The organism is Curtobacterium sp. WHRI 8282 (genome assembly GCF_040223925.2).
GTDB classification, from domain to species: domain Bacteria; phylum Actinomycetota; class Actinomycetes; order Actinomycetales; family Microbacteriaceae; genus Curtobacterium; species Curtobacterium flaccumfaciens.
In genome coordinates, this window is sequence record NZ_JBEHCD020000001.1 from 1,124,431 (window position 1) to 1,180,904 (window position 56,474).

Below are 56,474 nucleotides of genomic sequence, written 5' to 3' on the forward strand. Positions count from 1 at the left end.
CTCGCGTCCGCCGGGCGGCGACGGAATCCGGTGGGCGTTCGGGATCGTCGGCGCAGTGGGCGTGCTCGCCGGACTGGCTGCGATCGTCCTGCCCCACGCGACGCTGTTCGCTGTGTCGTGGGTCTTCGGTATCTACTTGGTCGTGTCTGGAGCGGCGCTGGTCGTCCGGGGGGTCCAGGTGCACCCTCGGGTCTGGTGGCGTCAGGCCGGGCTGGTGGTCCTCGGGGCGCTGGTGGTCGCCGGCGGTGTCGTCGCGATCGTGTTCCCGCCGATCGGGGCGCGGTGGGTGGCGCTGCTGCTCGGGTTCGCCTGGATCCTCGAGGGCATCGCACTCATCTACGCACCGTGGGTGGGCCGCCGTCCGCTGACCGTGGTGCTCGCCGTGCTCAGTGTGCTGAGCGGCATCCTGGTGATGAACCTGCCGGGTCTCGGCGCGCTGGTGACGGTGGCCGCGGTGGGGAGCGTGCTCATCGTGTTCGGTGTCGTCCAGCTCGTCGTCGCGTTCAGCTGGCCGCGTCCGGAGGAGGATCGGGCCGGCGGTCCGATCCCTGGCCCCTGATGCTCGCCGTGCGGTGGGAGCAACAGGGACCGAAGTCCTGGGTGGCGCGCGACCACGGGACCAGCCTGGGGCTCGTGCTGCACGTGCGTGAGCGGTTCCTGGCGTTCGACCAGGACGACCGGCCGCTCGGGAGCGCAGCGTCCTTGGCGGCGGCGCAACAGCTCGTCACCGGCGCCGTCCGCTCGAGTGCCCCGGCGCGGCGGGACACCGTCGCGGTGGTGCTGTCGGTGCTCGCGGCACTGACGGTCGGGGGAGCGGCCGTCGTGCTCGCCGCTCGCGCGCTGATCTGAACGGCGATCATCGGCGGCGAGGCGGACCGGCGCACGCACGGCGGGTGCACCGGTACCGTTGCGTCCGTGAACGACGACCCCGATGCCGCCATCGCCCAGCACGTCCACGACGCCTGGGACGGTTCCCTGCGCCTGGTGCACATCACGATCTCGGACGAGGACGGTGACGCCTACCCCGGGCAGGACGTCGACCGGTGGGTGATCGACGTCCGCGTCCCGATCACCGACGACGACGAGACCGAGGCGGTGTCCGTCGCCGAGGTCACCGCGTTCACGAGCCGTGCACCGGAGTCGCTCGAGGCACTGGTGCTCGGCTACCAGGTCTCCGACGTCGCCGGGTCCTTCGCGTCCGCCGTCGCCGCGCAGGACGCGACGGAGGAGACGTTCTTCTCGCTGCAGACCCACGCCGCCGAGATGCTCGGCAAGCCCGACCTGCTCGCCGTCGACCGGCTCACGGTCCGTCCCGCGTACCGGGAGCTGCCCGGACTGGTGCCGGCGATCGTCGACGCCGTCCGCCACGGACCGGCCGGGCGCACCGCTTCGTGGGTGCTCACGGACCCGACGGTGTGGGACGTGCCGTTCGGCGAGGACGACCGGTCAGCCGGCGCGTTCGTGCAGTGGGCCGACACCGCGGTGCTCACCTCGATGAACGCCGCGCCGGACGACCTGGAACGCCTGTCGCTCGTGCCGCCGGCCGGTGGCATCGTGATGGGGTCCCGGTCGGACGAGGTGCACCTCGGCGACGCGATCGACCACGCGATGACGCAACCGGCGATCGCGGTGCCGTTCGACCTGCCGCCGAAGCTCCCCGCCAGCATCTGGGCCGCCGCGCCCGAGGACGTCCACGGCGTGCACCCGGACGAGACCACGGGGTCGATCACGGTCGAGACGCACGACGAACAGCTCGAAGTCGTCGGTTCGCCCGGCACCGCGCCGCAGCTCGTGGGGATCTCGGCCTCGGCCGACGCCTCGACCCAGGAGTGGCTCCGCACAGTGCACCAGCGCTGGTGGCAGTACGAGCCGGACCTGCACGCCCGCATCCACGACGTCGTCGACGAGTACCTGTCCACCGGGCACATCGAGTCGGCGTCGGACGAGCTCGCCGGGCACCTGCACGCACCCGACCTGCCGCCGTACCGGACGGAGTGGCCGGGTACCGGCACCGTCCTGCTCGAGGAACTCGGTGAGGACACCGAGCCCATCGTCTTCGACGCCGTGCTCGAGGACGGCACCCGGCACGAGCACATCGGCGTGGTCGTCGTGCACGAGTCCGGACACGTCCGCGCGTTCCTGCACGACGAGTGGGAGCCCGGGTTCCCGGCCGCGGAGGCCGCGGTCGCACACCTCATCAGCCTGGGTGCCGGCGAGTTCTTCGCGGACGCCCTGCACGACGAGCTGTCAGCGGGGGTCGAGCACGCGATCCTGACGGGTGACGTCCGCGGTCACTGACGGCCGGCACACGGCGCGGCGCCGCCGGCGCACCCGGATCGGTCAGCCCAGCTGGACCCGCCGGTTCAGACCGGGCGGTAGATCGCGATCGGCGGGGTGTCGTCGTCGCCCGCGTCGTGGGCGTCGCCCGTCGCGAGCCAGGTGCGGCCCTCGTGCTCGATCGTGGTCGGCAGGTCGCCGTGCACCAGGATCCGGATCGCGGGGGCGTCACCGTCGACCAGGTCGACGCCGTGGGCCTCGGTCCCGCCGGGATTGTCGTGCACGTAGCTCATGGTCCGATCGAACTCCGTCGACCTGACGGACGGCCCGCGCCGCGCCGGACACGCCCGGAACCTTCACCGGAACCGGTGATGCCGCCCTTCTTCGGGTAGAGTCGTCTCCGCACGGGCAGCACGGCGTGTGAATGCGGATGTGGCGCAGTGGTAGCGCATCACCTTGCCAAGGTGAGGGTCGCGAGTTCGAATCTCGTCATCCGCTCAGAACAGGAAGACCGGAACCCCCGTCGCTCGGAAGAGCGGTGGGGGTTCCGTCGTTGCGGGGCGTTGCATCACCGAAGGCGTGGGGGCCCAGCGGGCGCAGGCTTCGGGTACCCGCGCCCACCGGGCGCGGAGGCGACCCTGCCCCCACTGGCACGCGCCAGGTGGGTGGCCCGGCGCAGTTCCGAGGATGTATCCGGAGCCGTCCCCCGTTCGGGTGGGAACCGGATCCAGGGTTGCGGGAACCCGCAAGAAACCCGCACGACCCGCCGCATGAGCCTTGTGCTACTCGATGCCGTCCGGTATCGACGCCGACATCGTGCGGGCACCGGGCAACCCCACCCAGCGCCGGGTCCCGGACTCGACGACCGTGACGAGCACCGTGTCGCACCCGCGGCAGCGCGCCACCGACCCCATCGCGGAGCGGTGGACGGTGGTCTGCCCGAGCACCCCGAGCGAACCGCACCCGGCGCAGCGCAGGCCGACCACGGTCGGCTCGGGTCCCAGCGTGTCGGCCAGTGTCCCCGCCAGTGCGTTGCCGTCCACGACGACCATCAGTTGCCCCCGAACCGTTCGGCACGGACGTCGCTCGTGTCGTGTCCGAGCTCGGTGAGCCAGCGCAGCACCTGCTCGACGAACGGCGTCGACCCGCACACGTAGACCAGGGCGCCCGCGTCCGGCGGGAACACCGCGGCAGCGAGCGCGTCCCGCGTCAGCCGGCCGGCCGGCACGGACGAGCCTGGAGGCGCGGTGCGGCTGTACACGTGGGTCACCTCGAGCGGTGCCCGGCTCGCGAGCGCCTGGTCGAGTTCCGCACGGAAGAACACGTCGTCCGGTGTGCGGACGGCCGCGAGGAGCCGGAAGGGCGCCGGATCGTCCGCCTCGGCGTGGGCGGTCACCATCGCGACGAGCGGCACGATGCCGGAGCCGCCGGCGATGAGCTGCACCGGACGGGTGGACTCGCCCGGCCGCCAGACGAACCAGCCGCCCAGGGGTCCGTGGACCTCGAGCGCGTCGCCGACCTCGACGGCGTCGACGAGGAACGGGGAGACCTCGCCGCCGTCCACCCGGTCGACCGCGAGCACGACGTCGGTCGCGGGGCCGGCCGACGCGATGGAGTACGAGCGCTGCGCCTGGTAGCCGTCCTCGGCGGTCAGCCGCAGGTCCAGGTGCTGCCCGGGGTCGTTGCCCGGCCAGGTGGGGACGTCGAGGACGATCCGGCGCGCGTTCGTCGTCTCGCGGCTGACGGACGCGACAGTGGCCGCGTGCCAGGCCGGCCGCCTTCGCGTGGTGGGACGAGCGACGGGGGTGATCCGTGCCTCCAGGCCGGTGTCGGGGAGCGTCACCAGTACCGCTCTTCCTTCCACGGGTCGCCGTGCAGGTTGTAGCCGGCGTTCTCCCAGAAGCCGGGTTCGTCGTCGGCCTGCATGACGATGCCGCGCACCCACTTGGCGCTCTTCCAGAAGTACAGGTGGGGTACCAGCAGGCGGGCGGGCCCGCCGTGCTCGGGCGTCAGGGGCTCACCGTCGGCCTCGAACGCGATCCAGGACTTGCCGTCGAGCAGCTCGTCGAGCGGGACGTTGGTCGTGTACCCGCCGTAGCTGTGCACCATGCAGTATTCGAGTTCGGTCTCGACGTCCGCGAACAGGCGGTCGAGCGGGACACCCCGCCACGGCATGTCGAGCTTGGTCCAGTGCGTGACGCAGTGGATGTCGACGGTGACGTCCTCGACGCCGAGCGCGTGCACCTCGTCCCAGGTCCACTGGTGCAGGCCGGACTCGGTGCGGATCGAGAAGGCCCAGTCGGTCGGCTCGATGTCGGGCGTCGCTCCGGCGGACAGGACGGGCCAGTCGCGGACCAGGGTCTGACCGGGCGGGATGCGGGTGTCGTCGCGGTCGTCGCGTCGACCGCCGAACCCGCGGGTGAACGTGGCCATGGTCCTCCTCGGGGACGTCGGTGCGTTCCCGATCATGCCGTGTGCCGGGCGGTGCCGTGTAACGGGTTGGTAAACGTTCCACCGGTGGACGGAACGGTCGTGCGCGGCGGCGGATCGGCGCGGGCTCGCCGATCGGGTCGGACGCGGTGGTGATCCGCGCGGCGGGAGCGGGCTTGGGGGATCGGCCCGGGACCTCTATCGTTCACCGGAACGATTACAGGAGGGGTCACCCCGAATGCAGCCCATCGTCCCCGAACCCCGAGGCGCCCACGGTCCGAGCCGTCGGGCGCTCATCACCGGCGCCGCCGGTCTGGCCGGCCTCGGCCTGCTCACCCTCGCCGGATGCAGCTCCGGCGCGTCCGCCGGCACCCCCACGATCCCCGAGGCGGCGGCCACCGGCGTCGCCCGTCGGGGCGGACGCCTGCGCATCGCACGGCCCGCCGCCTCCGCCGCCGAGACCCTCGACTCCGCGAGCTCGCTGTCCGCCTACGAGTACCTCGGCGCGCTGTACAACCGGCTCGTCAAGCTCGACCAGCAGGGCACCCCGGTGCCGGACCTGGCCGAGGAGTGGTCCGCGAACGCCGACGGCACCGAGTGGACCTTCGCGCTCCGCCGGGGCGTGGTCTTCCACGACGGGTCCCGGTTCACCGCCGACGACGCCATCGCGAGCATCCGGCACATCCTCGACGAGAAGACCGGCAGCCCGCAGGCCGGGGTGCTCGGCGAGGTCATGGACGCCGACTCGATGCGCGCCGTCGACCCGTACACGCTGCGTTTCTCGCTGACGAAGCCCAACGCCGAGTTCCCGTCGCTGCTCACCGCCTACCAGTGCTACATCGTGCCGGCCGACGCCATCGCCGACATCGGCCGCACCGGGATCGGGACGGGGCCGTTCCGGCTGTCGTCGTTCACCCCCGCCGGTGCGGGCAGCGTCGAGGCGTTCCCGGACCACTTCGCCGGCCGCCCGGCGCTCGACGGCATCGACTTCTACTCGATCCAGGACACCACCGCGCGGGTGAACGCCCTGCTCGCCGGGCAGATCGACCTCATCTCGCAGACGAACCTGGACTTCGCGACCGCCCGGGTGGTGTCGGCGTCCGACCGCGCCACCGTCGCCCGGTCGAAGAACGCCCAGTGGTACACGATCCCGATGCTCGCCACGAGCGACGAGTTCAGCGACCCGCGGGTGCGCCAGGCGATGAAGCTCGCCTACGACCCCCGGAAGATCGTCGACACGGCGCTGCAGGGCACCGGTTCGGCAGGCTGGGACAACCCCGTGCCGCCGCAGCTCGCCGCGTTCGTCGACGACCACCGCGAGTACGACCCGGACAAGGCCCGGGCGCTGCTCAAGCAGGCCGGGCGTGCGGACTTCCGCGCCGCGATCTACACGTCGAGCTACGAGTCGGTGTTCACCCCGATGGCCGTCGCCTACCGCGACGCCGTCGCCGATGCGGGCATCCGTCTGACCGTCCGCAACGCCAGCTCGGACTCGTACTACACGCAGATCTGGATGCAGAAGCCGCTCATGGTGAGCTACTGGTTCACGGGGCGGCCGATCGACCAGCTGCTCAACCAGATCTTCCGCTCGGGGTCGTCGTACAACGAGAGCGCCTGGTCGAACGAGACCTTCGACGGGCTGCTCGACGACGCCCGCGCCGAGATGGACGACGCCAAGCGGCTCACCCTGTACCAGGACGCCCAGCGGCTCGTCGTCGAGGACGGTGCCGACATGACGCCGATGTTCGGCGACCGGCTCGTGGGGTTGTCCCGCGACGTCGTGAACTACTCGGAGTACGGCTTCGAGTTCGACTACCTGCGGATCGGACTGCGCCGATGACGACCACGAACACGCCGTCGGACGTCCTCGTCCCCGTTCTCCGCCGCGTCGGCATCGCCGTGCTGACCGTGGTGCTCGCCTCGCTCTTCGTGTTCCTCGCGGTGCAGGCGCTCCCCGGTGACGTCGCCCAGCAGCTGCTCGGGCAGAACGCCACTCCCGACGCCGTGAAGCAACTGCGGGAGACCCTCGGCCTCGACCAGAACGTCTGGCTCCGCTACCTGCAGTGGCTCGGCGGCGCGGTGCACGGCGACTTCGGCACCTCGCTCGTCAGCGGCGAACCGGTCGCCCCGACGCTGTTCACGGCCTTCCGGAACAGCATGCTCATCGCCGTGCCCGCGATGCTCGTCGGCGTCACGGTGTCCCTGACGCTCGGGGTCGTCGCCGGTGTCCGCCGCGGCCGTCCGAGCGACAAGGTGATCTCGATCGTCAGCCTGGTCGTGATGAGCGTGCCGGAGTTCATGGTCGCCACCGTCCTGGTGCTGCTGTTCGCGATCGGCCTGCCGGTGTTCCCCGCCGTCGTGCTGCGGGGGAGCGACGCCACCGTCGCCGAGCTGCTGCCCACCATCTGGCTGCCGATCATCGTGCTGACCCTCGCGATGGCCGCCTACATCGTGCGGACGGCCCGCTCGTCGACCATCGACGTGATGGCGTCGGAGTTCGTCACGACGGCCGAGCTCAAGGGCCTGACGATGCGCCGGGTGGTGTGGAAGCACGCGGTCCCGAGCGCCCTGCTCCCGACGCTGAACGTCGTCGCGCTCAACGTCGCGTGGCTGCTCGGCGGTGTCGTGGTGGTCGAGAACGTCTTCAACTACCCGGGGATGGGCAAGCTCATGCTCGAGTCGGTGTTCAACCGTGACCTGCCCACCATCGAGGCGATCGCCCTGCTGAGCGCCCTGATCTACGTCGTGTGCAACCTGGCCGCCGACCTCGTCGCGCTCGCACTCGACCCGAAGCTGCGGACCCGCCAGCGACGACCGCGCACGCGCACCCGCAGCGCCCGCAGCACCAGGAAGGCCGCCGCATGACCGCCACCGCACCCCGCCGCCGCGTCGGGCGCGACGTCCTCGCCGGCGCGCTCGCACCCCTGCGCGGGTCGACGGCGCTGAGCATCGGCCTCGGCCTCATCGCCCTGCACGTCGTCCTCGCGCTGCTCGCGCCGGTCATCGCCGGGCACGACCCGGTCGCCACGAACGCCGGCGACGTGCTCGCCGGTCCGACGTGGATGCACTGGCTCGGCACCGACCAGTACGGCCGGGACGTGCTCTCGCGCACCTTGAACGGCGGCCGGTACGCGCTGTCCGTGACCTTCCTCGCCACCACGATCGCCGTCGCGGTCGGCACCGTGCTCGGGTGCGTCACGGCCTACGCCGACAACTGGTTCGACGAGGTCGTCATGCGCGTCGTCGACGCCCTGCTCAGCGTGCCGTCGATCCTCGCGCTCCTGGTCGTCGTGACGGTCTTCGACGCCGGCCTCTGGGTCATCGTCCTCGCCGTCACGGTCGTCTACGCCCCCGCGGTGACCCGGGTCGTCCGCGGCGCCGCCCGCACCGTGATCACGCAGGACTACGTCACCGCGGCCCGCGCCCGGGGCGAGCGACCGCTGTCGATCGTGTTCCGCGAGATCCTGCCGAACGTGCTCGACGTCGTGCTCGTCGAGTACGCGATGCGGGCCTCGTGGATCGTGCTGCTCGTCGCGTCGCTGTCCTTCCTGGGCTTCGGCGCGAACCCACCGACCCCGGACTGGGGCCTGATGGTGCAGGAGAACCGCACCGCGCTCACCGTGGTGCCGCTCGGCACGCTCGCCCCGATCGTGGCACTCGCCACGCTGGTGATCGGACTGAACCTCGCGGCCGACGGCCTGAGCAAGTCGCTCGGTGTCGACCGTGCCAAGCAGGGAGTCAGCGCATGACCCGCACCGACACCGGCACGACGTCCGCCGCGACGACGACCGTGCCCGACGCGATCGTCCGCGTCGACGACCTGTCCATCTCGTACGCCGCCGGCAAGCGACGCGTGCCCGTCGTCCGGGGTGTCTCGTTCGCGATCGAGGCCGGTCGCACCCTCGGCCTGGTCGGCGAGTCCGGCAGCGGCAAGTCCACCGTCGCGCGGACGCTCCTCGCACACCTGCGCGCCGGGTCGGCGATCGACGGCGGGACGGTCCGCGTCGACGGCGCCGACGTGTTCGCCCTGTCGCCGGCCGGCCGCCGGGCGCTCCGCGGCGGCACCGCCTCGGTCGTCGCCCAGAACGCCGGACAGGCACTCACCCCGTCGATGCGCGTCGGCGAGCAGATCCGCGAGGCCCTCCGCGCCCACGGCGAGCCCGATGGCCCCGAACGCGTCGCCGAGCTGGTCCGGCTGGTCCGGCTGCCGGAGCCCGACGCGATCGTCCGCCGGTACCCGCACCAGTTGTCCGGCGGCCAGCAGCAGCGCATCGCCATCGCGATGGCCGTCGCCGCCCGGCCGCGCGTGCTCGTCCTCGACGAGCCGACCACCGCCCTCGACGTCGTCACCCAGGCCGCGGTCCTCGACCTGGTCGCCGACCTCGGTCGGCAGCTCGGCATGGCCGTCCTGCTCGTCAGCCACGACCTCGGGGTGGTGTCCGCCATGGCGGACGAGATCGCCGTGATGCGCGACGGCGAGGTCGTCGAGCACGCCGCCACGGCGGCGCTCTTCGCCGCTCCGCAGCACGAGTACACGCGCGCCCTGCTGGCCGCGGTGCCGGACGGGCGACGGCCTGGAGGCGTGGGGCACGTGTCCGACGACGCGACCGTCCCGGGGACGGTCGGCTCCACGGCCACCCGCACCGCGCCTCCCGAGGGCGCCGCCCGCCCCGTGGTGACCGCTGACGACCTGCTGATCCGGTACGGCCGCGGGCTGCCCGCCGCCGTCGACGGTGTCTCGTTCACGATCGCCGCGCACGAGACGCTCGCCGTCGTCGGCGAGTCCGGCAGCGGCAAGTCGACGCTCGCGACGGCGCTGGCCGGACTGGTGCCGGCCGAGTCGGGGACGTTCACGTACGACGACGGCACGACCCGCGGCGACCTGCGCGAGCCGATCGCCGGTCGCGCGCCCGACCTGCGGCGCGCGGTGCAGCTCGTGTTCCAGAACGCGGACACGTCGCTCAACCCGCGGCGCACCGTGGGTGCCGCCGTCGCGAGGCCGCTCCGGCTGTTCAGCGGCTCGTCCTCGCGCGAGCGCGTGGGCGCCCTGCTCAGCCAGGTCGGGCTCGGACCGGAGTTCGCCGACCGCCTGCCCGCGCAGCTGTCCGGTGGGCAGCGCCAGCGCGTCGGGATCGCGCGCGCACTCGCGGCCGAGCCGTCGCTCGTGATCGCCGACGAGATCACCACGGCGCTCGACGTGCAGGTGCAGGCGGGGATCCTCGCGCTGCTGGCCGACCTGCAGCGCGAGCGCGGCCTCGCCTGCCTGTTCATCAGCCACGACCTCGCCGTGGTGCGGGGCGTGGCGGACCGGGTCGCGGTGATGACCGGTGGCCGGATCGTCGAGATCGGACCGACCGAGCGGGTGTTCACCGGCCCGAACCACCCGTACACGTCGACGCTGCTCGCGGCGACCCTCGAACCCGGCAGCACGACCCTGCCCGACGTCGGTGACGGGGTGCCGCGCTGGCGGCACGCCGACGGCTGGACCGACCACGGCGACGGACACCGCACCCGCAACTGGGAGGACGCATGACGACCGACGACGGCACCGGCCACGGCACCGCCGCCGCCACCTTCACCGCCATCGGCGACCCCGGCTCGCTGCCCGCGGGCGTGACGGTCCGCGACGAGTGGATCCCGATGCCCGACGGTGTGCGGCTCCACGCCCGGATCTGGGCACCGTCGCAGTCGCCGACGCAGCCGGGTGACCCCGGCGGCCCGACGCCGGCGCTGCTCGAGTACCTGCCGTACCGGCTCGACGACTGGACCGCACCACGCGACTCGGAGCGGCACCCGTGGTACGCCCAGCACGGGTACGCCTCGGTGCGGGTCGACATCCGCGGCACCGGTTCGTCCGACGGGTTCTTCGACGACGAGTACAGCGAGCAGGAGCTGCTCGACGGTGAGGCCGTGATCGCCTGGCTCGCCGAGCAGCCGTGGTCGACCGGCGCCGTCGGCATGTTCGGCATCTCGTGGGGCGGCTTCAACGCGCTGCAGCTCGCGGCCCGGGCACCCGCCGCGCTCAAGGCCATCGTGACGGTCTGCTCGACGGACGACCGGTACGACAACGACGTGCACTACGTCGGCGGCGCCGTGCTCGGCATCGACATGGCGGCCTGGGGCGCGACCATGTTCGCCTTCAACTCCCGGCCGCCCCGGCCCGAGGTCGTCGGCGCCGGGTGGATCGACCGCTGGCGGGAACGCCTCGAGGCGAACCGCCCGATGACGCCCGTGTGGCTGGCGCACCAGGAACGTGACGACTACTGGCGGCACGGCAGCGCGGCCGAGGACTACGACGGCATCCGCGCCGCGGTGCTCGCGGTCGGTGGCTGGGCGGACCCGTACCGGGACGCCGTGCTCCGGCTCGTCGACCACGTCAGCGCCCCCGTGAAGGGCATCGTCGGCCCGTGGTCGCACCAGTACCCGGACCGTGGGCTCGCGCCTGGTCCGTCGATCGGGTTCCTGCAGGAGACCCTGCGGTGGTGGGACCGCTGGCTGCTCGGGGTGGACACCGGCGTCGAGGACGACCCGGCACTGCGGGCCTGGATCAACGAGGGCGAAGCCCCCGCGCCGTACTACGCCGGTCGCCGCGGTCGCTGGATCGGTGCCGAGGCGTGGCCCTCCGCCGCGACCCACGAGCGCGTCCTGCCGCTCGCCGCCCTGCGGGGCGGTGACCTCGGACCGGTCGTGGTGCGGTCGCCGCAGCACACCGGGGTGGACGCCGGTCGGTTCTTCCCGTTCGGCAACGCCACCGACCTGCCGCCGGACCAGCGCGCCGAGGACGGCCGGTCGGTCACCTTCGACCTGCCCGTCGGCAAGGCGTTCGACCTGCTCGGCAACGTGCTCGTGCGGTTGTCCGTCACGAGCGATGCGCCCCGGGCCACCCTGACCGTCCGGCTCTGCGACGTCGCACCGGACGGCTCGTCGACGCTCGTCACGCGCGGGGTGCTGAACGCCGCGAAGCGCGACGGCATGGACCGCGACGACGTGCTCGTGCCCGGGACGCCCGCCGAACTGCCCGTCCGCCTGGTCTCGACCGGACACCGGTTCGCCGCCGGACACCGGCTGCGCATCGCGGTCTCGTCGTCCTACTGGCCGTGGGTGTGGCCGCACGGCGTCGAGGCCACGGTGACGATCGACCCGACCGCCTCGAGCGTCACCCTGCCCACCTGGACCCGGTCGACCGACGACGGGGTGGTCTTCGCCGAGCCCGAACGGTCCGAGCCCCTCGTGATCGAGCGCGTCGCGCCGGCCGACCAGCTGCCGCAGCGCACGGTGACGCACGACGTCGAGACGGGGGAGTGGACGCTCGACGTCGACCCCGGGTACGGCGGCGGGCGCGTCTACCCGGACGGCCTCGTGTTCACCGAGGACGCCCGCGAGACGTACCGGATCCGCTCCGACGACCCGACCAGCGCACGGGCGAGTTCCCGCTGGGCCATCGGGCTGGCGAAGCCGGAGTGGGCCGCGCGCCTCGAGACGACGTCCGAGGTCACCGCCGACGCCGACACCTTCCACGTCGTCAACACCGTGCGCGCCTGGGCCCGCGACGGCGGACCGGACGAACCCGAGGTGCTCGTCACCGAGCGGACCTTCGTCGACGACGTCCCACGGACGTCGGCGTGACCGCGGCGAGGGTCCGGCAGCGGCCGGAGGTCCGACGCGCGATGATCGTCGAGGCCGCCCGCGCGGTGATCGTGCGAAACGGCGTCGGCGCCACCGGGCTGCGCGACATCGCGGCCGAGGCCGGCGTCTCCGTCGGCACCGTGACCTACCACTTCGGCAGTGTCGCGGAGATCCTCAACGAGGTCGTGGTGCTCGAGACGGAGCGCTTCTACGGCGCCATCGTCGCGGCCGTCGACGCCGAACCCGACGTGCTGGTGGGGCTGCGGATGCTCGTCACCCCGCTGTTCGGCGACACCGAGCAGGTCCGGCAGCACTGGCGGATCTGGTCCGACTACTGGACCGCGGTGGTGCGACGGCCCGAGGTCGCGGCCGAGTACGCCGAACGCATCCGCGTCTGGGAGGCGTGCCTGGTGCGGGTCATCCGGCGCGGGGTGGAGGCCGGGGTGTTCGTCGACGTCGACGCCGACACCGTCGCGCTGCAGCTCGCCGCGTACAGCGACGGCGTCGCGACGCAGATCGCCCAGGGCGTCCCGGGGCTGACGAACACGGTCGCCCTGTCCTGGATGTGGCGGTTCCTGTCGCACGAACTCGGTGTGCCCGCTGTGGACATCGCCGGAACCGGTCGTTCCCCCTTGTGATGAGGTAAGGCTTCCCTTACCGTTGCCACATGGCACGGACCCGGCGACAGCCCAGCGAACGCATCCTCATCGCGGGCGGTGCCGAAGACCTCGTCGAGATCCACCGCCAGCTCGAAGAACTCCCCGAGAACGCGTACGGGCAGGTCTTCGTCGAGGTCGCCCTCGACGAGCAGATCCGCATCCTGCCGGCTCCGCCGCGCGTCACCGTGACCTGGCTGGTCCGGAGCGCCCGCAGCTCGGCCGTCGCCCCGCTGGTCTTCGCAGACCACGGCGAAGCCCTCGCACACGCCCTGACCGGCTGGGCCGCCGAGTGGTGCGTGACGGGCTGCGAGCCCCGCACCTCGGTCTGGATCGGGTGCGCGGACAGCCCGTGGATCGAGCGCGCACGGTCCATGGTGCAGCTCGAACTCACCGACGCCGGCCAGCAGGTCCAGGTCGAGTACGGCGGGTAAGGGCAGCCTGCTCTTCCTTGCGGCATGCAAGAGAGGCGGGCATGGTTGTGACCATCGGCAGCACCGCGCCGGTCCGGACAGGGCCAGGCACGCGGGTGTAGCCACGACGGAGGAGGAAACGACATGACCACGCAGAGCAGCACCACCACCACCAGCACCACGTCCCCGTTCTCGACCACGCCGGAGCTCGCAGCCGGGGTCGCGCAGTTCCTCGCCCCCGTCGTCATCGACCTCGAGGCGCTCGTCGTCAACGGCAAGCAGGCCCACTGGCACGTCCGTGGCCGCAACTTCGTCGGCGTGCACGAGCTCCTCGACGAGATCGTCGAGCACGCGCAGGACTACGCGGACAAGGCTGCGGAGCGCATCGTCGCCCTCGGCCTGCCGGTCGACTCGCGCATCGCGACCGTCGCCGCGAACACCACCCTGCCGCCGCTGTCGCAGGGCTTCCAGAACTCGGACGTCACCATCACCGAGGTGATCGCCCAGATCGACGCCGCGCTGCTGCAGGTCCGCCGTGCGGTCGACGGCCTCGACGAGGTCGACCTCAACAGCCAGGACGTCGCGATCGAGATCGAGCGCGCGCTGACCAAGGACCGCTGGTTCCTGCAGGCGCACCTCGCCGCCTGAGTCGCGACCACACCTCTGACAGGAGGCCCGGTGCCAGCTGGCACCGGGCCTCCTGTCCGTCTGCGGTCACGTCTCGGGCCCGCACCTCACGCGGACGGCGTGACCAGCCCGCTCTCGTAGGCCAGCACGACGGCGTGCACCCGGTCCCGCAGCTGCAGCTTCGCCAGGACCCGGCCGACGTGGGTCTTCACGGTCTGCTCCGCGATGAACAGCTCCGCCGCGATCTCACCGTTCGACCGCCCCCGCGCCATCAGCAGGAACACGTCGCGCTCCCGGTCGGTCAGCACGTCGAGCACCTCGGTCCGCGGGGCCGTCGGCTGCGGACCGGCGACGAAGGCCTCGACGAGGTGCCGGGTCACCCTCGGTGCGAGCAGGGAGTCGCCGGCTGCGACGGTCCGCACGGCCTGCACGAGCTCCTCGGCGCTCGCGTCCTTGAGCAGGAACCCACTCGCCCCGGCACGGAGCGCGTCGAACACGTAGTCGTCGATGTCGAACGTCGTGAGCATCACCACGCGGACGGGCGACTCCGCGGGCGCCGCGGTGATCCGCCGGGTCGCCTCGATCCCGTCGAGCTCCGGCATCCGGACGTCCATCAGGATCACGTCCGGCCGGAGCCGGATCGCCATCACGACCGCCTCGGCCCCGTTCGCGGCCTCGCCGACGACCTCGACGTCGTCCTGGGCCTGGAGGATCGCCCGCAGTCCGACACGGAACATCTGCTGGTCGTCGACCACCATCACCCGCGTCATCGGCTCGCCCCGTCGGCCGTCGGCTGCGACGTGGTCGCGGTGGGCCGGGTGGGCAGACTGACGGCGACGCGGAAGCCGCCGTCCGGGTCCGGTCCGTGGTCGATCGTGCCGCGGAGCGCGGCGACGCGCTCGCGCATCCCCGCCAGGCCGAAGCCGCCGTCGTCCGGCGGCGCACCGGGCACGCTGCCGACCGGTGGCGCGGTGTTGGCGACCTCGACCGTGAGGGCCGGCCCGTGCCTCCCGACCGTCACCACGGTGGTCGCACCGGGCGCGTGCCGGGCCACGTTGCCGAGCGCCTCCTGCACGACCCGGTACACGGTGAGCTGTGCGAGCCGGTCGACGTCGTCGAGGTCTGGGTCGAGCCCCTCGTCGAGTCGGAGCTCGACGGGGATGCCGGCCGCGCGGGTGGCCTGCACGAGCGCGTGCAGGTCGGCGAGCCGCGGCTGCGGCGCACGCTCGGCGTCGGCGTCGCCACGCAGGGTGCCGAGCAGCTGCCGCATCTCCCGCAGGGCCGTGCGCGAGGTCTCGGCGATCGCGGCGAACTCGGTTCGGGCCTCCGGCGGCAGGTCCGCGACGCGGTACGGGGCGGACTCGGCCTGCATGTGCACGACGGACATGCTGTGGGCGACGACGTCGTGGAGCTCACGGGCGATCCGGGAGCGCTCCTCGACCGTCCGGCGTCGGGCCTGCTCGAGCTCGGTGTCGCGGCGGGCGGCGGCGAGCTCCTCGCGCACGGTCCGGCGCTGCCCGATGACCACCGCAGCGGCCGCCACGACGAGGGTGTCGCCGGCACTCACCACGAAGCTCGTCGCCCAGACGTCGACCTGCCCCCACCGGTCGGGCGTCACGCCGATGAGCAGCAGGGTGAGCAGCGTCGCCGCGACCCAGACCACCGCGGTGAGCCGCCAGGTGGTGCGGACGCCCAGCACGACGAGCAGCACGCTCAGGCCGATGATGCTCGTGACCGAGACCGGCCAGGGCCCGACGGTGCCGGGTGCCGTCAGGATGCCGAGGCCGGCGAGGGCGACGAGGTGCGCGACCGACGCCGTGCGGGGGACGAGCGGTGCGAGCCCGATGCTCGCCGACAGCACGGCGGTCGCGAGCAGCGCGAGCGGCACGGGGACGCCGTAGAACACCGCGGTCACGGGTGCGGCGACGGCGAACAGGGACACCACGACGACGACGAAGCCGATCTGCACGGCAGGCCGGACCCAGGTGGGTCGGGGCTTCGGGACGACGGTCACGGGCGGGCGGTCTCTCCGGTTCGGACGAGGCAGGGCTCGGTGGCGGTGGCGGTGGCGGGTGTGGCAGCGGCGGCGGCAGCGGCAGCGGCGGCAGCGGCGGCCTCGCGGGCTTCGCGCCTGCGGCTGATGGTACCGAGCACCCGGTCGACCGCGATCCCGAGCCCGGCGGCGACCACCATCGACACCAGGGCCGCCACGATCGGTTCGTGCAGCACGCTCGACGCGGCAAGGGCGATGCCGATCGACACCGCCGACCACGCCACACCCGCGATCGCGCTGATCGCGAGGAACCGGCGGTAGGGCAGGCCGGTCGCGCCGGCGGTCATGTTGACCGCGACCCGGCCGACCGGGATGAAGCGCCCGGTCAGGATGAGGCTGGCGGAGCGGCGCTGCATCTGCCGCTCGGCGAACGCGAAGGCCGCTGCGATCCGTGGTCGCTTCGACCGGGCCAGCCGGGCGAACCCGATCCGGCGCCCGATCCAGTACGCGATCGAGTCGCCGGCGATCGCTCCGAGGGCGGCGGCGGCGAGCACCACGGCGAGCACGGGCTGTCCGGACGTCGCGGCGACGGCGGCGATCGCGACCAGGGCGGACTCGCTCGGCACCGGCGGGAAGAAGCCGTCCACCAGGCACAGGGCGAAGAGGACGACGTAGACGAGCGGACTCGCGGCCAGCTCGACGACGAGCGGGGTGATCTGGTCGAACACGGGGTGCTCCCTCCCGCCGACGGAACTCGTCGACGAGGACGACGCTACGGAACCGGCGCGCGCTGGCCATCCCGCGGTGGTCTCGACCACCCCCTACCGCGGTATGACGTTCCCGTCCGCGAAGACCACGTCGGGCGCGTCCACCCGGCGGTCGACGACGGTGGTCGGGGCCTCCAGGTGCACGGCACCCGAGGGCATGATGCCCGCACCGCCGAACCGTTCCATCACCCGCCACTGCGCGACGACGTCCTCGCCGGCGTGCTCGGGCGGCAGGATGTCCCAGAACCGGAAGCCCCCGACCTCCTCGAGCGCACGACGGTCGTACAGCGCGCAGGCGCCGACCCACGCGACGCGGTAGGGCACCCACTCACCGGGGTGCAGGTCGAGGTCGGCGGCGACGTGCGTCGGGTTCGCCGCGTTGTGCAGCGACCAGCGGTCGAAGCCGGGGGTCCCGCGGCGCACCACCTCGGGCACGACCGGGCCGTCCCACCGCTCGAACACCGAGGTCTCGTGCGGGCGTCGGTCCTGCAGGTACGACAGGCCCTGCACGGCGCTGCCGACGAACCCGCAGCCCAGGGTGCGGAGCGCGTCGAGCATCCGCGCGATCGACCCCGGTTCGAGCCAGACGTCGTCGTCGAGGAACAGCACCGCGGCGGCCTCTGCGTGGTCGAGCAGGAACTGCCGGTGCTCTGCCAGGCCACGCCGTTCCGGGTGGGTGAGGAGCGTGACGGGCCGGCCCTGCGCCTCCAGGACGCGGAGCATCGCGGCGACCGCCGGCGCGCTGGCGGCGTCTCCGTCCGCGGACTGGTCGCTGAGGACGACGCGCAGGTCGACGTCGGTCTGGGCGGCGAGGCCGGCGAGCGTCGTGGCGAGCTCGGCCGGCCTGCCGACGGTCGGGATGAGCACGTCGACGTCGACCGTGCTCGTGTCCGCTGGATCGGGGGCCTTCGCCCAGGACCCGGACCAGCGGGCGGTCACGGTGCCGGGTCCGGTTCGGGCCGCGCAGCGGCTTCGCGGATCCGGCGCACGACGGCGCTGGTGGAGTGCTCGGGCACGTAGTCGACCATGACGACCTCGCCGCCGTAGCCGCGCACGACCTCGGTCTCGGTCAGCATCTCGGGGGAGTAGTCCCCGCCCTTGACGTAGACCTCGGGGCGCAGCCGCTCGATGAGCGGGATGGGGGTGTCCGTCGCGAACACCGTGACCAGGTCGACGCAGGCCAGCGCGGCGAGCACGCCGGCGCGGTCCTCGGCCGGGTTGATCGGCCGCTCCGGGCCCTTCAGCCGGCGCACCGAGTCGTCGTCGTTCAGTGCGACGACGAGCAGGTCGCCCAGGTCACGGGCCTGGCGCAGGTAGGTGGTGTGCCCGCGGTGCACCACGTCGAAGCAGCCGTTCGTGAAGACGACGCGTCGGCCGGCCTGCCGTGCGGCCTCGACCGCGGTGGCGAGCTCGTCGTGGTCGACGACGGTCGCCGCCGGCGCGGTCACCGAGTCGAGCAGGGCGGCGGCGGTGCAGACGGACGTGCCGGCCTCGCGGACGACGACGTCGGCAGCGGCCTGGGCGACCGCGACGGCGTCGCGCAGGGGTGCCTGCACGGCGAGGGCGACGGTCGCGGCGGCGCAGAAGGTGTCACCGGCGCCGGAGGCCTGCTGCTCCGAGGCTGGCGTCGCACGCGTGCGGAACCCCTGGTCGGAGCCGGGCTCGAGCAGCACGGTGCCGTCGCGGTCGAGCGTGACCACCGCGGCACGGGCGCCGCTGCGGGCGAGCACGTCGGCACGGGCTGCGACGACGGTGCCGACGCGGTCGGCACCGGTGCCGAGCTCCGTGCCGAGCAGTGCGGCGGTCTCACCGGCGTTCGGCGTGACGAGGTCGGGGTGCAGCGCGGCCCAGCGGGTCAGGTCGTGCGCGTCGACGACGACGGCGCCGGGGCGGTCACGGTCGAGCATCGGCACGACGTCCTCGGCGCGGACGCCCAGGCCGTAGTCGCACACGACGGCGGCGTCGGCGCACCGGATGGCACGGGCCACCGAGCGGGCGAGGCGTTCGCCGTGTTCTGCGGTCGGGGTCGCGGCCAGCTCGTCGACCCGGACCACGACGCGGTCACCGCCGACCACGCGCGACTTCGTCGTGGTGCGGGCGCCGGGGATCTCGACCAGGAACGACGTGTCGACGCCGGCTGCCTCGAGCCGCTGGCGCAGGACGTCACCGGCCTCGTCGTCACCGATGAGCCCCACCATGCGGACCCGGGCGCCCAGGGCACGGGCGTTCACGGCCGTGTTCGCCGCGCCGCCCGGCACCGCGATGGTCTCGGTGACGCGGACGACGGGGGCCGGGGCCTCGCGGGAGACCCGCTCGGCCTCGCCGACGGTCCAGCGGTCGAGGATGCAGTCGCCGATGACGACGACGAGGGGCTCGCGGTCGTCGATCGTGGCGACGAGGTCACGGACCAGCCGGACGTCGGCGGTCATCGGGTGCCTCCCACGGTGTCGGCGCTGCCGGCGGTGGCGCCGGCAGCGGCTGCGGGGCCGGTGGCGCCTGCTGCGGCGCCGGTGCTGCCGGTGGCTGCGGTGCTGCCGGCTGCTTCCTTCGACGGCTCGACGGTACGGCGCGGCGGTGCGGCCTCGAGGTGCACCACGGTCGTGGTCGTCATCTCGTCGAGCAGGTGCGGGCCGTACCCGAACCCGGCGCCCGAGGCACCGCGGGGCTGGGCGCTGCCGCCCGGAGCGCCACCGAACACGGCGTTCACCTTGACGGTGCCGACGGGCAGCTCGGCCGCGGCGCGGAGCGCGTGTGCGGTGTCGTTCGTGAGCACCGTGGCTGCGAGGCCGTAGCGGTCGGCCGCGGCGAGCCGGAGGCCCTCCGCGAAGTCCGACACCACGCGCACCGGGGCGATCGGGCCGAAGGTCTCCTCGGTCAGCACGAGCATGTCGTCCGCGCAGTCGGTCAGGACGGTCGCCGGGTAGAACGACCCGAGCCCGCCGGGCGTGACGCCGCCGGTCCGGGCGACCGCGCCGCGGGCGATCGCGTCGTCGACGTGGTGCTGCACGAGCCCGCGCAGCCGGTCGTCCACGAGCGGCCCGAACTCGGCTGCGGGTGCGGCCGTGCGGCGCTCCGCCTCGGCGACCAGCGCGGCGACGAAGGGCTCGGCGACGTCCTGGTGCACGTACACCCGCTCGACGCTGGTGCAGATCTGGCCGGTGTTCGCGAAGGCGCCGAGGGCGACCTGTGCGGCAGCCCACTCCGGGTCGACGTCGGCGTCGACGACGACGGGGTCGTTGCCGCCGTTCTCGCGGATGACGTGGGCGCGGGTGGTCGCGGCCACCTCGCTCAGGCGGTCACCGGTCGCGGTCGACCCGACGTGCGCGTAGACGTCGATGCCCTCCTGCGCCAGGAGCTGCTCGCCGGTGGTCGCGTCGCCGTCGACACCGATGAGCACACCGTCCGGCAGGACCTGGGCGAGCAGCGCGTTGAGCCGGGCGAAGGTCGCGGGGCACCGTTCGCTGCCCTTGTGCACCACCGTGTTGCCCGTGACGATCGCTGCTCCGAGGATCCCGCAGGCCACGGCGACCGGGTCGTTCCACGGCGTCAGGGCGAGCACCACGCCGCGCGGGTGCGGCACCGACCAGTCGGCGGCACCGAACTGCCCGCGCAGGGCCTCACCCCGGTGCACCGGCCCGAGCTCGGCGTACTGCACGAGCGTGCCGATGCCGGCCTCGACCCCACCGAGGGCGTCACCGGGCACCTTGCCGGTCTCGCGCGTGTTCAGGTCCGCCAGCTCCTGCGCGTGCGCACGGAGGTGCTCGGCCGCGGCGTGCAGCAGTGCACCGCGCTCGGCCGGCGCGGTCCGGGCCCAGGCACCGGCAGCGGCACGGGCACGGGCGACGGCGTTGCGGACGTCGTCCTCGGTCGAGCGGCGCACGGTGGACGCGATCGATCCGTTCACGGGGTCGGTCACCACGAGGTCGTCGGCGGCGGGGGGTGCGATCGTCATGGGGTCCTTCCGGAGGCGGGCGGGGCCTCACACGGTGCTCGTGCTCCGCTGTGTGCGGTCACGGCATCGCGCTTCTCGTCCATCCGGGGGCGCTGCTGGGCGTCCGGACGGGTCCGACCGGTAGACGTGGAGCTGTGCAACAGATCGGTGTGGGCGGAGAACGGTTCGACGGTGTCGGCGAGATCGCGGTGCTCCGCGGTGGGGGACTGGGCGACCTGATGTTCGCCCTCCCGGCGGTCGAGGCCCTGGCCGCCGCGTACCCCGGAGCCCGGATCACGTTGCTCGGGGCACCGTCGGCGCGGCCGGTGCTCGAGGGTCGCACCGACGCCGTCCACGCCTTCGAGGAGCTCCCCGTCGTCCCCGGCGTCCGGGACTCCGGCGAGGGCGCACCGACCGAGCAGGACTTCTTCGACCGGCTGCACGGGCGCTTCGACCTCGCGGTGCAGGTGCACGGCGGTGGCCGCAACTCGAACCCGTTCCTGCTCCGGCTCGGCGCCCGTCACACCGTGGGCACCGCCACCGAGGACGCCGAGGTCCTGGAACGCTGGGTCCGCTACGTCTACTACCAGCACGAGGTCGTCCGGGCGCTCGAGGTGGCCTCGCTCGCCGGCGCCGAACCGGTCACCCTCGATCCGCGCCTGCACGTCCCCGAGGCCGCGCGGGCCGGGGTCCGGCAGCGCCTCGGCGTCCGGGGACGACTCGTCGCGATCCACCCCGGCGCCACCGACCCGCGTCGCCGCTGGAGCCCCTCGCGCTTCGCCGAGGTCGCCCGTGCCCGGCTCGCCGCCGGGGACGACGTGGTGCTCGTGGGTGACGACTCGGACGTGCCGGCGTCGACCGCCATCGTCGCGTCGCTGCCGCCCGAGCTGCGGGGACGCGTGCACGACCTCACCGGGTCGCTGCCGCTGCGTGAACTGCCCGACGTCCTGGCCGCCGCCGACGTCATGGTCGGCGACGACTCCGGCCCACGGCACCTCGCCGTCGCCGTGGGCACCCCGACCGTCGGCGTGTTCTGGTTCGGCAACGTGATCAACGCCGGGCCGTTCGACCGCGGTCGGCACCGCGTGCACCTGTCCTTCGTGACGCAGTGCCCGGTGTGCGGCGCGGACGTGACCCAGGTCGGCTGGACCGCCGAGCGGTGTGAGCACGACCCGTCCTACGTGGACCAGGTCGAGCCGGAGGCCGTCCTCGCCGACGTCGAGGACCTGCTCCGCACCGTCTGACGCTGCGCGCGGTGCCACGAGCGCCCGGTGCGAGGTTCCACATTCCGTGGGACGCTCCGGCCCTCGCACGGGGTGCGGAAGCGCGCACCGAGCGGTGGACGGATCGTCGGACGGCCGGGAGGCGCGGTGCGAGCCCGGCACGCGCCTCCAGTCCGCGCCTTGGCGCGTCACGAGCGCCCGGTGCGAGGTTCCACATTCCGTGGGACGCCCCGGGCCTCGCACGGAGTGCGGAAGCGCGCACCGAGCGGTGGACGGATCGTCGGACGGCCCGGAGGCGCGGTGCCAGCCCGGCATGCGCCTCCAGTCCGCGCCGTGTGGCGTCACGAGCGCCCGGTGCGAGGTTCCACACTCCGTGGGACGCTCCGGCCCTCGCACGGGGTGCGGAAGCTCGCACCGAGCGGTGGACGCGACCGTCGGACGGCCGGGAGGCGCGGTGCGAGCCCGGCACGCGCCTCCAGTCCGCGCCTTGGCGCGTCACGAGCGCCCGGTGCGAGGTTCCACTTTCCGTGGGACGCCCCGGGCCTCGCACGGAGTGCGGAAGCTCGCACCAAGCGGCGGACGCGCGCGACTGACGGCCCGGAGGCGCCGTGGCGCGTCACGATCGCCCGGTGCGAGGTTCCACACTCCGTGGGACGCTCCGGCCCTCGCACGGGGTGCGGAAGCGCGCACCAGTGCCCGGCACATGCACGGACACACGGGAGGCGCGGTGCCAGCCGGCACCGCGCCTCCCGTCCGTCAGCGGCGAGCGGCTACGGCCAGCTCGGCTCCGTCGCCGGCATGATCGACAGCTCGCGGATCTCGCAGCCGGCCGGCTGCGACAGCGCGAAGATGATCGAGTTCGCGACGTACTCCGGCTCGATGAGCTGCGCGTCCGGGCCCGGCTTGTACTGCTCGGTCCGGTCGGCGAAGAAGTTCGTGCGCATCCCGGCGGGGATGATGTTCGTCACGCCGATGCGGCCGGCGGTCTCGGCGGCCAGCGCCTGCGAGAACCCGCGGACACCGAACTTCGACGCCGAGTACGCGGTGCCGTCGCCGACGCCGCGCAGGGCGAGCGACGAGGAGATGGTGACGACGCGGCCGTGCGTGGCCTCGAGGGCGGGCAGGGCGGCGCGCACGGTCGAGGCGGTGCCGATCAGGTTGACGCCGACGATCTGCTCCCACTTGCCGGACGAGATCGCGTCGATCGGGGCGGGGGTGTCGATGCCCGCGGCGGTGACGACGGCGTCGAGGCCACCGTGCCGCTCGGCGGCGTCGCGGACCGCCTGCTCGACGGCGTCGGTGTCCGAGACGTCCACGGCGACGGCGTCGACGCCCTCGGGGACGGCGTCGATCCGCAGGTCGAGGACGATCGGGGTGCCGCCGGCCTCGGTGACGGCGGCCACGACGGCGGCTCCGAGGCCGGAGGCGCCGCCGGTGACGAGGACGCGGCCGATGGGGGTGGTGGGGACGGGCATGGATGTCCTTTGCGTAGTGGTGCGGGAAGTGGTCGAGCTGGTGTGGAAGGGCGAGCGGACGCTCAGCCGACGCGTTCGATCGCGGCGGCGAGCCGGGTGGTCGAGCGGCCCGGGTGGAACGGCACGGTGACGACGCGGCCACCCCACTCGGCGAGGGTCGCCGTCTCGGGCAGTTCGCTCGCGGTGTAGTCGCCGCCCTTCGCCCAGACGTCCGGGCGGAAGCGGCGCAGGGCCTCGTCGGGGGTGGACTCGTCGAACACCACGACGGCGTCGACGCAGTCGAGTGCCAGGAGCAGCTCGACCCGGTCGTCCTGGGTCATGATCGGCCGGTCCGGGCCCTTCAGTGCGCGGACCGACGAGTCCGAGTTGAGGCACACGACCAGGCAGTCGCCGAGTGCACGGGCGGCCGACAGGGTGCGGGCGTGCCCGGCGTGCAGCAGGTCGAAGCAGCCTCCGGTCGCGACGACGGTGCCGCCGGCACTCCGGACGTCGTGCACCAGGCGCATGGCGTCCCGGTCGGCTCCGGGCACGGCGAGCGGCGCGGGGCCGTCGTCGGCGAAGAGCGCGGTGACGCCACCGGCGGCCAGGTACTCGGACGCGGCGACCACGCCGGCGGAGACGGCCTCGGGGACGTCCGCGCCGGACGCCAGTGCGACGGCGACGCCCGCGGCGAGCCGATCGCCTGCACCGCAGGGGTCCCCGGCGCTGACGGACGGAGCCGGCACGAAGCGGCTGTCGCCCTGGGCGTCGGCGAGCAGCGCACCGCGGTCACCCATCGTCACGGCGACGGCGCCGGCCTGCCACTGCTCGACGAGCCGGGCGGCGGCGACGGTCGCGAAGGGCACACCGTGTCCCTCGACGTCGGTGAAGCGTCGCGCCTCGGCAGCGTTCGGCGTGGCGACGGTGGTGCCGGGGACGGGGGCGGTGCCCTTGGGGTGCGGGTCCCAGACCACCGGCAGGCGCTCGGCCGCCCGGGTGAGGGCGTCACGGAGTGCCGGGGCAGCGGCGACCCCGCGGCCGTAGTCGGCGACGACGATCGCGTCGACCCCGTCGAGAGCGGCGGTCATCGCGTCGGTGGCCTCGGGCACGGGCGGGGTCGCACAGCCCTCGTCGATCCGGACGAGGGCGTGGTCGACGACGCGCACGCGGGTCTTCACGGGGGTGGGGACTCCGGACGGCCCGGCGACGATCGTGACGTCGGGCAGCAGGTCACGGATCTCCTGGGCACGGCCGTCGTCGCTCAGGACGGTCACCAGGGTGACGTCGTGGCCGTCGCGGGCGAGCATCGTCGCGACGAGTCCGGCGCCACCGGCACGGCGGTCGTCGGTGGCGACGTCCACCACGGGGACGGGGGCGTCCGGGCTCAGCCGCTCGCTCGTGCCCGACACGTCGACGTCGAGCAGGGTGTCCCCGACGACGGCGATGCGGAAGCGCGGTCCGGCGGAACGGCCACCGGCGGCGCCGGAACGCGGTGCGACGGCAGCGGGGCCGCTCATCGACGGCCCCCGCGACGCAGCGTCGGCTCCATCGCCTTGCAGAGCGCGTGCACCAGGACGAGCTGCGCCTCCTGGACGTTGGCGGACGGCCCCTCGATGCAGATCGCGTCGTCGACCAGGTCGGCGAGCGGGTTCGGTCCGGACCCGGTCAGCGCGAGGGAGCGGGCACCCACGGCACGTGCGGCCTCGGCGGCCCGGAGCAGGTTCGGGCTCTTGCCGCTCGTCGACAGCAGCACGAGGACGTCACCGGCACGGGCGTGCGCCGACACCTGCCGCGCGAACACCTGGTCGTAGCCGTAGTCGTTCCCGATGGCGGTCACGGCCGAGGTCTCGGCGTGCAGCGAGATGGCCGAGTACGCCGGTCGGTCGCCCTCGAAACGGCCGGTGAGCTCGGACGTCAGGTGCTGCGCCTCGGCAGCCGAGCCGCCGTTGCCCGCGGCGAGCAGCCGACGTCCGGCGACGAGCCGCCCGGCGATGTCGTCCGCCCACTCGGCGATGTGGTCCCGGTGGTCGACGAGGGAGGCGATCACGGGGACCGACGCCGCGACGTGGTCGACGACGACGCGGGCGCTGTCGGTGACGGCGCGGTCCTCGAGCCCGGTCTGCTGGTCGATGGTCATCGTGCGGTCCTCTCCGTCGACTGCGCGGCGCGGGTGACCCGGCCGGCGTGGGTGGTGCGCGAGCGGCCGGCGGCGGGCCCGGTGGTGCTGGCGGACGAGGTCGCGCCGGCGAGCAGGCGCTCGTAGACGCGTTCGCTGTCGGCGGCGACCTTCTGCCAGGTGTAGCGGGACTCGGCACGCTGTCGACCGGCACGGCCGTACGCCTCGCGGCGCTCCGGGTCGTCGAGCAGTGCGCCGACGGCCTCGGCGACCGCGGTCTCGTCGCGCGGCGGCACGTGCAGGCCGGTGGCGTCCTCGACGACGGTGTCGATGAGCCCGCCGACGCTCGACGCGACCAGCGGGCGGCCGCAGGCCATCGCCTCGAGCGGCACGATGCCGAACGGCTCGTACCAGGGGGCGCAGACGACGACGTCGGCGCTGCGGTAGACGGCGGGCATATCGTGCTGCCCGAGCTGCCCGCGGAAGGTCACGTGCTCGCGCACGCCGAGTGACCGGGCGAGGGTGTCGAGGCGCTGGTACTCGGGGTCGTCCACCAGGTCGGCACCGGCGACACCGGCACCGCCCACGACGACGAGCTCGACGTCACGGCCCTGTTCGACCAGCGCGGCGAGAGCGGCGATCGTCGTCCCGACGCCCTTCCGCTGCACGAGTCGTGAGGCGGTGAGTACCCGGAGCGGACGGTCGCGCCCTTCGACGGGCCCGTCCGGACGGAAGAGCGAGACGTCGACCCCGCACGGCACGACGGAGATGCGGTGCAGCGGGACGCCGAGGGCCTTGAGCTCGAACGCCTCGTCCGAGCACGTGGCGACGACCTGGTCGACGCTCCGGCCGACGGCGGGTTCGACCCACTCGCGCTCGGCCGGGCTGGTGTCCGCGGCACCCTGGTGCCGGCGCTTCACGACACCCAGGGCGTGGAAGGTCTGCACCACCGGGATCCGCACCCCACCGGTCCGGGCCTGCACCTGCGTCACTGCGTCGAGGGCGGCGTGGCCGGACATCCAGAAGTGCGCGTGCACCACGTCGGGACGGTCGAGGAACCACTCGGCGGCGAGCACCGACGCGAACGTCCCCATGAACGGGAACAGCTCGTCCTTCGGCACGGCACGCGCCGGACCGGCGTCGACGTGCACGACGTCCACACCGGGGCGCAGGGGCACACGGACGGGTTGCGACGCGTCGTCGCGCCGCGTGTAGACGGTCACGTGGTGGCCGCGGTCGGCCAGCGCACCGGACAGTTCGGCGACGTGGACGTTCTGCCCACCGGCGTCGACCCCGCCGAGCACGGCGAGCGGACTCGCGTGCTCGGACACCATGGCGATCTTCATCGCAGGCTCCCTTCGAGCGCGGCTCCCGCCGCACGGTTCCGTCGCACACCGCGCGCGACGGCGTCGTCGAGCAGGTCGTCCCAGTCGGCCAGGAACCGACCGAGCGCGTGCCGTGCGAGCACGGCCTCCCGCGCCACGAGTCCCCGTCGACGCGCTTCGTCCGGGTCCTCCAGCAGCAGCCTGGAGGCCCGCACCAGCTCCTCGACGTCGGTCGCGATCGCCCCGGCCTCACCCGGGACCGTGCGGGCCGCGTCCGTCGTCGCGAGCACCAGGACCGGCATGGCCATGTGCATCGACTCGATGAGCGACAGGCCGAGCGAGGTCCAGCGGTTCGGGTGCACGTAGGCCCGCCGTTCGGCCAGCGCCGCGTGCATGGGGTCGGCCTGCACGTCGCCCTGCGCGACCACGCGGTCGCCGAAGCCGAGCTCCGGCAGCCGTTCGGTGCCGATGCCCCAGACGTCGACCGGGGTGACCTCGGCGAAGCGGGGGAGCAGGTCGGTGCCGACGACACGGTTGCGCCGGACGGGTTCGTTGATGACGACGCCGAGGCGCTCGAGCGCACCGGTGTACAGCGGGCCGGGGTCGACGACGCCGTGCTCGACGACGGTGGTCCGGGTGGTGCCGCAGTCCCACATCAGGGCGTTCCAGTGCGTCACGTGCGCGATCGTCAGGTCGTCGCGGTCGCGCATCGGGTGCAGGCTGTTCGGCACGTCGACCCGGGGGGCGTTGTGCTCCACGAAGACGATCGGTACGTCACGGCCACCGAGCAGACGACGGGCTTCGTCGAGCTCCTCGGTGCGCTGCAGGACGACCACGTCGACCTCGGCCTCGGCGACGTCGGCCGGGTCGATCTCGATCGCGGAGTCCGGCCAGTCGCGCCCACCGCGGCCGAGTCCCCAGGCGTCGCGCGCCGGGGTGGTCGGGATGAGGTACTCGTGGGGGCCGCGGACGAAGGCGTCCATCCAGCCGCCGTGCACGTGCCACACGAGGATCCGCATGCAGGGCCTTCCGGTCGGTGTCGATGGGCTCGCTCCCCGCCGCTGCCGGAGCAGCAGGAGAAGGAGCAGGAGAAGCAGTGGCGCACGCTACGCAGCGCCTTCTGGGCCGCCCCGCAGACTTCTCGGATCAGTCCGCGAAACGCGGTCGAGGAGCCGTTCGTGGGCCTCCAGGACGTCCGCGATGCGCACTCCGGACAGGCACGGGTGGCCGGGGACCGGGCACTCGCGAGCGCGGCTGAGACGGCACGGTGCGGCCTGGTCGCCGAGCAGTTCGACGAGCGGGGCGTACGGCGCCCACTTCACGGCGGGGACGACGGGCGAGAACAGGCTCACGATGGGCGCTCCGACGGCCGCGGCGAGGTGGGCCGGACCGGTGTTCCCGACGACGACGACCTCGGCGCCGGCGAGGACGGCCGCGAGTTCGGCGGGGCTGGTGCGGCCGCCGAGGTCGATGCCGGTGTCGCCCGCCACGGCGGCGGTCAGTGCGCGTTCGCCGGGGGAGCCGGTGACGACGACGGGGACGCCGCGCTCGGCGTAGGCGGCGACGAGCGCACGGTGGTGGGACTCCGGCCACGACCGTGCCGGGACGCTGGCTCCGGGGTGGACGACCACGTAGCGGTCGAGGCCGGCCACGGGCGGGGGCAGGACGGCGTCGTGACGCACCGCGAGCCTCCCGTCGTCGTCCGGCGGCAGCCGGAACCCGGCCGCCTCGGCGATCCGCAGCGCGCGCTCGGGCTCGGGGAGGTCCTCGGGCAGGTCCTCGCCGGGGCGCAGCCGTACGTCGAGCAGTGACCCGGGGTGGTCGACCGAGGCCCCGGAGACCCGGGGGACCCCGGCCAGGCGCAGGAGCAGCGCGAGGGGCAGGGGCGACTGGTGGAAGGACGTCAGGACGACGGCCTCGTCGGGCTGTTCCTCGGCGACCAGCGCGCGGAACTCGGCGAGCAGGTCGTCGTCGATCGGGCGTGCGGTCTCGGTGACCCACGGTGCCGCCCACACCCGCACCCGGTCGATGCCGGGCAGCAGGTCGGCGGCCGGCGCCCCCTGCGGTCCGCACAGCATCGTCACGTGCGCGGCACCGGCGGCGACCGCGCGGACCGCGGGCCCGGCGACCAGGACGTCGCCGAAGGAGTCGAGTCGGGCGACGAGGACGCGCCGACCGGCGCTCACGCCCGGTCCGCCACGCTGCCGACGTGCTCGAGCACCAGGGTGACGGCCTCGTCCAGGCCCGCGGCGACGGTGTCGGCCTCGTCGACCTCCTGACGGCGGGTGCGCGGGGTGGGCACGAGGATCCCCTGCGCGCCGGCGTTCCGGGCGGCCTGCACGTCGGCACCGATGTCACCGACGACGACGATCGACTCCGGCGGGATGCCGAGCCGCTCGGCGGCGTCGAGGACCATCCCGGGCCGGGGCTTCCGGCACGCGCAGTCGTCGCCGGCGTCGTGTGGGCAGACGCACCACACGTCGAACGGGCCGACGAGCTCGTCGACCCGGGCGTTGGTCGCGTCGACCTGTTCGCGCGTGGCCATGCCCTTCGCGATCACCGACTGGTTCGTGACGACACCGAGCTGCAACCCGGCGGCGCGCGCCCGTTCGACGGCGCGGCGCGCACCGGGGACGGGGACGACCAGGTGCGGGTCGGCGTTGTACGGGACGTCCACCACGAGGGTGTCGTCGCGGTCGAGGAGCAGGCCGCGGATGACGCGGTCCGGTGCGAGGGCCATGCTCCGTGACTACCGGTCGCCGGCCGGGCACCGCCCCAGGAAGAGCCGCGGAGCGCGGTCCCGGCAGGACCGTCAGCGTGTCGGGTCTACCGTCGCGGCGGTGACCGCCCTCGAGAACCTGCCCGACCCCGACGGACGCCCGGAACTGCTCGTCCTCCGTGCCATCAAGCTCGGCGACCTGCTCGTCGCCGTCCCCGCGCTGCACGCGCTCCGCCGCGCGTTCCCCGACCACCGCATCACCCTGGCCACCACGGCGTGGCTGGCGCCGGTCGTCGAACTCGTGCCGGCGGTGGACGTCCACCTGGCCCAGCACGGTCTCGACCACCCGATCGCGGTGCCGCACGGTGCCGTCGACATCGCCGTCAACCTGCACGGCGCCGGCCCGGAGTCCTCGGACCTCGTCGCCGCACTCGCCCCGCGCCGGGTCATCGGGCACGCCGACCCGACCCACGACTACGAGGGCCCGGAGTGGCCGGACGACGTGCACGAGCGCGACCGTTGGGCGGACCTGCTCACGTGGCACGGCATCCCCGCGGACGCGACCGAGGTGCACATCGACCGCCCCGCCGAGCCGCCGGTGGTCGCCGACGCGGCCGTCGTGCACGTGGGTGCCTTCCACGGTGCACGGCACTGGCCGACGGACCGCTTCGCCGACGTGGTGCGCGGGCTCCGGGCGCGCGGTGCCGACGTGGTCCTGACAGGAGGCTCGGACGACGTCGTGCGCGCCCGTGCCGTCGCCGACGCGGCCGGCCTGGCGCCGGAGGCGGTCCTGGCCGGCACCCTGGACCTGCAGGCCTTCGCCGCGGTGATCGCCGCGGCGCGACTGGTCGTCACGGTCGACACGGGCGCTGCGCACCTGGCGTCCGCGTACGGGGTGCCCTCGGTCGTGCTGTTCGGCCCGGCACCGCCCGAGGCGTGGGGCCCGCCGTCGACCGGCCCGCACATCGTGCTCACCGACGCCTCGGTCCGTCGCGGCGACGTCTTCGCCGAGGACCCGGACCCGGCGATCCTGGCCGTGACCGCGGACGACGTGCTGGCCGCGGTGGACCGGCTCCGGGTGACCGCTCAGGCGGCCGGGCGGTAGCGTCGACCGAGAGCCACCCGGACCTGCCGGACGCTCGGAGGGAGTCCTTCGTGTTCGAAGCCGCGAACATCCGTGACTGGATCGGTCTGCCGGTCGTCGACGAGGCCGACGACAAGGTCGGCACGCTCGAGAGCATCTACTACGACACCGCCACGTCCGAGCCGGCGTTCGGCGCCCTGACCACCGGCATGGTCGGGTTCCAGAAGCTCGTCTTCGTCCCGCTGTTCGGCGCCACCGTCGCCCCGAAGCACCTGCGTGTGACGTTCCCGAAGAAGCTCGTCAAGGACGCCCCGTCGATCTCGACCGACGGCGAGCTCGACGCCGCGACCGAGCCCGAGCTGTTCCAGCACTACGGGCTGGAGTACCGCACCGGCAGCGGTGGCGAACGCCGACTCGGACGCCGCTGAGCCCGTCCCGCCCCATCCACCGACCCCACCCGACCGACCGATCCGCCGCACCCGCCCGGAGGCCGCAACTGCTCCGCACCGCCCGTACGACGCTGCTCGCCGCCCTGGCGGCGGTCGCCGTCGTCGGGCTGGTGGTGGCCGGGGTCGCGGCGCCGGGGCCGGTGGAACGGGCGTCGGCAGCGCCGATGTGGCCCGTTCCCCAGCCCTACCCGGTACCGGACGACCCGACCGAGCCGCTCGCCGACCTCCCGCCCGGCAGCGAGTACGTCGCCCTCGGTGACTCGTACTCCGCCGGCTACGGCCTCGGCGACCGGACCCGGCTGCCCACGAGCGCGTGCGTGCAGTCGGCCCGTGACTACCCGCACCGGCTCGCGGCGCGGTTCGGCCTCGACCTGACCGACGTCACGTGTGCGGGCGCCACCAGCGAGGACGTCACGACCGGACACCAGTTCACGGGCGTCCCCCCGCAGATCGAGTCGCTGTCCTCGCGCACCCGGCTCGTGACCCTGACCATCGGCGGCAACGACGCGGACCTGTTCGGCACGGCCGCGTCGTGCCTGGCGATCTCGGCCGACGGCCCGGTGTTCTCCGGACGCGACGCGCCGTCGTGCAAGAGCACGCTCGTGCAGGACGGTGAGGACCAGCTCAGCGTGAAGATCCGGTCGCGGGTCGCGCTCGGGATCGCCGACACCCTCGCAGCGGTGCAACGGGCCGCGCCGAACGCCGTCGTCGTGTTCCTCGGGTACCCGGCGATCTTCCCGGACGCCGAGCACACCCCCGCGAAGGGCTGCTTCCGCTCGGCGCTCGACCTCGGCACGCTCGCGGGGTCGTTCCCCTCGGACACCTTCCCGTTCACCGACGACGACGTGGCGTACCTGCACGGTGTGCAGGAGGAGCTCGACGCCGTGTCCGCATCCGCCGCCGACGCCGCCGGGGTGCGGTTTGTCGACGTCCTCGAACGCACCGAGGCCCACTCGGCCTGCGCCCCGCGGGACGAGCGCTACGTCGCCGGTGTCAGCCTGACCGGCTCGACCGACCTGCGACGCATCGACCTGCGGGCCGGCGCCCTGCACCCGAACGGCCGCGGTGTCGCGTACCTCACCGATCAGATGGCCGACGCGATCCGGGAACTCGCCGGCTGACCCGTCCGGACCCCGCGCTGTCCGTGTGGGCCGCCGGTGGGACGACGCAGACCGGTGCCGCCGTCTCACGGACGACGTCGTGCAGGAGCGCGCCGGACAGCACCCGCACGTGGCCCCGTCCGAGCACCACGAGCGACGCCCGCCGTGTGCGCGATGCGATGGCGTGCCCCGGGTGTCCCTCGACGAGCAGCGGCCGGATCCGCACCGCCGGGAACCGCGCGGTCAGGTCCTCGGTGACCCGCTGCAGCAGTTCGGCGTTCCGGGCGCGCCACCGCAGGGGGTCCTCGGCGAAGTCGGTGAGCCCGGTCCGGGTCAGCACGGGCATCTCCCACGCCCGGAGCAGCGTCAGTCGTCGGTGCAGCCGGACGGCCTCGGCCACGGCGATCGAGACGGCTCGTTCGTCGATGGGTTCCTCGACCGCCAGCACCACGTCGCCGTCGATCGGGTGCGGGCCCTCGGGGACGATCACGGTCGGTACGGCCGCGCGGACCGCGACCCGCGCCGGGTCACCGCCGGCGGTCGAACCCCGTCGGCTCCGGAAGGTCCCGATCACCAGCAGGTCACCGCCGTCGGACTCCTCGACCAGGGCGCTGGCGAACGGCCCCGCGTGCCGGTGCACCTCGACAGTGGCTCCGGGCAGGGCGGCTCGAGCTGCCTCGGCCAGGCGGTCGGCGACCGGTTCGGGGCCCTCGATCGCCGGGTCGGCACCGATGATCCGGATCCGCTCGATCCCGCTGTCCGCGCGAGCGGCGATCCACCGCAGCGCCTCGTCGTGCGGCATGGCGGCGTCCGCGGCCAGCGTCACCGTCGTCCATCGTTCGTCCATCCCGATCGGCCTCCTCCATCGCAGGTCCTCCGGGGGCGTCACACGGCGCTCCGTATGCCACACGGTACTCCCGGCGCGCACGTGGGGAACCGGCGGTGGAACCGGGCACGTCGGATGGTGCGCGGCGCGTGTGCGGTGATCCGGGCCTCCCGGCCGGGTCTGCGTAGTCTCGGGGCGTGGTCGTGAGCGCCGGACTGTTGCTGCACCGGACCGGTCCGTCCGGGCCCGAGGTCTTCCTCGCGCACATGGGCGGACCGTTCTGGCGGAACCGGCCGCGTGCCTGGTCGATCCCGAAGGGGCTGGTCGAAGCGGGCGAGGAGCCGCTCGGCACCGCACTGCGCGAGTTCGCCGAGGAGATCGGCGTGCCCGCACCGGTGAGCGCCGCGGACCTGACCGACCTGGGGGAGTTCCGGCAGGCGTCGGGCAAGCGTGTGCGGGTCTTCGCGGCACGGGCGTCGGGGTTCTCGGTCGACACCGTACGGAGCAACACCGTGCGGCTCGAGCTGCCGCGCGGGTCGGGGCGGTTCGTGGAGGTGCCCGAGGTGGACGACGCCCGGTGGGTCGGCCTCGACGAGGCGCGAGAGCTGGTGGTGGCCGGGCAGGTCGCAGCGCTCGACGCCCTGGTCGCGCTCGGTTGGGGTGCTGGCGGTTCCTGACGCGCCGCTCGTGTCGGTCGAGCGGTCACGAACTGTCGTCCGGCGGGCCTCCAGGCGACACTTCTCGGCCGCTCGGCGATCGGCGTGCGGCAGGTCGTGACCACTCGGCGGGACCTTCTTGCTCGTGTTGTGCCCCGGACACGAGCCACGCCCGCTGGATAGTCTGAGGGGGTGTCGGGTTCTCCGGCGCCACACTAGGGGAGTACGCATGCGGCGCTGGCGCGCGATCACGGCTGGACTGACGGCCCTCGCACTCGGAGCAGGACTCTCGATCGGCGGCGCGACCAGTGCGTCGGCGGAGCCGGTCGGCAACTGGGGGACCTTCACCCTCAGCGGAGCGAGCCGGGCCTACACCGGCACGATGACGCTCGCCGGGTTCCCCGAGACGACCTTCACGTCGGACTCCCGGCAGTCGACCGTCGTCAGCGGGGCATCGACCTGGCAGTCGGCGTCGACCCCGTCGGGCGCGGTCTACGGCACGAGCCGCGGCCAGACATACATGAACCAGCGGCCGAACGTCGACTCGCCCACGTCCGGCGCATCGACGACCACCTACACGTTCGCCGAGCCGACACCGGGCGCCCAGAGCTGGTCGTTCGTGCTCGGCGACGTCGACGCCGATCGTGCGACCATCTCGGCCACCGTCTCCGGGGGCGGCGCCGCGACCGCGGAGCAGCTCGGCTACGTGAGCTCCTACAACTCGTGCTCGGCCGCCATCGCCGGAGGACCGTCGTGCACCGCCGACCCCGACGGCACGACCGGGCGGGACCTGCCCTCCTGGGACCCCGCCACCCGGACCCTGACGGGCAACACCGGCGCGGTCGACACCGCCGGCGCCACGGCGTGGTTCACGCCGACCGTCTCGCTCACCAGCCTGACGATCACGTACCAGCAGCGCAGCGGTTTCCCGGTGTACCAGACCTGGTTCGCCAACCGCACCGCCGCGATCACCGGCACGGCGACCCTCGACGGAGCGCCGATCCCCGGGGCGATCGTCCGCGTCACCGCTCCGCGCGGCACCGTGTACACGACGACGACCAACGCCGACGGCACCTACGCGTTCCCGCAGCTGCCGGTCATCGCGAACTACCGCGTCGAGATCACTCCGCCGGACGGTGCCGAGGGCCCTGACCAGCCCACGAGGGTCTCCCTCGCGCAGACCGGCTCGCCGGGCGGCGTGGACCAGCAGGCCGACTTCGCGTTCACGTCGCCGGAGGACACCGTGTCGGTCATCGGTACCGTGGTCGACGAGGACGGCCGACCGGTCTCGAACCTCGAGGTCGTCATCACCGACCCGGACTCCGGGGACGTCCTCGTCGACACGACGACGAACAGCGACGGCGTCTACACCGGCTCGGACCTGCCGGCGGACACCGACCTCGACGTGTCCGTCGCCGACGAGCCGCCCGTGACCATCACCACCGGCGACGACGACGCGGCACCGGCAGTCCCCGACGAGGTCGAAGCCCCGGCCGCCGTCGTCGCGACGGTCGCCGGTGTGGTCTCGCTCGACGGTTCACCCGTGCCCGCTGGAGCGGTGGTCGAACTCGTCGACGGCACGGGCGCCGTGGTCGCATCGACGGAGACCGACGCTGACGGTCGGTACGTCTTCGCCACCGCGGCGGGCACGTACACCGTTCGGACCGAACGACCCGAGCCAGGGGCGACCGGGGCGACGTCGAACACCGGTGTGCCGGCCGTCGCTGGCGAGCGTGCTTCGTCCGACCTGCCGTTCGCCTCCGCAGCCCCCGCCGCCGAGGTCACCACCGACCAGCCCGGCACGGTCGTCGACACGAACGGCGAACCCGTTCCCGACGTCGAGGTCGTCGCGACTCCGACGGACCCGCAGTCCGGCAATCCCGTGTCGGTCGTCACGGACGACGACGGTGCGTTCGACCTGACCGGACTGGAGCCCACGACGGAGTACGCCGTCTCGGTCGACGTCGAGGGGGCAGAGACGGCGACCGTCGTCACGCCGGAGTCGGGGGCTGCGACGCCGCTGGCGTTCGTGGTGCGGGCTGCGGCGGCTCCGGCTCCCGCACCGTCGCCGTCGCCGTCGCCGTCGCCGAGCGGTGCTCCTTCGGCGACTCCGACCGACCCCGCCGCCGGCTCGGGCTCCGGCTCCGCGCCGGTCTCGGGCCAGGGCGATGCGGGGGACGGGGGACCGCTCGCCTACACGGGAGCGGACCTCGGCCCGGGACTCATCGCCGCCGGGGTGCTCGTGCTGCTCGGTGCGGCGCTACTGACCTACCGCGCGGTGCGCAACCGCCGCCGCACGGACCACCTGCAGGACTGACCGAGCGGCGGGCGCAGGACACGCCGCCCGGGATCGCCGAGGGGTCGCAAACCGTCGCCCACCGACCCCGCAGACGACAGTTCGTGCGACCTCTACGCCTCACCAACGGCATGTCGTGACCACTCGAGGGCCGGGCACCGCGCGCGTCCCCCCGCGGGCGCACACCACGCCGCCCGAATCCGCCGGGGGGTCACGAACCGTCGCCCGCCGACCCGTCAGACGACAGTTCAAGCACCCCGGACGCCCCGCCAACGGCATGTCGTGACCACTCGAGGACCGGGCACCGCGCGCGTCCGCCGCAGCCGCACAACACGGCGCCGCGGGTACACCGAGGGGTCACGAACCGTCGCCCGCCGACCCGTGAGACGACAGTTCAAGCGCCCCCGACGCCCCGGCAACGGCATGTCGTGACCACTCGAGGCCCGGGCACCGCGCGCGTCCGCCGAAGCCGCACAACACGCCGCCCGGGGACGCCGAGGGGTCGCAAACCGTCGCCCACCGACCCCGCAGACGACAGTTCGAGCACCCTCGACGCCTCGCCAACGGCATGTCGTGACCAGTCGACGCGCCGACCGCGCCGCCCCTAGCGCGTCCGCGGCCGCCGCACCGAACCCGTTGCGACACCGATCGACCCCGTGGCCGTCTGGATCGCCCGCCCGACGACCGGCACCGACGTGGTGACGACCGCGAGCGACGACGTGATGGCCTCGATGGACGACGTCGACAGGTGCTCCTGCGTGTGGGTGTGCACCGGGAACCCACGGCGCGCCAGCACGACGACCCCGAGTGCACCGACCAGGACCGCGGCACCGGCGAACGGCAGGTACTGCAGCCCGACGATCCCGAGGGCCTGCCCGCCGAACGCCGCACCACCGGCGATGCCGATGTTCGACGCGCCGTTGACCAGCGCGCCGGCGATGTCGGGGGAGACGCCTCCGGCACGGATCGCCGCGGCCATGAAGAGCGTGCCGGTCGTGCCGTTCGCGGCCATCCAGACCCCGGCGACGACCATCGTCCCCATCAGGGAGCCGTGCACGAACGGCATCGTCGCGAAGGCCACGACCATCACGGCGACCGAGGCGATCAGCGTCTGCCGGGGCGCACGGTCGACGAACATGCCGGCGAGCCAGAGCCCGACGACACCGGTGCCACCGAGCACGAGCAGCGCCCCACTCACCATGCCGGCGTCGAGCCCCGCGTCGATCGCGTACGGCCCGATGTACGTGTAGACGACGTAGTGCCCGCCGAACAGCAGCATGTCGGCGATCACGACGGACAGCAGTCCGGTGCGTGCCCAGGCCTTCGGCGAACCGATGTGCGGCGACGAGGCACCGCGGACGGCGGGCAGGAACAGCAGGGCGACGACCGCGAGTGCCGCTGCGGCGACACCGACGGAGAACACGGCCTGGCGCCAGCCGATGTGCTGCGCGACCCAGGTCGCGACGGGCACACCGAGCACGAACCCGAGCGAGCTGCCCGAGTACACGAACGCGATCGCCCGCCCGGCCAGCCGCGGCGGGACGATCCGGGTGGCGTACGCCGAGGCGACCGAGAAGAACAGTGCGTGCGCGATGCCGCCGACGACGCGTCCGGCGCAGACGACGGCGAACGACGGTGCGAGCGCGACCATCAGGTTCGACACGGTGTAGCCGACGAGCGTGGCGACGAGCACGGTCTTGCGGGGCAGCTTCGCGGTGAACGCGGTGAGCGGCAGCGCGAGGAGCGCGACGGCCGCGGCGTACACGGTGATGACGATGCCCATGGTGGCCTCGGTCACGCCGAGGTCGGCGCTCATCGTGCCGAGCAGCCCGACGGGCATGAGCTCGGTGGTGATGGCGAAGAACGTGGCCAGTCCGAGCACGGCGATGCCGACGATCGACTGGCTGGTGACGGTGATCGGCCGCGTGTGGGTCGACACGGCCGAGGTGGTGGTGTTGGTGGACACGTTGCTGACCTCCTCCGAGGCACGGTGGAGCGCGCGACGATGCCGATCGTTCTGACGGCGGTGACCGGGAGGGTCTGCGGGGCGCGCTCGCTGGCGGATGTGGATGATGTGGGTACGACTCCACGACGAGTGCGCTCATCCAGTGTTGCACGATGGAACGACTCTCGCGAGGGCATCCAGCAAATACATCGGAGCGCTCCAACGAAACACTCAGCTCCGGGTCGCTCGCTCAGTACTCGTTCGTCACCCGGCCCTGGACCCCACCGCCGCGCAGCTCGATGGTCAACGTGCCGCTCCTGGACTGCGCCGACATCGACACCGATCCGTGCAGCGCCGCCTGCCGCGGGAAGCACGCCGTCGACGACTCGATGCGGTCCGCCGTCGCCACCAGGCAGATCGTCGACCGGTCCGTCCCGATGCCGGCCCAGACGTTCCAGGGTGTCTCCGCGGTCCCGCCGTCGAGCGCCCGGTTCGTGAAGACCAGTCGCGTCGTGTGGAGACTCACCGGCGCAGCGACCGGCCCCGGCAACTGGTCGGCGTACGTCTGCGGGACGTCGAGCAGCTGCTCGAGCGTGATCGTCCCCGCCGTCGGCGTGACGCTCGGCGCTGCGGCGACGTCCGGTCGCGCGGTCCCGACGAGCGTCCCGGCGGCGAACGCGACGCCCACCGCCGCAGCCGCGCCGCCCGCGATCCAGGCGCGTGGCCGCTCCGTCCACAACCACCGCCGCCACCGGGTCCGTCCGGTCGGCTCGGCCTGGAGGCCCGGCTCGTCCCCACCGCCGCGCCTCGCGTCGTCGACGCGGTCGCTCCCACCGCCGTCGGTCGCCTCCGACACGTCGGGCCCAGCAGAGGCCGCCGCCGCGCCGGTGGGCAAGGACACGACCGCCGCGTCAGCGGGCGAGGACGCGGGTACCGGCACGGGCACGGGCCCTGGACCCGATCGCGTCGCGGACGGGACGGACGTGCGGACCGGATCCGGGCCTCCCGGCAGTGGATCCCGCGGCGTCGACCCCGCACGCGCGCGGGGTCGCCGTCCGCGTTCCAGGTCCTGCAGGGCGATCCGGGCGCGCGCCGCGTCCGCCGGGCTCGATCCTGCTCCCCAGGCGACGGCCTCGAGCCGTGCCCGTTCCGCTGCCACGTCGTCGTGGGCCATGCGCACTCCCGCTCTGCCGGTCGCGTGGACAGGTCCATCGTGGCACCGCACAGCCGTGCGCGCGCACCCAGAACGAGGGAGTAGGCGTGGTGCATGAGCACCGACCCCATGCCGCAGCACGACGCCGACGCCGAGACCCTCGAGCCGCTGAGCCACGACACGCAGTCCGGCGAGGCCGACTACGTCGCGACCAGCCCCGGCGGCGCCGGCACGGAACGTCATGTGCCGACCGCCGACGAGGAGCAGGGCCGCGGCACCGAGTACGACCCGGTCGACCAGGGACCGCAGCAGGAGGGCCAGGGCGGCTAGCGGACCACCCGACGCAGCACGGCGCGTTCCCCGTACGTCCAGGCCGCACTCGTCACGACGTAGAGCGCGGCGGCGAGTGGTGCGATCGCCGCGAACACGACCGTGATGAACGGCACGTACCGCCCCACGGCGGCGGTCGCGGCGGCCCCGGGGACCCCCGGTTCCGGCGCCGGCACCGGGTTCCAGTGGGCGTTCGACCGGCGGCTGAGCTCGACGACGACCGCCAGCACCGCCAGCAGGACCAGCACCACCCAGGCGTGCACCCACAGCGGCGACGTGAGCGTGACGACGAGCGAGTGGCCGAGCGGGACCCCGACGAGCGTCGCCTCCAGCAGGGCGTTCGCGGTGCCGTCGATCGAGGCGTGCGTGAACAGCGCGTAGACGAGCGACACCACGGGTGCCTGCGCCAGGACGGGCAGGCAGCCGGCCAGCGGCGAGATCTTCTCGTCGGTGTACAGCTGCTGCACCGCTCGCTGCAGCCGCTGGGTGTCACGGCCGTGGCGCTTCCGGAGCGCCGCGAGCTGTGGTGCGAGGCGCCGGCGGTCCCGTTCGGCCCGCACCTGCAGCACGGACAGCGGGACGAGCACCAGGCGGACGGCCAGGGTGAGGAGCACGACGGCGATCGCCGCGGCGAACGAGCCGGCGACGGGGGAGAGCGCCGCGGTGAGAGCGGTGACGAGGTCCGCGCCGCCGTGCAGCAGCGGGCCGACGAGGGGCAGGGTGGACAGGTCCATGACGGTTCCGATCGGTGGTGGGTCAGCGGGGTGCGCGAGCGGCCCGGCCACCGGTCGGTGGTCAGGCCGGGGTCGCGACCCCCGGTGCCCGCGAGCGGATGTGCCCGTCGGCGTCGGGGTGGCTCCACCCGATCCGGGTGACCAGGTCGGGCACAGCCGACCGGTCCGACACGGATGCCGATCCGACCCCGAGGACCGCCGCGAGCACCGCGACGAGCAGCCGGGCGACGACGACGGTCACGGCGACCGCGGTCAGCCCGAGTGCCGCCACGGCCAGCAGGGGCAGCACCCCGGCGGCCGGGTCGCCGAGCACCAGCGCGGCGGTGGCGCGGAGCAGCAGCAGGACGGCGGTCATGGTCCGTTCAGCGTAACGCCCGCGTGCCGTCGAGGACCGGAAGGTGCGGCGGGGGAGGATCACGGCATGACCGCAGGTTCGCCGAGCACCCCAGCGACCGTCGCGCTCGAGGCGGCCGGGGTCCCGTACACGCCGCACGTGTACGAGCACCACGAGAGCGCCACCAACTTCGGAGAAGAGGCGGCCGCCGCTCTCGGGCTGCGCGAGGAGCAGGTCTTCAAGACCCTCGTCGTCTCCGTCGACGGCACCCTCGCCGTCGCGATCGTGCCGGTGGCGAACCGGCTCGACCTCAAGGCGATCGCCGCTGCGGTCGGGGGCAAGAAGGCGACGCTGGCAGATCCCGCCCTCGCCGAGAAGCGCACGGGCTACGTGGTCGGCGGGATCAGTCCGGTCGGCCAGAAGACGCGGCTCCGCACCGTGCTCGACGAGTCGGCCCTGTCGTACGCGAGCATCTTCGTGTCCGGCGGACGTCGCGGATTCGACGTCGAGGTCGCACCGACGGACCTCGCGCGGATCACCGAGGCGGTCGCCGCACCCATCGCGCGGACCTGAGTCGAGTCGCCGCAAGTTTTTTCCGGACCCGGGAATGACCCGGGCCCTCCTGCGTTGCATTGAGTCGAAGGCACTCAAGTTCCCCAGGAGGTCCCTTTGCCAGAGACGTTCGGCCCGACCGGTGGCAACGACTCGTTCGACGAGTTCCTCGCCCGCCTGCTCGCGGCACAGCGCACCGGTGACCAGCAGCGCGTCCGCGCGTTCGGTCGACCGGTCGACATCACCCGGCTGCTCAGCCGCCGGACCCACGAGCTGCTCCAGCACACCGCCGAGTACGCGGTCGCGCAGGGGCAGCGCGAGATCGACGCACTGCACATCCTGCACGTGCTCGTCCGCACCGAACCGTTCGACGCCGTCGTGCGTTCCGCCGGGGTCGACCCCCGGCGACTCGCCGAGGAGATCGAGCAGCGCCTGCCGATGGCGCACGAGCCACTGGCCGAGCAGACCGGCCGCCCGGCACTGACCGGCACCGCCCAGCGCATCCTCGTCGAGGCGACGCAGGCCGCGCGGGGCTTCGGCAGCACCTACACCGACCCCGAGCACGTCTTCTTCGCGCTCGTGATGGACCAGGAGACCGTGACCGGCCAGCTGCTCGCCAGCGCCGGGATCACCCCGCAGGTCATGCAGGACTACGCCCAGCAGGCCGCGGCAGCAGCACGAGAGGGGCGCCCCATGCCCGGAACACCCGACGCCGTCGACACCGACCAGGCCACCGACAGCGACACCCCGACGCTCGACCAGTTCGGCACCGACCTCACCCAGCGCGCCCGTGACGGGCACGTCGACCCGGTGATCGGCCGCGCCGAAGAGATCGAGCAGACCGTCGAGATCCTGCTCCGCCGCACCAAGAACAACCCGGTGCTGATCGGTGAGCCCGGCGTCGGCAAGACCGCGATCGTCGAGGGCCTCGCCCAGCGCATCGTCGACGGTGACGTCCCCGCCCTGTTGCAGGGCAAGCGGGTCGTCGCGCTCGACCTGCCCGGCATGCTCTCCGGCACCCGCTACCGCGGTGACTTCGAGGAGCGCCTCACCAAGGCGATGGACGAGATCGCGGCGCACGCCGACGAGCTCATCGTCTTCGTCGACGAGCTCCACACCGTCGTCGGCGCCGGTGGCGGTGGCGAGGGCGGCTCGATGGACGCCGGCAACATCCTCAAGCCCCGGCTCGCCCGCGGCGACCTGCACCTGGTCGGCGCGACGACGCTCAACGAGTACCGCCGGATCGAGAAGGACGCCGCGCTCGAGCGCCGGTTCCAGCCCGTCACGGTGGGGGAGCCGAACGTCGAGGACGCCGTCGCCATCCTGACCGGCCTCGCCCCGCGCTACGAGGAGCACCACGGCGTCGTCTACACGCCCGAGGCACTCCGCGCCGCCGTCGAGCTCTCGCACCGCTACGTGACCGATCGACACCTGCCGGACAAGGCCATCGACCTCATCGACCAGGCCGGTGCACGCCGTCGCCTCGCCCTGTCGGGCGACGTCGACGTCGAGGCACTGCGTGCCCAGGTCACCGACCTGACGGCCCGCAAGGACCGCGCGGTCGCTGAGGAGCACTACGAGGAAGCGTCCGACCTGCGCGACGAGATCGTCGGACTGGAGGCCCGGATCACCGCCGCCTCGTCGGCGGACGCCAGCCGCCCCTCCCGTCAGGAGTCCGCGGACACCTCGATCACGGAGGCCGACATCGCCGCCGTCGTGTCGCGTGCCACCGGGATCCCGGTGACCCGCCTCGGCTCGGCCGACAAGACGCGGCTCGCCGCGCTCGAGTCCGAGCTGCACGACCGAGTCGTCGGCCAGGACGACGCTGTGCGCGCGATCGCGAAGGCGGTGCGACGCAGCCGGACCGGCATGGGCGACCCGCGTCGTCCGGTGGGCAGCTTCCTGTTCCTCGGCCCGACGGGCGTCGGCAAGACCGAACTCGCGAAGGCCCTGGCGTCGTCGCTGTTCGGTGACGAGTCCGCCATGCTCCGCTTCGACATGAGCGAGTTCGGCGAACGCCACACCGTGTCCCGCCTGGTCGGTGCCCCTCCCGGGTACGTCGGCTACGACGAGGCCGGCCAGCTCACCGAGCGTGTCCGCCGCAACCCGTACTCGGTGATCCTGCTCGACGAGGTCGAGAAGGCCCACCCGGACGTCTTCAACCTGCTGCTGCAGGTCCTCGACGACGGCCGGCTCACCGACGGGCAGGGGCGGACGGTCGACTTCCGGAACACCGTCGTCATCATGACGTCGAACATCGGCTCGGAGTTCCTGGCCTCCCGCTCGGGAGCGCTCGGGTTCTCCCCGGTCGGTGCCACCGACGGCTACGCGGAAGACGACCTGCGGGCCCGCGTGATGGGCAAGCTGCGCGAGGCGATGCGCCCCGAGTTCATCAACCGCATCGACGAGATCGTGCTGTTCCGCAAGCTCGACCGATCCCAGATCGCGTCGATCGTGTCGCTGCTGCTGCAGGACACGGCGCTCCGGCTGGTCGCACAGGACATGCTCCTGTCGGTGTCCGACGCGGCGGTCGACTGGCTCGCCGAGCACGGGTACGAGCCGGAGTACGGCGCCCGCCCGCTCCGTCGGCTCATCCAGCGCGAGGTCGACGACCGCATCGCGACCCTGGTGGTCGAGGGCGGGGTCACCGCGGGTGACACCGTGCGGATCGACGTCGAGGGCGATGCCCTGACGGCGAGCGTCGCGGAGCACGCGGCGGTCTAGTCCGGTCGCACGCACACACGAGGGCCCGGTACCGATTCGGTACCGGGCCCTCGGCGTGCACGGACCGCCGCGGTGTTCGGGAATGCAATTCCGGACGTTTTTTCGGAAAAGGGGTTGCGCTCCGAATTGCGGTGCCGATAGTGTTCACTCGTCGCGAACGGTCGAACATTCGACCCGGACGACTCCGCCAGCTCGAGACCGAAAGGGGGCCGACCCATGATGATCACAACGACCACTCCGTTCCGTGGAATCCGTGGACGCGTCGGTACCCCGTTCCGCGCCCGCTGACCCGGGGCGTCCCACTCTCCTGACACCTGTGCCTCCGGGCACCGTGCGCTGAGCCGATCAGGCTCGCGCAGCACCGGTTCGTTCGTCTGCCGAACGGCTCGTCGACTCGTCGATGCGTGCCGTCCGATCTGCGCGGACGACGCCGGAAGAATGTCGGTGGACAGTGCGACGCTCTCGGTGTCGACGAGCATTCCGCGATCGTTGTCCGAACATTTCCGGACCATCCCGGAGTGCATTCTCACGCATTCAATTCCTGCTGCCCGCAACCCGGGCGGATTCGTCCTGCCGGACACCCGGGCAGCTCTGCCGTGCCCTGAAGGGGAACACCGTGTCCACGAAGACCACCACCCGTCCACCCGATACCCGCGCGGTGCGCCGTCGGGTCTCACTCGCCGACCGCATCGCACTCCGAGTCGGGATGTCGCTCATCATCTGGAGCCGACGCACCCGCAAGGAGCGGCCCGAGGTCGACCTCGCCACGCTGGCCCGCCTCGAGCGCGAACGCCAGCAGCGCGAGGCCGACTGGATCACCCAGGGCGCCGCCATGCGGATGTGGCGCTGACCCGCGGCGCTGCGTCGGCGTCACACGCTCGCACGCATGGTGCGAGGTTCCGTACTCCGTGGCCGCCCCTCGGGGTGGCACCACGTCCGGAACCTCGCACCATGCCGGGCACCCCTCGCACCGTGCGGGGCGTTCGGACGCACCCCGGGCCTCCCGTACCGTTGGCGGGTGACCGAAACCGCAGCTGCACTCGTCGAACGCCTCACCGCCCTCGTGCCGGACTTCCCGAAGCCGGGGGTGCTCTTCCGTGACGTGACGCCGGTGTTCTCCGACGCCGTCGCGTTCGGCCGCGTGTGCGAAGCACTCGCGGCACCGTTCGCGGTCGGAGCCGGGTTCGACGCGGTCGCGGGCATCGAGGCCCGGGGCTTCGCGCTGGCCGGGGGCATCGCCGCCCAGCACCAGGTCGGCGTGCTCACGGTGCGCAAGGCGGGCAAGCTCCCCGGCGAGGTCCTCAGCGAGCAGTACGCGCTGGAGTACGGCGAGGCCGAACTCGAACTGCGGCCGGGTCAGCTGCCCGCCGGCACCCGGGTGCTCGTCGTCGACGACGTCCTGGCCACCGGCGGGACCGGCGCCGCCACCATCACGCTGCTCGAGCGCGCCGGGTACCAGGCCATCGGCTTCGCCGCCCTGCTCGAGCTCGACGGCCTGAACGGGCGCGAGCGTCTCGAGCCGCGGCTGCCCGTCGCGACGCTCGGCGCCGTCCCGGCCTGAGCGCGGGCAACCGCCCGGTCGGGGCGCCCATCCGTTCTCTCCACAGGCGCATCCCCGGCGTCCGCACGCGAGCACGTCTCGCACTAGTCTTGACGCACCATTTCGATCGAGGAGTCCCATCATCGTGACCGAGTCAGTCGCACCCGCGCCCGCCGAGCTTCCCCAGGCACCCGAGCCCCGGACCGCGACGACGACCACGACCGGCACCGAGCTCTTCGACGGTGAGCGCGGCGTCGTCGCTATCCGCGTCGACGGTGTGCTGAAGGACCTCGCGGCGGACGTGCAGGCCGGCGAGACCGCCGAGGCCGTCACCCTGCAGGAGCAGGACGGGCTCGACATCCTCCGGCACTCGGCCGCCCACGTGCTGGCGCAGGCCGTCCAGCAGATCAACCCGGACGCCAAGCTCGGCATCGGGCCGCCCGTCACCGACGGCTTCTACTACGACTTCGACGTCGCCGAGCCCTTCACCCCCGAAGACCTCAAGGCGATCGAGAAGGGCATGGACCGCATCGTCAAGCAGGCCCAGCGCTTCCGTCGCGTGGTCGTCACCGACGAGCAGGCACGCGAGCTGATGGCGGGGGAGCCCTACAAGCAGGAGCTCATCGGCCTCAAGGGTGCGGCGTCCGACGGCGACTCCGGCGAGAGCGTCGAGGTCGGCGCCGGCGAGCTGACCGTGTACGAGAACGTCGACCCGAAGTCGGGCGAGGTGCTCTGGCAGGACCTCTGCCGCGGCCCGCACGTCCCGCACACCCGCTGGATCGGCAACGCCGCCAAGCTCATGCGCGTCGCCGCCGCGTACTGGCGCGGCTCCGAGAAGAACCCGCAGCTGCAGCGCATCTACGGCACCGCCTGGCCCGACAAGGATCAGCTCAAGGCGTACCTCGTGCGCCTCGAGGAAGCCGCCAAGCGCGACCACCGCAAGCTCGGTGCCGAACTCGACCTGTTCTCGTTCCCCGACGAGATCGGTTCCGGCCTGGCGATCTTCCACCCGAAGGGCGGCATCATCCGCCGCGAGATGGAGGACTACTCGCGCCGTCGGCACGAGGAGAACGGCTACTCGTTCGTCTACACGCCCCACATCACCAAGGGCGACCTGTTCGAGACCTCCGGGCACCTCGGCTGGTACAAGGACGGCATGTTCCCGGCCATGCACATGGACGAGGCCAAGGACGAGGACGGCAACGTCACCCGGCAGGGCGCCGACTACTACCTCAAGCCGATGAACTGCCCGATGCACATCCTGGCCTACCGGTCACAGCCCCGCTCCTACCGCGATCTGCCGCTCCGGATGTTCGAGTTCGGCACGGTGTACCGCAACGAGAAGTCCGGCGTGATCCACGGGCTGACCCGCGTGCGCGGCATGACCCAGGACGACGCGCACATCTTCACCACGCAGGACAAGATGAAGGAGGAGCTGACCACGACCCTCGAGTTCGTGCTCTCGCTCCTGCGCGACTACGGCCTCGACGACTTCTACCTCGAGCTGTCGACGAAGGACCCGGAGAAGTACGTCGGCGACGACGAGATCTGGGACGTCGCGACGAACACCCTGCGCGAGGTCGCCGAGGAATCCGGCCTCGAGCTGGTGCCGGACCCCGCCGGTGCGGCGTTCTACGGCCCGAAGATCTCGGTGCAGGCCCGCGACGCCATCGGCCGCACCTGGCAGATGTCGACCGTGCAGCTCGACTTCAACCTGCCCGAGCGCTTCGGCATCGACTACACCGCGGCCGACGGCTCGCGCCAGCGTCCGGTGATGATCCACCGCGCGCTGTTCGGCTCCATCGAGCGCTTCTTCGGGGTCCTCACCGAGCACTACGCGGGCGCGTTCCCGGCGTGGCTGTCGCCCGTCCAGGTCGTCGGCATTCCGGTCGCGGCCGAGTACGGCGACTACCTCGACGAGGTCATCGCGAAGCTCCGTGCCCACGGCGTCCGCGCCGAGGTCGACCACTCGGACGACCGCATGCAGAAGAAGATCCGCACGCACACCAAGGCGAAGGTGCCGTTCCAGCTCATCGCCGGTGGCGACGACCGCGACGCCGGTGCCGTCAGCTTCCGCTTCCGCGACGGCCGCCAGGACAACGCGGTGCCCGTCGACGAGGCCGTGGACCGCATCCTCACCGCGATCCGCGAGCGCGCGCAGGTCTGATGACACCGTCGGGAGGCCCGGAGCAGGCTGCGGGGACCGGTCACGTCGACGACGTGGCCGGTCCCACCGCGGCCGCGGACACCGAGGGCGCGGACACCGATCCGCTGGTGATCCGCGACGCGGCCACCGGCGCAGCCGTCCCGGACGTGTTCCAGCGGCTCTGGAACCCGCACCGGATGGCCTACATCGACGCCGGCCGCGAAGGCCGGGGTCGCGGGCACGACGACGACTGCCCGTTCTGCGAAGCCCCGCGGATGTCCGACGAGGACGCCCTGATCGTGGCCCGCGGCGAGCACGCCTACGTGCTGCTCAACCTGTTCCCGTACAACAACGGGCACCTGCTCGTCTGCCCGTACCGTCACGTCCCGCTCTACGACGAGGCCACGCCGGACGAGCTGCGCGAGATCGGCGAGCTGACCCAGACCGCGATGCGGGTCCTGCGTGAGGTGTCGCACTGCGACGGCTTCAACATCGGCATGAACCAGGGCGAGGTCGCCGGTGCCGGCGTGGCCGCACACCTGCACCAGCACATCGTTCCGCGGTGGCAGTCGGACGCGAACTTCTTCCCGATCATCGCCCGGACCAAGTCCATGTCGCAGTTGCTCGGCGAGACGCGTCGACTCGTCGCCGACGGGTGGCCCCGGGCGCACTAGACTGGTCGGCATCATGAGCGACAGCACCAGCACCTCCGGCACCCCTGGCACCTCGATCACCGGCTCCGACCGCGTCAAGCGCGGACTCGCCGAGATGCTCAAGGGCGGCGTGATCATGGACGTCGTCGACGCCGAGCAGGCCCGCATCGCGGAAGAAGCCGGTGCGACCGCCGTCATGGCCCTCGAGCGCGTCCCCGCCGACATCCGTGCGCAGGGCGGCGTCGCCCGCATGTCCGACCCCTCGATGATCGAGGAGATCATCGCCGCGGTGTCGATCCCCGTCATGGCGAAGGCCCGCATCGGACACTTCGTCGAGGCGCAGGTGCTGCAGGAGCTCGGTGTCGACTACATCGACGAGTCCGAGGTGCTGTCGCCGGCCGACTACGTGAACCACATCGACAAGTGGAAGTTCACCACCCCCTTCGTCTGCGGTGCCACCAACCTGGGCGAGGCGCTCCGTCGCATCACCGAGGGTGCGGCCATGATCCGTTCCAAGGGCGAGGCCGGCACGGGCGACGTGTCCGAGGCCACCAAGCACATCCGCACCATCACCAAGGAGATCGCGGCGCTCCGCAACCTGCGTGACGACGAGCTCTACGTCGCCGCCAAGGAGCTCCAGGCGCCGATCGACGTCGTGCAGGAAGTCGCCCGCACCGGCAAGCTCCCCGTCGTCCTGTTCACCGCCGGTGGTGTCGCCACCCCGGCCGACGCCGCGATGATGATGCAGCTCGGCGCCGACGGTGTCTTCGTCGGGTCCGGCATCTTCAAGTCCGGCGACCCGGCGGCCCGTGCCGCCGCGATCGTCAAGGCGACGACCTTCCACGACGACCCCCGGGTCATCGCCGAGGTCTCCCGTGGTCTGGGCGAGGCGATGGTCGGCATCAACGTCGCCGACGTCCCCGCGCCGCACCGCCTCGCCGAGCGTGGCTGGTAGCCCGACGAGCGGCGGTCGGCCTCGCATCGGGGTCCTGGCGCTGCAGGGTGACTTCCGCGAGCACATCGCCTCGCTGACCGAGCTCGGCGCCGACGTGGTGCCGCTGCGTCGCCCGGAGGAGATCGAGACCCTCGACGGTGTCGTGATCCCCGGGGGTGAGTCCAGCGTGATGGACAAGCTGTCCCGCGCGTTCGGCGTCGCCGAGCCGCTCGCCGACGCGATCCGCGGTGGCCTGCCCACCTACGGCACCTGCGCGGGCATGATCATGCTCTCGTCGCGGATCACCGACGGCATCAACGGGCAGCAGACCCTCGACGTGCTCGACACCACCGTGCGCCGCAACGCGTTCGGTGCGCAGAACGACTCGTTCGAGATCGACATCCCGATGCCCGACCTCGGCGAGGCCCCGGTGCACGCGGTGTTCATCCGGGCCCCCGTCGTGGAGCAGCGCGGCGACGACGTCCACGTCCTCGGTGCGCTGCCGGACGGGCAGGTCGTGGCGGTGCAGCAGGGCAACGTCATCGCCAGCGCGTTCCACCCCGAGGTCGCCGGCGAGGACCGCTTCCACCGCCGGTTCCTCGACCTGGTGCGCAGCGCCTGAGGCGTGACCGCCCACCCGCCGCACCGACGGGACGGAAGCCGCGCCGCGCCTCCAGGCCGGTGTTCGGCCCACAGGGCCGCTAAACTGAGCGGGACTTTCCGCAAGACGCAAGGAGAACCGTGTCCGGGCATTCCAAGTGGGCAACGACCAAGCACAAGAAGGCGGTCATCGACCAGCGCCGTGCCAAGTCGTTCGCCAAGCTGATCAAGAACATCGAGGTCGCCGCGAAGATGGGCGGTGCCGACATGTCCGGCAACCCGACCCTGGTCGACGCCGTGCAGAAGGCGAAGAAGACCTCGGTCCCCAACGACAACATCGACCGCGCCGTCAAGCGCGGTGCGGGTCTCACGGGCGAGACCATCGAGTACACGACGATCATGTACGAGGGCTACGGCCCCAACGGCGTCGCGATGCTCATCGAGTGCCTCACGGACAACAAGAACCGTGCCGCGGCCGAGGTCCGGACCGCGATGTCGCGCAACGGCGGCACCATGGCCGACCCGGGCAGCGTCGCCTACAACTTCTCGCGCAAGGGCGTCATCTCGGTCACGAAGACCGACGGCCTCGACGAGGACACCGTGATGACAGCGGTGCTGGACGCCGGGGTCGAGGACGTCATCGACCAGGGCGGCGGCTTCGAGATCATCACCGAGGCGAGCGACCTGGTCGCCGCCCGCACCGCACTGCAGGACGCCGGCATCGACTACGACTCCGCAGACGCCGAGTTCGTCCCCGGCCTCAAGGTCCCGGTCGACGCCGACACCGCCCGCAAGGTGTTCCGCCTGATCGACGCGCTCGAGGACTCCGACGACGTGCAGAACGTCTACTCGAACTTCGACATCCCCGCGGACGTCCAGGCCGAGCTCGACGAGGACGAGGGCGAGTAGCCGTGCTCCGTGTGCTCGGGGTGGACCCCGGGCTCACCCGGTGCGGCGTCGGCGTCGTCGAGGTCGCACCGAACCGGCGCGCACGACTCGTCCACGTGACGGTCGTGCGCACCCCGCCGGACATGCCGCTCGAACAGCGGCTGCTCCGCATCGCCGACGGCATCGCCGCCGAGATCGACGAACACCACCCCGATGCGGTGGCCGTCGAGCGGGTGTTCGCGCAGGCGAACGTCCGCACCGTGATGGGGACCGCGCAGGCGGCCGGCCTGGCGCTGCACGCCGCGGCTGCCCGCGGCCTGCCCGTCGGGCTGCACACGCCGTCCGAGGTCAAGGCCGCCGTCACCGGCTACGGCAACGCCGACAAGCGTCAGGTGCAGACCATGATCGCGCGCGTGCTCGGGCTCGACGAGGTCCCGAAGCCGGCCGACGCCGCCGACGCGCTCGCGTTGGCCGTGTGCCATGCCTGGAGGCTCGGATCACCCGACGCCGCCGGCTCGCGTGCCACGAACCTCACCCCCGCACAGCGCGCCTGGCGGGACGCGCAGGGCGGCACCGTCGACTCGCCGCTGGCCCGCGCGGCCGCCGCCGCGGCCCGCCCGCAGCGTGGCAGGTCGGCGTCGTCGGTGGGCGGCCCTAGGCTCGGAGCATGATCGCGAGTCTCCGGGGCACCTGCATCGACATCGCCGGCTCGGCCGTGGTGATCGAGGTCGGGGGAGTGGGGTACGCCGTCACCGTGACCCCCGCACACGCGCTGACGATGCGCCACGGGTCCGAGGTGTTCGTGCGGACCGCCATGATCGTGCGCGAGGACGAGCACCTGCTCTTCGGCTTCGAGTCGACCGACGCGCTGCAGGTGTTCGACCTGCTCCGCGGGGTCTCCGGCGTCGGCCCGAAGTCCGCGATGGGCGTCCTGGCCCACATGGACCCGGCACAGATCGCGAACGCCGTCGCGAACGAGGACGACGGCGCGTTCCGCAAGGTCTCCGGCATCGGCCCGAAGACCGCCAAGCTCATCATCGTCGCGCTCTCCGGCAAGCTCGTGGCCTTCGAGCAGGCTGCCGTGGTCGCCGCGGCACGGGGGACCGCAGTCCACCCCGCCGCGGTCGACGTCGTCTCGGCGCTCATCGGCCTCGGCTGGCGCGAAGACGCGGCGCAGACCGCGGTCGACGACGCCGTCGCCAACGAGCCCGGTGCCGCCGCGATGGGCACCCAGGCCCTGCTCCGCGCCGCCCTTGGTGCGCTCCGACCCGCGGCAGCCGGCCGGTGAGCGGCATCACGTCCGCCGGCGCCGAGTCGCAGGAAGAACTCGCGTTCGAAGGTGCGCTCCGTCCGCGCTCGCTCGACGAGTTCGTCGGGCAGCGCAAGGTCCGCGGGCAGCTCGACCTGCTCCTCAAGGCCGCGGGCATGCAGGAGCGCACGCCCGACCACATCCTGATGGCGGGCCCTCCCGGCCTCGGCAAGACCACGCTCGCGATGATCGTCGCGCACGAGACCGGGCGACCGCTGCGCATGTCGAGCGGCCCGGCCATCCAGCACGCCGGTGACCTCGCCGCCGTGCTGTCGTCCCTGGTCCCGGGCGAAGTGCTGTTCATCGACGAGATCCACCGCATGGCCCGCTCGGCAGAAGAGATGCTCTACCTGGCGATGGAGGACTTCCGCATCGACGTGATGGTGGGCAAGGGCGCCGGTGCCACGAGCATCCCGCTCGACCTCGCACCGTTCACGCTCGTCGGGGCCACCACCCGGGCCGGCCTGCTGCCGAACCCGCTGCGCGACCGCTTCGGGTTCACCGCCCACCTCGAGTTCTACGAGAAGGACGAGCTCGAGCAGGTCCTGATCCGTGCGGCCCACCTGCTCGAACTCGACATCGACCGGACCGCCCTGCGCGAGATCGCCGGACGCTCCCGTGGCACCCCGCGCATCGCGAACCGCCTGCTCCGCCGGGTGCGCGACTACGCCCTCGTGCACCGCACCACCGACGGCATGGCCGCGGTCCAGGGCGCGCTCGACCTGTACGACGTCGACGAACTCGGCCTGGACCGGCTCGACCGAGCCGTCGTCGAGACCATGCTGACCCGGTTCGACGGGGGCCCGGTCGGCCTGAACACCCTCGCGGTCTCGGTCGGCGAGGAATCCGAGACCATCGAGTCGGTCGTCGAACCGTTCCTCGTCCGCGTCGGACTCGTGACCCGCACCCCCCGCGGGCGCATCGCGACACCGCGGGCCTGGCGACACCTCGGCCTCACCCCGGGGCAGGGCGACGGCGGGCAGCCGGGGCTCTTCGACGACCCGGAACCCACCGCCTGACCGCCGATCAGTCGGGTGACATGCCACGGACACCGGCGTGCCCTAGACTGCTACGGCCCGAAACCGAGCAACCAGAGAAGGCAACGCATCATGGGTCAAGAAGTCATCCTCATCGTCATCGTCGTGGCGTTCGCGGCCTTCATGTTCTACAACAGCCGCAAGCGCAAGAAGCAGCAGGCCGAGCTCGTGGACAAGATGGTCCCGGGCGCCAAGGTCATGCTGTCCTTCGGCCTCTACGGCACGCTCCTCTCCGTGAACGAGGAGAAGGTCACCGCTGACGTCGAGATCGCGCCGGGGACCATCGTCACCGTGCACCGTCAGACCCTGTCGCGCGTCGTCGACGACAACGCGTCCGACGTCGAGACCACCACGACCACCGAGGACGAGCCGAAGCCGGTGGCCGAGCTCAACGGTGAGCCGGTCTACGGCGAGCGGGTCGACACCGACCGTGTCGACGAGTCCGACGCCACGAAGCGCAAGTCCGACGACTGACGCCCTCGGCCGCCGGGTCGTCTGACCCGGCGGCTTCCCTCTGCCGTCGCACGGTGTGCCGACGGTCCTGAACAGAAAGACGAGACGACCGGTGGCACGATCGACACCCGTCAAGAAGGCGCTGCGCTCGCTCACCTGGTTGGTGATCCTGATGGCGATCCTCGCCGGCGTGAACACCGCCGCGTCGATCCTCGCCGGCTCTTCGAAGGACGACACCGACAAGTGGTACCAGGGCGCGAGCTGGGTGCCGGAGCTGGCTCTGGACCTGCAGGGCGGCACGCAGCTGACCCTCGCGGCGCAGAACACCGAGGGCGACTCCGTCACCTCGCAGCAGCTGCAGCAGGCGGTGAACATCATCCGCCAGCGCATCGACGCCACCGGTGTCTCCGAGTCCGAGATCAACACCCAGGGCGCGAACAACATCGTCGTCTCGATCCCGGGTCGTCCCGACAAGGCCACGATCGACCGCATCGAGGCAGCCGCGAAGCTGACCTTCCGTCCGGTGCTCTTCACCGAGGCCGCGACGAACTCCGCCGTCGGTGACGACGGCAAGGGCACCGCATCGGCCACGCCGTACTCGCCGCCGGCCTCGCTCGCCGCGACCCCGAGCGCGAAGCCGACGAACGCGAGCGACCTGAACTGGGTCACGCCGAAGCTGCAGGACCTGTACACCAACTACAACTGCGCTGCTCCGGACGACGTCACCACGGCGCCCGACGACGAGCCCCTGGTCACCTGTGACCAGGACGGCGCGGGGAAGTACATCCTCGGACCGGTCGAGGTCTCCGGTGCCGACATCAGCAACGCCACCTCGGGTCTCGCCACCGACTCGCAGGGCACGTCGACCGGCCAGTGGGCAGTCAACCTGACGTTCAACGGCGAGGGCTCGAAGGACTTCCGCACCGTCACGAACCGTCTCGTCTCGCTCCAGCAGCCGCAGAACCAGTTCGCGATCGTGCTCGACGGTTCGGTCATCACCGCACCGACGACGAACTCCGCGATCACGAACGGCAAGGCGCAGATCACCGGCTCGTTCACGGCCGAGTCGTCGAAGACCCTGGCGGACCAGCTCAAGTACGGTGCGCTGCCGATCAACTTCCAGGTGCAGTCGAACGAGAACATCTCGGCGACCCTCGGCACCGCGCAGCTCATCGGTGGCCTCGTCGCCGGTCTGATCGGGCTGATCCTGGTGATCATCTACTCGGTCATCCAGTACCGGGCCCTGGCGTTCGTCACCGTGCTGTCGCTCGGGATCGCCGCGGTGCTCACCTACCTGGTGATCGCGATCATGTCGTGGCGCGTCGACTACCGCCTGTCCTTGGCGGGTGTGGCGGGTCTGATCGTCGCGATCGGTATCACGGCGGACTCGTTCATCGTCTACTTCGAGCGCATCCGTGACGAACTCCGCGACGGCCGTGCCCTCGAGAGCGCGGTCGAGTCCGGCTGGAAGCGTGCCCTCCGCACGATCCTGGCGTCCGACGCGGTGAACTTCCTCGCCGCCGTCACGCTCTACGTGCTCGCGGTCGCCGACGTGAAGGGCTTCGCGTTCACGCTGCTCCTCACGACCCTGATCGACATCGTGGTGGTCGCGCTCTTCACCCACCCGATGATGCAGCTCATCGCCCGCAGCCGGTTCTTCGGCGAGGGGCACCGGTTCAGTGGTCTCGACCCGGCAGCACTCGGTGCCGTCTACCGAGGGCGCGCCCAGTTCCGCGCACCCGTCGTGGACGGCAAGCGCCAGCGCAGTGCCGGTGAGGCACAGCGCCGACAGACGATCGCGGAGCGGAAGGCCCAGCAGGCCTCCGGCGACAACGGCTCGACGCCGGACGGGAAGGACGACTGATGGCCAGCTTCAGCCAGTTCGGCAGCGACCTCTACACGGGGAAGCGGTCGTACGACATCATCGGGCGCCGGAAGACCTGGTACCTGATCGCCCTCGTGATGATCGTGATCTCGCTCGTCACCCCGTGGCTCCGTGGCGGGTACCAGCTCGGCATCGAGTTCACCGGTGGTTCGGAGTTCACGATCTCCGACGTCAAGACGCTCGACCAGAACCTCGCCACCGAGACCGTCGAGGGCGTCGTCCCGGAGTCGATCCCGCGCGTCTCGCAGCTCGGCACGCACGGCATCCGCGTGCAGACCGGGCAGCTCACCGACCGGCAGACGACCGAGGTGCAGGACGCCCTGGCGAAGGCCTACGACGTCCCGGAGAGCCAGGTCGCCGCGACCTTCATCGGCGCGACGTGGGGTGCCGACGTGCTCGCGCAGGCCATCCGTGGTCTCGTGATCTTCCTCGCCCTCGCCGCGGTCTTCATGACGCTGTACTTCCGCACCTGGAAGATGTCGCTGTCCGCGATGGCGGCGCTGCTGCACGACCTGCTCATCACGGCCGGCGTGTACGGCATCGTCGGACTCGAGGTCACGCCCGCGGCGGTCATCGGGTTCCTGACGATCCTCGGGTACTCGCTCTACGACACCGTGGTGGTCTTCGACAAGGTGCGTGAGAACACCGCGCAGGAATCCATCCGGACGTTCAAGCAGTCGGTCAACCTCGCGGTGAACCAGACCCTCGTCCGGTCGATCAACACCTCGGTCGTGGCACTGCTGCCGGTCGCGGCGATCCTCTTCATCGGGTCGTACGTGCTCGGCGCCGGTACCCTGCGCGACATCTCGCTCGCACTGTTCATCGGCATCATCGTCGGCACCTACTCGACGATCTTCATCGCGTCGCCGATGTACGCGCAGCTGCGCGAGAACGAGCCGAAGATCAAGGAGTCCGACGCCAAGAAGACCGCGGCGGCCGAGAAGCGCCGGCGTGAGGTCGACGCGGCAGAGGCGAGCGTCTGATGCCCATCGAGATCCAGGAGATCGACGTCGCCGAGGCGCAGCGCCGTCTCGACGCCGGAGCCCGCCTGTTCGACGTCCGCGAGCAGGGGGAGTGGGACGAGGTCCACGCTCCCCAGGCCACGCTCGTGCCGATGTCGGAGTTCGTGGACCGCTGGCAGGAGATCGACGGCGGCGACCAGCCGGCCATCATCGTCTGCCACTCCGGCGGCCGGTCATCGCGCATCGTCGCGGCGCTCGAGCAGTCGGGCGTACCGGCCGTCAACCTCTCCGGCGGCATGCTCGCGTGGGAGCAGGCGGGGGCGCCGG

Annotated in this window: 56 protein-coding genes and 1 tRNA gene (2 of these 57 only partly in view); 35 read left to right on the forward strand and 22 right to left on the reverse strand. The window is 72.6% G+C overall.

Annotation, left to right across the window (positions count from 1 at the left end):
- From ABRP24_RS05605 to ABRP24_RS05615, 3 genes are all read left to right on the forward strand, one after another.
- Positions 1-559, forward strand: the 3' portion of a protein-coding gene (locus ABRP24_RS05605) for a DUF308 domain-containing protein (RefSeq protein ID WP_349849256.1). The gene continues 35 nt to the left of window position 1, outside the view; the window shows 559 of its 594 coding nt (coding positions 36-594); the start codon falls outside the window, past its left edge; it ends in the stop codon at positions 557-559.
- A complete protein-coding gene (locus tag ABRP24_RS05610) occupies positions 559-849 on the forward strand; it encodes a hypothetical protein (RefSeq protein ID WP_027465563.1) in 291 nt (96 codons plus the stop codon). The genes ABRP24_RS05605 and ABRP24_RS05610 overlap by 1 nt, the downstream gene beginning before the upstream one ends.
- 66 nt (positions 850-915) lie before the next feature.
- Positions 916-2,298, forward strand: coding sequence for a hypothetical protein (locus ABRP24_RS05615; protein ID WP_349849253.1), 1,383 nt, complete (start codon positions 916-918; stop codon positions 2,296-2,298).
- 65 nt (positions 2,299-2,363) lie between these two features.
- Here ABRP24_RS05615 and ABRP24_RS05620 read toward each other — a convergent pair whose 3' ends face one another.
- Complete coding sequence (locus ABRP24_RS05620) at positions 2,364-2,570, reverse strand: hypothetical protein (protein ID WP_027465565.1); 207 nt, start codon at positions 2,568-2,570, stop codon at positions 2,364-2,366.
- A gap of 133 nt (positions 2,571-2,703) precedes the next feature.
- On the opposite strand from ABRP24_RS05620, the gene ABRP24_RS05625 reads away from it, so the two are divergent.
- Positions 2,704-2,775: transfer RNA gene (locus ABRP24_RS05625), tRNA-Gly, on the forward strand.
- A 284-nt stretch (positions 2,776-3,059) separates the two neighbouring features.
- Here the strand turns inward: ABRP24_RS05625 and ABRP24_RS05630 are convergent.
- Genes ABRP24_RS05630 through ABRP24_RS05640 form a run of 3 tightly spaced genes read right to left on the reverse strand, consistent with a single transcriptional unit; the run spans position 3,060 to position 4,710 of the window.
- Complete coding sequence (locus ABRP24_RS05630; RefSeq protein ID WP_349849251.1) at positions 3,060-3,329, reverse strand: DUF6510 family protein; 270 nt, start codon at positions 3,327-3,329, stop codon at positions 3,060-3,062.
- A complete protein-coding gene (locus ABRP24_RS05635) occupies positions 3,329-4,120 on the reverse strand; it encodes a ferredoxin reductase (RefSeq protein WP_301598837.1) in 792 nt (263 codons plus the stop codon). The genes ABRP24_RS05630 and ABRP24_RS05635 overlap by 1 nt, the downstream gene beginning before the upstream one ends.
- Positions 4,117-4,710: a molybdopterin-dependent oxidoreductase gene (locus ABRP24_RS05640; protein WP_349849249.1), complete on the reverse strand. Its 594-nt coding sequence runs from the start codon at positions 4,708-4,710 to the stop codon at positions 4,117-4,119. The genes ABRP24_RS05635 and ABRP24_RS05640 overlap by 4 nt, the downstream gene beginning before the upstream one ends.
- Before the next feature lie 235 nt (positions 4,711-4,945).
- Between ABRP24_RS05640 and ABRP24_RS05645 the strand changes: the two genes are divergently transcribed.
- The 8 genes from ABRP24_RS05645 to ABRP24_RS05680 all read left to right on the forward strand — a co-directional run bounded on the left by ABRP24_RS05645 (position 4,946) and on the right by ABRP24_RS05680 (position 14,050).
- A complete protein-coding gene (locus ABRP24_RS05645) occupies positions 4,946-6,547 on the forward strand; it encodes an ABC transporter substrate-binding protein (protein WP_027465569.1) in 1,602 nt (533 codons plus the stop codon).
- Complete coding sequence (locus tag ABRP24_RS05650; protein ID WP_111022881.1) at positions 6,544-7,572, forward strand: ABC transporter permease; 1,029 nt, start codon at positions 6,544-6,546, stop codon at positions 7,570-7,572. The genes ABRP24_RS05645 and ABRP24_RS05650 overlap by 4 nt, the downstream gene beginning before the upstream one ends.
- Positions 7,569-8,456 carry an ABC transporter permease gene (locus ABRP24_RS05655; protein WP_349849246.1) on the forward strand — a complete coding sequence of 296 codons (888 nt, stop codon included), beginning with the start codon at positions 7,569-7,571 and terminating at the stop codon, positions 8,454-8,456. Before ABRP24_RS05650 ends, ABRP24_RS05655 begins: the two co-directional genes overlap by 4 nt.
- Positions 8,453-10,240: an ABC transporter ATP-binding protein gene (locus tag ABRP24_RS05660; protein WP_349849244.1), complete on the forward strand. Its 1,788-nt coding sequence runs from the start codon at positions 8,453-8,455 to the stop codon at positions 10,238-10,240. Before ABRP24_RS05655 ends, ABRP24_RS05660 begins: the two co-directional genes overlap by 4 nt.
- Positions 10,237-12,333 carry a CocE/NonD family hydrolase gene (locus ABRP24_RS05665; protein ID WP_349849241.1) on the forward strand — a complete coding sequence of 699 codons (2,097 nt, stop codon included), beginning with the start codon at positions 10,237-10,239 and terminating at the stop codon, positions 12,331-12,333. The genes ABRP24_RS05660 and ABRP24_RS05665 overlap by 4 nt, the downstream gene beginning before the upstream one ends.
- On the forward strand, positions 12,330-12,971 hold the full coding sequence (locus ABRP24_RS05670) for a TetR/AcrR family transcriptional regulator (protein ID WP_301567228.1): 642 nt from the start codon (positions 12,330-12,332) through the stop codon (positions 12,969-12,971). The genes ABRP24_RS05665 and ABRP24_RS05670 overlap by 4 nt, the downstream gene beginning before the upstream one ends.
- A 29-nt stretch (positions 12,972-13,000) precedes the next feature.
- Entirely contained in the window at positions 13,001-13,423 is a 423-nt protein-coding gene (locus ABRP24_RS05675; protein ID WP_071244660.1) for an SIP domain-containing protein, read from the forward strand.
- A 123-nt stretch (positions 13,424-13,546) separates the two neighbouring features.
- On the forward strand, positions 13,547-14,050 hold the full coding sequence (locus tag ABRP24_RS05680; RefSeq protein WP_111057144.1) for a Dps family protein: 504 nt from the start codon (positions 13,547-13,549) through the stop codon (positions 14,048-14,050).
- A gap of 86 nt (positions 14,051-14,136) precedes the next feature.
- Here the strand turns inward: ABRP24_RS05680 and ABRP24_RS05685 are convergent, their stop codons facing one another.
- The 6 genes from ABRP24_RS05685 to ABRP24_RS05710 all read right to left on the reverse strand — a co-directional run bounded on the left by ABRP24_RS05685 (position 14,137) and on the right by ABRP24_RS05710 (position 20,741).
- On the reverse strand, positions 14,137-14,799 hold the full coding sequence (locus ABRP24_RS05685; protein WP_111057143.1) for a response regulator transcription factor: 663 nt from the start codon (positions 14,797-14,799) through the stop codon (positions 14,137-14,139).
- On the reverse strand, positions 14,796-16,043 hold the full coding sequence (locus ABRP24_RS05690; protein WP_349849238.1) for a histidine kinase: 1,248 nt from the start codon (positions 16,041-16,043) through the stop codon (positions 14,796-14,798). Before ABRP24_RS05690 ends, ABRP24_RS05685 begins: the two co-directional genes overlap by 4 nt.
- Complete coding sequence (locus ABRP24_RS05695) at positions 16,040-16,750, reverse strand: VTT domain-containing protein (RefSeq protein WP_349849236.1); 711 nt, start codon at positions 16,748-16,750, stop codon at positions 16,040-16,042. The genes ABRP24_RS05690 and ABRP24_RS05695 overlap by 4 nt, the downstream gene beginning before the upstream one ends.
- 93 nt (positions 16,751-16,843) lie before the next feature.
- A complete protein-coding gene (locus tag ABRP24_RS05700; RefSeq protein ID WP_349849234.1) occupies positions 16,844-17,728 on the reverse strand; it encodes a glycosyltransferase in 885 nt (294 codons plus the stop codon).
- On the reverse strand, positions 17,725-19,218 hold the full coding sequence (gene rfaE2, locus ABRP24_RS05705; protein WP_110863763.1) for a D-glycero-beta-D-manno-heptose 1-phosphate adenylyltransferase: 1,494 nt from the start codon (positions 19,216-19,218) through the stop codon (positions 17,725-17,727). Before rfaE2 ends, ABRP24_RS05700 begins: the two co-directional genes overlap by 4 nt.
- Complete coding sequence (locus tag ABRP24_RS05710) at positions 19,215-20,741, reverse strand: aldehyde dehydrogenase family protein (protein WP_349849231.1); 1,527 nt, start codon at positions 20,739-20,741, stop codon at positions 19,215-19,217. Before ABRP24_RS05710 ends, rfaE2 begins: the two co-directional genes overlap by 4 nt.
- Before the next feature lie 134 nt (positions 20,742-20,875).
- Here ABRP24_RS05710 and ABRP24_RS05715 point away from each other — a divergent pair, with 134 nt between their 5' ends.
- The gene (locus ABRP24_RS05715; RefSeq protein WP_349849229.1) at positions 20,876-21,964 is read left to right on the forward strand and encodes a glycosyltransferase family 9 protein; all 1,089 of its coding nucleotides are present in this window, start codon (positions 20,876-20,878) and stop codon (positions 21,962-21,964) included.
- Between the two features lie 749 nt (positions 21,965-22,713).
- Here the strand turns inward: ABRP24_RS05715 and ABRP24_RS05720 are convergent.
- The 7 genes from ABRP24_RS05720 to ABRP24_RS05750 form a co-directional block, all read right to left on the reverse strand.
- Entirely contained in the window at positions 22,714-23,418 is a 705-nt protein-coding gene (locus ABRP24_RS05720) for an SDR family oxidoreductase (RefSeq protein WP_027465581.1), read from the reverse strand.
- 62 nt (positions 23,419-23,480) lie between these two features.
- On the reverse strand, positions 23,481-24,914 hold the full coding sequence (locus tag ABRP24_RS05725) for a PfkB family carbohydrate kinase (protein ID WP_349849226.1): 1,434 nt from the start codon (positions 24,912-24,914) through the stop codon (positions 23,481-23,483).
- Entirely contained in the window at positions 24,911-25,534 is a 624-nt protein-coding gene (locus ABRP24_RS05730; protein ID WP_035808290.1) for an SIS domain-containing protein, read from the reverse strand. The genes ABRP24_RS05725 and ABRP24_RS05730 overlap by 4 nt, the downstream gene beginning before the upstream one ends.
- On the reverse strand, positions 25,531-26,859 hold the full coding sequence (locus ABRP24_RS05735; protein WP_349849224.1) for a glycosyltransferase: 1,329 nt from the start codon (positions 26,857-26,859) through the stop codon (positions 25,531-25,533). The genes ABRP24_RS05730 and ABRP24_RS05735 overlap by 4 nt, the downstream gene beginning before the upstream one ends.
- A complete protein-coding gene (locus tag ABRP24_RS05740; RefSeq protein WP_349849222.1) occupies positions 26,856-27,857 on the reverse strand; it encodes a glycosyltransferase in 1,002 nt (333 codons plus the stop codon). Before ABRP24_RS05740 ends, ABRP24_RS05735 begins: the two co-directional genes overlap by 4 nt.
- Positions 27,858-27,944: 87 nt before the next feature.
- Positions 27,945-29,024 carry a glycosyltransferase family 9 protein gene (locus ABRP24_RS05745; protein ID WP_214522106.1) on the reverse strand — a complete coding sequence of 360 codons (1,080 nt, stop codon included), beginning with the start codon at positions 29,022-29,024 and terminating at the stop codon, positions 27,945-27,947.
- The gene (locus tag ABRP24_RS05750; protein WP_176708818.1) at positions 29,021-29,578 is read right to left on the reverse strand and encodes an HAD-IIIA family hydrolase; all 558 of its coding nucleotides are present in this window, start codon (positions 29,576-29,578) and stop codon (positions 29,021-29,023) included. Before ABRP24_RS05750 ends, ABRP24_RS05745 begins: the two co-directional genes overlap by 4 nt.
- Before the next feature lie 100 nt (positions 29,579-29,678).
- Here ABRP24_RS05750 and ABRP24_RS05755 point away from each other — a divergent pair, with 100 nt between their 5' ends.
- From ABRP24_RS05755 to ABRP24_RS05765, 3 genes are all read left to right on the forward strand, one after another.
- Positions 29,679-30,662: a glycosyltransferase family 9 protein gene (locus ABRP24_RS05755; protein ID WP_176708819.1), complete on the forward strand. Its 984-nt coding sequence runs from the start codon at positions 29,679-29,681 to the stop codon at positions 30,660-30,662.
- 50 nt (positions 30,663-30,712) lie between these two features.
- Positions 30,713-31,069, forward strand: a complete 357-nt coding sequence (locus ABRP24_RS05760) for a PRC-barrel domain-containing protein (RefSeq protein ID WP_027465587.1) — start codon at positions 30,713-30,715, stop codon at positions 31,067-31,069.
- Between the two features lie 185 nt (positions 31,070-31,254).
- Positions 31,255-32,211 carry an SGNH/GDSL hydrolase family protein gene (locus ABRP24_RS05765; protein ID WP_301582933.1) on the forward strand — a complete coding sequence of 319 codons (957 nt, stop codon included), beginning with the start codon at positions 31,255-31,257 and terminating at the stop codon, positions 32,209-32,211.
- On the opposite strand, the gene ABRP24_RS05770 is transcribed toward ABRP24_RS05765, so the two are convergent.
- Positions 32,168-33,037, reverse strand: coding sequence for a universal stress protein (locus ABRP24_RS05770; RefSeq protein ID WP_349849218.1), 870 nt, complete (start codon positions 33,035-33,037; stop codon positions 32,168-32,170). The genes ABRP24_RS05765 and ABRP24_RS05770 overlap by 44 nt on opposite strands.
- A 176-nt stretch (positions 33,038-33,213) precedes the next feature.
- Between ABRP24_RS05770 and ABRP24_RS05775 the strand changes: the two genes are divergently transcribed.
- Complete coding sequence (locus ABRP24_RS05775; protein WP_259410811.1) at positions 33,214-33,693, forward strand: NUDIX domain-containing protein; 480 nt, start codon at positions 33,214-33,216, stop codon at positions 33,691-33,693.
- Between the two features lie 208 nt (positions 33,694-33,901).
- Positions 33,902-35,989 carry a carboxypeptidase regulatory-like domain-containing protein gene (locus ABRP24_RS05780; protein ID WP_349849216.1) on the forward strand — a complete coding sequence of 696 codons (2,088 nt, stop codon included), beginning with the start codon at positions 33,902-33,904 and terminating at the stop codon, positions 35,987-35,989.
- A 583-nt stretch (positions 35,990-36,572) separates the two neighbouring features.
- Here ABRP24_RS05780 and ABRP24_RS05785 read toward each other — a convergent pair.
- On the reverse strand, positions 36,573-37,934 hold the full coding sequence (locus tag ABRP24_RS05785) for an MFS transporter (protein WP_349849214.1): 1,362 nt from the start codon (positions 37,932-37,934) through the stop codon (positions 36,573-36,575).
- 229 nt (positions 37,935-38,163) lie between these two features.
- Positions 38,164-38,814, reverse strand: a complete 651-nt coding sequence (locus ABRP24_RS05790) for a hypothetical protein (protein ID WP_349849212.1) — start codon at positions 38,812-38,814, stop codon at positions 38,164-38,166.
- A gap of 366 nt (positions 38,815-39,180) precedes the next feature.
- On the opposite strand from ABRP24_RS05790, the gene ABRP24_RS05795 reads away from it, so the two are divergent.
- A complete protein-coding gene (locus ABRP24_RS05795; protein ID WP_027465592.1) occupies positions 39,181-39,396 on the forward strand; it encodes a hypothetical protein in 216 nt (71 codons plus the stop codon).
- Here ABRP24_RS05795 and ABRP24_RS05800 read toward each other — a convergent pair.
- Positions 39,393-40,130, reverse strand: a complete 738-nt coding sequence (locus tag ABRP24_RS05800) for a membrane protein insertase YidC (RefSeq protein WP_349849210.1) — start codon at positions 40,128-40,130, stop codon at positions 39,393-39,395. The genes ABRP24_RS05795 and ABRP24_RS05800 overlap by 4 nt on opposite strands.
- 61 nt (positions 40,131-40,191) lie before the next feature.
- A complete protein-coding gene (locus tag ABRP24_RS05805) occupies positions 40,192-40,485 on the reverse strand; it encodes a hypothetical protein (protein ID WP_349849208.1) in 294 nt (97 codons plus the stop codon).
- A 66-nt stretch (positions 40,486-40,551) separates the two neighbouring features.
- Here ABRP24_RS05805 and ybaK point away from each other — a divergent pair, with 66 nt between their 5' ends.
- The 16 genes from ybaK to ABRP24_RS05885 form a co-directional block, all read left to right on the forward strand.
- Positions 40,552-41,037, forward strand: coding sequence for a Cys-tRNA(Pro) deacylase (gene ybaK / locus ABRP24_RS05810; protein WP_071244681.1), 486 nt, complete (start codon positions 40,552-40,554; stop codon positions 41,035-41,037).
- Positions 41,038-41,133: 96 nt separating this feature from the next.
- Positions 41,134-43,740, forward strand: a complete 2,607-nt coding sequence (locus tag ABRP24_RS05815) for an ATP-dependent Clp protease ATP-binding subunit (RefSeq protein ID WP_349849205.1) — start codon at positions 41,134-41,136, stop codon at positions 43,738-43,740.
- A 616-nt stretch (positions 43,741-44,356) separates the two neighbouring features.
- Positions 44,357-44,590 (forward strand): hypothetical protein, encoded by a 234-nt coding sequence (locus ABRP24_RS05820; RefSeq protein WP_146238520.1) that lies wholly within the window; start codon positions 44,357-44,359, stop codon positions 44,588-44,590.
- A gap of 168 nt (positions 44,591-44,758) precedes the next feature.
- Positions 44,759-45,301, forward strand: a complete 543-nt coding sequence (locus tag ABRP24_RS05825) for an adenine phosphoribosyltransferase (protein ID WP_017887364.1) — start codon at positions 44,759-44,761, stop codon at positions 45,299-45,301.
- Between the two features lie 124 nt (positions 45,302-45,425).
- On the forward strand, positions 45,426-47,447 hold the full coding sequence (gene thrS / locus ABRP24_RS05830) for a threonine--tRNA ligase (RefSeq protein ID WP_371836718.1): 2,022 nt from the start codon (positions 45,426-45,428) through the stop codon (positions 47,445-47,447).
- Positions 47,447-48,100, forward strand: coding sequence for an HIT domain-containing protein (locus tag ABRP24_RS05835; RefSeq protein WP_371836719.1), 654 nt, complete (start codon positions 47,447-47,449; stop codon positions 48,098-48,100). The genes thrS and ABRP24_RS05835 overlap by 1 nt, the downstream gene beginning before the upstream one ends.
- A 13-nt stretch (positions 48,101-48,113) precedes the next feature.
- Positions 48,114-49,034 (forward strand): pyridoxal 5'-phosphate synthase lyase subunit PdxS, encoded by a 921-nt coding sequence (pdxS, locus tag ABRP24_RS05840; protein WP_027465600.1) that lies wholly within the window; start codon positions 48,114-48,116, stop codon positions 49,032-49,034.
- Positions 49,024-49,635 carry a pyridoxal 5'-phosphate synthase glutaminase subunit PdxT gene (gene pdxT, locus ABRP24_RS05845; protein ID WP_349849200.1) on the forward strand — a complete coding sequence of 204 codons (612 nt, stop codon included), beginning with the start codon at positions 49,024-49,026 and terminating at the stop codon, positions 49,633-49,635. Before pdxS ends, pdxT begins: the two co-directional genes overlap by 11 nt.
- A gap of 119 nt (positions 49,636-49,754) precedes the next feature.
- Positions 49,755-50,522: a YebC/PmpR family DNA-binding transcriptional regulator gene (locus tag ABRP24_RS05850; RefSeq protein ID WP_349849198.1), complete on the forward strand. Its 768-nt coding sequence runs from the start codon at positions 49,755-49,757 to the stop codon at positions 50,520-50,522.
- A 2-nt stretch (positions 50,523-50,524) separates the two neighbouring features.
- Positions 50,525-51,172 (forward strand): crossover junction endodeoxyribonuclease RuvC, encoded by a 648-nt coding sequence (gene ruvC / locus ABRP24_RS05855; RefSeq protein WP_173033857.1) that lies wholly within the window; start codon positions 50,525-50,527, stop codon positions 51,170-51,172.
- Positions 51,169-51,789: a Holliday junction branch migration protein RuvA gene (ruvA, locus tag ABRP24_RS05860; protein ID WP_027465602.1), complete on the forward strand. Its 621-nt coding sequence runs from the start codon at positions 51,169-51,171 to the stop codon at positions 51,787-51,789. The genes ruvC and ruvA overlap by 4 nt, the downstream gene beginning before the upstream one ends.
- A complete protein-coding gene (gene ruvB / locus ABRP24_RS05865) occupies positions 51,786-52,829 on the forward strand; it encodes a Holliday junction branch migration DNA helicase RuvB (RefSeq protein WP_027465603.1) in 1,044 nt (347 codons plus the stop codon). Before ruvA ends, ruvB begins: the two co-directional genes overlap by 4 nt.
- A gap of 90 nt (positions 52,830-52,919) precedes the next feature.
- Entirely contained in the window at positions 52,920-53,321 is a 402-nt protein-coding gene (gene yajC / locus ABRP24_RS05870; RefSeq protein ID WP_111057121.1) for a preprotein translocase subunit YajC, read from the forward strand.
- Positions 53,322-53,412: 91 nt separating this feature from the next.
- Entirely contained in the window at positions 53,413-55,164 is a 1,752-nt protein-coding gene (gene secD, locus ABRP24_RS05875; RefSeq protein WP_110860016.1) for a protein translocase subunit SecD, read from the forward strand.
- Positions 55,164-56,168, forward strand: coding sequence for a protein translocase subunit SecF (secF, locus tag ABRP24_RS05880; protein WP_027465605.1), 1,005 nt, complete (start codon positions 55,164-55,166; stop codon positions 56,166-56,168). Before secD ends, secF begins: the two co-directional genes overlap by 1 nt.
- Positions 56,168-56,474, forward strand: the 5' portion of a protein-coding gene (locus ABRP24_RS05885) for a rhodanese-like domain-containing protein (RefSeq protein WP_027465606.1). 41 nt of this gene lie beyond the right edge of the window; only the first 307 of its 348 coding nucleotides appear in the window; its start codon is at positions 56,168-56,170; its stop codon lies beyond the right edge, outside the window. The genes secF and ABRP24_RS05885 overlap by 1 nt, the downstream gene beginning before the upstream one ends.

Excerpts from the sequence above, each read along its gene's own strand:
- ABRP24_RS05610 (WP_027465563.1), top strand. The coding sequence starts at position 559 with ATGCTCGCCGTGCGGTGGGAGCAACAGGGACCGAAGTCCTGGGTGGCG.
- ABRP24_RS05620 (WP_027465565.1), bottom strand. The coding sequence starts at position 2,570 with ATGAGCTACGTGCACGACAATCCCGGCGGGACCGAGGCCCACGGCGTC.
- ABRP24_RS05630 (WP_349849251.1), bottom strand. The coding sequence starts at position 3,329 with ATGGTCGTCGTGGACGGCAACGCACTGGCGGGGACACTGGCCGACACG.
- ABRP24_RS05640 (WP_349849249.1), bottom strand. The coding sequence starts at position 4,710 with ATGGCCACGTTCACCCGCGGGTTCGGCGGTCGACGCGACGACCGCGAC.
- ABRP24_RS05645 (WP_027465569.1), top strand. The coding sequence starts at position 4,946 with ATGCAGCCCATCGTCCCCGAACCCCGAGGCGCCCACGGTCCGAGCCGT.
- ABRP24_RS05650 (WP_111022881.1), top strand. The coding sequence starts at position 6,544 with ATGACGACCACGAACACGCCGTCGGACGTCCTCGTCCCCGTTCTCCGC.
- ABRP24_RS05655 (WP_349849246.1), top strand. The coding sequence starts at position 7,569 with ATGACCGCCACCGCACCCCGCCGCCGCGTCGGGCGCGACGTCCTCGCC.
- ABRP24_RS05660 (WP_349849244.1), top strand. The coding sequence starts at position 8,453 with ATGACCCGCACCGACACCGGCACGACGTCCGCCGCGACGACGACCGTG.
- ABRP24_RS05665 (WP_349849241.1), top strand. The coding sequence starts at position 10,237 with ATGACGACCGACGACGGCACCGGCCACGGCACCGCCGCCGCCACCTTC.
- ABRP24_RS05675 (WP_071244660.1), top strand. The coding sequence starts at position 13,001 with ATGGCACGGACCCGGCGACAGCCCAGCGAACGCATCCTCATCGCGGGC.
- ABRP24_RS05680 (WP_111057144.1), top strand. The coding sequence starts at position 13,547 with ATGACCACGCAGAGCAGCACCACCACCACCAGCACCACGTCCCCGTTC.
- ABRP24_RS05685 (WP_111057143.1), bottom strand. The coding sequence starts at position 14,799 with ATGACGCGGGTGATGGTGGTCGACGACCAGCAGATGTTCCGTGTCGGA.
- rfaE2 (WP_110863763.1), bottom strand. The coding sequence starts at position 19,218 with ATGACCGCCGACGTCCGGCTGGTCCGTGACCTCGTCGCCACGATCGAC.
- ABRP24_RS05710 (WP_349849231.1), bottom strand. The coding sequence starts at position 20,741 with ATGACGATCGCACCCCCCGCCGCCGACGACCTCGTGGTGACCGACCCC.
- ABRP24_RS05720 (WP_027465581.1), bottom strand. The coding sequence starts at position 23,418 with ATGCCCGTCCCCACCACCCCCATCGGCCGCGTCCTCGTCACCGGCGGC.
- ABRP24_RS05725 (WP_349849226.1), bottom strand. The coding sequence starts at position 24,914 with ATGAGCGGCCCCGCTGCCGTCGCACCGCGTTCCGGCGCCGCCGGTGGC.
- ABRP24_RS05730 (WP_035808290.1), bottom strand. The coding sequence starts at position 25,534 with ATGACCATCGACCAGCAGACCGGGCTCGAGGACCGCGCCGTCACCGAC.
- ABRP24_RS05735 (WP_349849224.1), bottom strand. The coding sequence starts at position 26,859 with ATGAAGATCGCCATGGTGTCCGAGCACGCGAGTCCGCTCGCCGTGCTC.
- ABRP24_RS05740 (WP_349849222.1), bottom strand. The coding sequence starts at position 27,857 with ATGCGGATCCTCGTGTGGCACGTGCACGGCGGCTGGATGGACGCCTTC.
- ABRP24_RS05750 (WP_176708818.1), bottom strand. The coding sequence starts at position 29,578 with ATGGCCCTCGCACCGGACCGCGTCATCCGCGGCCTGCTCCTCGACCGC.
- ABRP24_RS05765 (WP_301582933.1), top strand. The coding sequence starts at position 31,255 with ATGTGGCCCGTTCCCCAGCCCTACCCGGTACCGGACGACCCGACCGAG.
- ABRP24_RS05770 (WP_349849218.1), bottom strand. The coding sequence starts at position 33,037 with ATGGACGAACGATGGACGACGGTGACGCTGGCCGCGGACGCCGCCATG.
- ABRP24_RS05780 (WP_349849216.1), top strand. The coding sequence starts at position 33,902 with ATGCGGCGCTGGCGCGCGATCACGGCTGGACTGACGGCCCTCGCACTC.
- ABRP24_RS05795 (WP_027465592.1), top strand. The coding sequence starts at position 39,181 with ATGAGCACCGACCCCATGCCGCAGCACGACGCCGACGCCGAGACCCTC.
- ABRP24_RS05800 (WP_349849210.1), bottom strand. The coding sequence starts at position 40,130 with ATGGACCTGTCCACCCTGCCCCTCGTCGGCCCGCTGCTGCACGGCGGC.
- ABRP24_RS05805 (WP_349849208.1), bottom strand. The coding sequence starts at position 40,485 with ATGACCGCCGTCCTGCTGCTGCTCCGCGCCACCGCCGCGCTGGTGCTC.
- ybaK (WP_071244681.1), top strand. The coding sequence starts at position 40,552 with ATGACCGCAGGTTCGCCGAGCACCCCAGCGACCGTCGCGCTCGAGGCG.
- ABRP24_RS05835 (WP_371836719.1), top strand. The coding sequence starts at position 47,447 with ATGACACCGTCGGGAGGCCCGGAGCAGGCTGCGGGGACCGGTCACGTC.
- pdxS (WP_027465600.1), top strand. The coding sequence starts at position 48,114 with ATGAGCGACAGCACCAGCACCTCCGGCACCCCTGGCACCTCGATCACC.
- ruvA (WP_027465602.1), top strand. The coding sequence starts at position 51,169 with ATGATCGCGAGTCTCCGGGGCACCTGCATCGACATCGCCGGCTCGGCC.
- yajC (WP_111057121.1), top strand. The coding sequence starts at position 52,920 with ATGGGTCAAGAAGTCATCCTCATCGTCATCGTCGTGGCGTTCGCGGCC.
- secF (WP_027465605.1), top strand. The coding sequence starts at position 55,164 with ATGGCCAGCTTCAGCCAGTTCGGCAGCGACCTCTACACGGGGAAGCGG.